Source organism: Shewanella sp. 125m-7, assembly GCF_052977045.1.
In genome coordinates this window covers 57,672-98,255 of the sequence record NZ_JBRILQ010000014.1, presented here as the reverse complement: position 1 = coordinate 98,255, position 40,584 = coordinate 57,672, and the positions used below count along the sequence as shown (strand labels likewise).

The 40,584-nt window shown below is 44.0% G+C and carries 31 protein-coding genes (1 of these 31 cut by a window edge); 18 read left to right on the top strand and 13 right to left on the bottom strand.

Annotated features, from left to right (window positions below):
- Nucleotides 1-561: 561 nt before the first annotated feature.
- Both ACVBIL_RS08990 and ACVBIL_RS08985 read left to right on the top strand, forming a co-directional pair.
- Nucleotides 562-1,428 carry a TolB family protein gene (locus ACVBIL_RS08990; protein WP_447166640.1) on the top strand — a complete coding sequence of 289 codons (867 nt, stop codon included), beginning with the start codon at nucleotides 562-564 and terminating at the stop codon, nucleotides 1,426-1,428.
- Between the two features lie 632 nt (nucleotides 1,429-2,060).
- Entirely contained in the window at nucleotides 2,061-3,065 is a 1,005-nt protein-coding gene (locus ACVBIL_RS08985; protein WP_447166639.1) for a glycosyltransferase, read from the top strand.
- A 62-nt stretch (nucleotides 3,066-3,127) separates the two neighbouring features.
- Here the strand turns inward: ACVBIL_RS08985 and ACVBIL_RS08980 are convergent, their stop codons facing one another.
- Entirely contained in the window at nucleotides 3,128-3,784 is a 657-nt protein-coding gene (locus ACVBIL_RS08980) for a thiol:disulfide interchange protein DsbA/DsbL (protein ID WP_447166638.1), read from the bottom strand.
- A gap of 517 nt (nucleotides 3,785-4,301) precedes the next feature.
- On the opposite strand from ACVBIL_RS08980, the gene ACVBIL_RS08975 reads away from it, so the two are divergent.
- Nucleotides 4,302-5,132 (top strand): hypothetical protein, encoded by an 831-nt coding sequence (locus tag ACVBIL_RS08975; protein WP_447166637.1) that lies wholly within the window; start codon nucleotides 4,302-4,304, stop codon nucleotides 5,130-5,132.
- Nucleotides 5,133-5,147: 15 nt separating this feature from the next.
- Here the strand turns inward: ACVBIL_RS08975 and ACVBIL_RS08970 are convergent, their stop codons facing one another.
- Nucleotides 5,148-5,666, bottom strand: coding sequence for a hypothetical protein (locus ACVBIL_RS08970; RefSeq protein WP_447166636.1), 519 nt, complete (start codon nucleotides 5,664-5,666; stop codon nucleotides 5,148-5,150).
- Between the two features lie 48 nt (nucleotides 5,667-5,714).
- Entirely contained in the window at nucleotides 5,715-6,467 is a 753-nt protein-coding gene (locus ACVBIL_RS08965; RefSeq protein WP_447166635.1) for a winged helix-turn-helix domain-containing protein, read from the bottom strand.
- A gap of 456 nt (nucleotides 6,468-6,923) precedes the next feature.
- Here ACVBIL_RS08965 and ACVBIL_RS08960 point away from each other — a divergent pair, with 456 nt between their 5' ends.
- Nucleotides 6,924-7,745 (top strand): cytochrome C, encoded by an 822-nt coding sequence (locus tag ACVBIL_RS08960; protein WP_447166634.1) that lies wholly within the window; start codon nucleotides 6,924-6,926, stop codon nucleotides 7,743-7,745.
- Nucleotides 7,746-7,755: 10 nt separating this feature from the next.
- Nucleotides 7,756-8,292, top strand: coding sequence for a hypothetical protein (locus tag ACVBIL_RS08955; protein ID WP_447166633.1), 537 nt, complete (start codon nucleotides 7,756-7,758; stop codon nucleotides 8,290-8,292).
- 163 nt (nucleotides 8,293-8,455) lie between these two features.
- Here the strand turns inward: ACVBIL_RS08955 and ACVBIL_RS08950 are convergent, their stop codons facing one another.
- Both ACVBIL_RS08950 and ACVBIL_RS08945 read right to left on the bottom strand, forming a co-directional pair.
- Nucleotides 8,456-9,733, bottom strand: coding sequence for a hypothetical protein (locus ACVBIL_RS08950; protein WP_447166632.1), 1,278 nt, complete (start codon nucleotides 9,731-9,733; stop codon nucleotides 8,456-8,458).
- A gap of 205 nt (nucleotides 9,734-9,938) precedes the next feature.
- Complete coding sequence (locus ACVBIL_RS08945) at nucleotides 9,939-10,634, bottom strand: 2OG-Fe(II) oxygenase family protein (protein ID WP_447166631.1); 696 nt, start codon at nucleotides 10,632-10,634, stop codon at nucleotides 9,939-9,941.
- A 502-nt stretch (nucleotides 10,635-11,136) separates the two neighbouring features.
- Here ACVBIL_RS08945 and ACVBIL_RS08940 point away from each other — a divergent pair.
- The 4 genes from ACVBIL_RS08940 (at nucleotide 11,137) to ACVBIL_RS08925 (ending at nucleotide 15,106) form a co-directional block, all read left to right on the top strand.
- Nucleotides 11,137-12,477 carry a BamA/TamA family outer membrane protein gene (locus tag ACVBIL_RS08940; RefSeq protein WP_447166630.1) on the top strand — a complete coding sequence of 447 codons (1,341 nt, stop codon included), beginning with the start codon at nucleotides 11,137-11,139 and terminating at the stop codon, nucleotides 12,475-12,477.
- Between the two features lie 128 nt (nucleotides 12,478-12,605).
- Nucleotides 12,606-13,205, top strand: a complete 600-nt coding sequence (locus ACVBIL_RS08935; protein ID WP_447166629.1) for a hypothetical protein — start codon at nucleotides 12,606-12,608, stop codon at nucleotides 13,203-13,205.
- Between the two features lie 176 nt (nucleotides 13,206-13,381).
- Nucleotides 13,382-14,257 carry a 3'-5' exonuclease gene (locus tag ACVBIL_RS08930; protein WP_447166628.1) on the top strand — a complete coding sequence of 292 codons (876 nt, stop codon included), beginning with the start codon at nucleotides 13,382-13,384 and terminating at the stop codon, nucleotides 14,255-14,257.
- Between the two features lie 18 nt (nucleotides 14,258-14,275).
- Nucleotides 14,276-15,106, top strand: a complete 831-nt coding sequence (locus ACVBIL_RS08925; protein ID WP_447166627.1) for a DUF3465 domain-containing protein — start codon at nucleotides 14,276-14,278, stop codon at nucleotides 15,104-15,106.
- A gap of 70 nt (nucleotides 15,107-15,176) precedes the next feature.
- Here the strand turns inward: ACVBIL_RS08925 and ACVBIL_RS08920 are convergent, their stop codons facing one another.
- A complete protein-coding gene (locus ACVBIL_RS08920; protein ID WP_447159459.1) occupies nucleotides 15,177-15,386 on the bottom strand; it encodes a ribosome alternative rescue factor ArfA in 210 nt (69 codons plus the stop codon).
- A 177-nt stretch (nucleotides 15,387-15,563) separates the two neighbouring features.
- Nucleotides 15,564-16,685, bottom strand: coding sequence for a permease (locus tag ACVBIL_RS08915; RefSeq protein ID WP_447166626.1), 1,122 nt, complete (start codon nucleotides 16,683-16,685; stop codon nucleotides 15,564-15,566).
- 247 nt (nucleotides 16,686-16,932) lie between these two features.
- Between ACVBIL_RS08915 and ACVBIL_RS08910 the strand changes: the two genes are divergently transcribed.
- Nucleotides 16,933-17,862, top strand: coding sequence for a hypothetical protein (locus tag ACVBIL_RS08910; RefSeq protein ID WP_447166625.1), 930 nt, complete (start codon nucleotides 16,933-16,935; stop codon nucleotides 17,860-17,862).
- 363 nt (nucleotides 17,863-18,225) lie between these two features.
- On the top strand, nucleotides 18,226-19,608 hold the full coding sequence (locus ACVBIL_RS08905) for a Na+/H+ antiporter NhaC family protein (protein ID WP_447166624.1): 1,383 nt from the start codon (nucleotides 18,226-18,228) through the stop codon (nucleotides 19,606-19,608).
- A 110-nt stretch (nucleotides 19,609-19,718) separates the two neighbouring features.
- Here the strand turns inward: ACVBIL_RS08905 and ACVBIL_RS08900 are convergent, their stop codons facing one another.
- A complete protein-coding gene (locus ACVBIL_RS08900; protein WP_447166623.1) occupies nucleotides 19,719-20,585 on the bottom strand; it encodes a LysR family transcriptional regulator in 867 nt (288 codons plus the stop codon).
- A 100-nt stretch (nucleotides 20,586-20,685) separates the two neighbouring features.
- On the opposite strand from ACVBIL_RS08900, the gene ACVBIL_RS08895 reads away from it, so the two are divergent.
- The gene (locus ACVBIL_RS08895; RefSeq protein WP_447166622.1) at nucleotides 20,686-21,753 is read left to right on the top strand and encodes an HlyD family secretion protein; all 1,068 of its coding nucleotides are present in this window, start codon (nucleotides 20,686-20,688) and stop codon (nucleotides 21,751-21,753) included.
- Nucleotides 21,754-21,801: 48 nt separating this feature from the next.
- Complete coding sequence (locus tag ACVBIL_RS08890) at nucleotides 21,802-22,863, top strand: DUF2955 domain-containing protein (RefSeq protein WP_447166621.1); 1,062 nt, start codon at nucleotides 21,802-21,804, stop codon at nucleotides 22,861-22,863.
- A 121-nt stretch (nucleotides 22,864-22,984) separates the two neighbouring features.
- On the opposite strand, the gene ACVBIL_RS08885 is transcribed toward ACVBIL_RS08890, so the two are convergent.
- Nucleotides 22,985-24,253, bottom strand: coding sequence for an MFS transporter (locus tag ACVBIL_RS08885; RefSeq protein WP_447166620.1), 1,269 nt, complete (start codon nucleotides 24,251-24,253; stop codon nucleotides 22,985-22,987).
- A gap of 100 nt (nucleotides 24,254-24,353) precedes the next feature.
- Between ACVBIL_RS08885 and ACVBIL_RS08880 the strand changes: the two genes are divergently transcribed.
- Nucleotides 24,354-25,136 (top strand): AraC family transcriptional regulator, encoded by a 783-nt coding sequence (locus ACVBIL_RS08880; protein WP_447166619.1) that lies wholly within the window; start codon nucleotides 24,354-24,356, stop codon nucleotides 25,134-25,136.
- 109 nt (nucleotides 25,137-25,245) lie between these two features.
- Here the strand turns inward: ACVBIL_RS08880 and ACVBIL_RS08875 are convergent, their stop codons facing one another.
- Nucleotides 25,246-29,454: a collagenase gene (locus ACVBIL_RS08875; RefSeq protein WP_447166618.1), complete on the bottom strand. Its 4,209-nt coding sequence runs from the start codon at nucleotides 29,452-29,454 to the stop codon at nucleotides 25,246-25,248.
- A 396-nt stretch (nucleotides 29,455-29,850) separates the two neighbouring features.
- Between ACVBIL_RS08875 and ACVBIL_RS08870 the strand changes: the two genes are divergently transcribed.
- Nucleotides 29,851-30,378, top strand: a complete 528-nt coding sequence (locus tag ACVBIL_RS08870) for a hypothetical protein (protein WP_447166617.1) — start codon at nucleotides 29,851-29,853, stop codon at nucleotides 30,376-30,378.
- 248 nt (nucleotides 30,379-30,626) lie between these two features.
- On the opposite strand, the gene ACVBIL_RS08865 is transcribed toward ACVBIL_RS08870, so the two are convergent.
- The gene (locus ACVBIL_RS08865) at nucleotides 30,627-31,013 is read right to left on the bottom strand and encodes a DUF2541 family protein (protein WP_447166616.1); all 387 of its coding nucleotides are present in this window, start codon (nucleotides 31,011-31,013) and stop codon (nucleotides 30,627-30,629) included.
- Nucleotides 31,014-31,428: 415 nt separating this feature from the next.
- On the opposite strand from ACVBIL_RS08865, the gene ACVBIL_RS08860 reads away from it, so the two are divergent.
- Complete coding sequence (locus ACVBIL_RS08860; protein ID WP_447166615.1) at nucleotides 31,429-32,730, top strand: NAD(P)/FAD-dependent oxidoreductase; 1,302 nt, start codon at nucleotides 31,429-31,431, stop codon at nucleotides 32,728-32,730.
- A gap of 83 nt (nucleotides 32,731-32,813) precedes the next feature.
- On the opposite strand, the gene ACVBIL_RS08855 is transcribed toward ACVBIL_RS08860, so the two are convergent.
- Nucleotides 32,814-33,854, bottom strand: a complete 1,041-nt coding sequence (locus ACVBIL_RS08855; RefSeq protein ID WP_447166614.1) for a GGDEF domain-containing protein — start codon at nucleotides 33,852-33,854, stop codon at nucleotides 32,814-32,816.
- Between the two features lie 101 nt (nucleotides 33,855-33,955).
- Between ACVBIL_RS08855 and ACVBIL_RS08850 the strand changes: the two genes are divergently transcribed.
- Complete coding sequence (locus ACVBIL_RS08850; RefSeq protein WP_447166613.1) at nucleotides 33,956-35,032, top strand: linear amide C-N hydrolase; 1,077 nt, start codon at nucleotides 33,956-33,958, stop codon at nucleotides 35,030-35,032.
- Between the two features lie 528 nt (nucleotides 35,033-35,560).
- Entirely contained in the window at nucleotides 35,561-37,399 is a 1,839-nt protein-coding gene (locus tag ACVBIL_RS08845) for a toxin-antitoxin system YwqK family antitoxin (RefSeq protein ID WP_447166612.1), read from the top strand.
- Nucleotides 37,400-37,507: 108 nt separating this feature from the next.
- Here the strand turns inward: ACVBIL_RS08845 and ACVBIL_RS08840 are convergent, their stop codons facing one another.
- A protein-coding gene (locus tag ACVBIL_RS08840; protein ID WP_447166611.1) for a hypothetical protein crosses the window boundary here: on the bottom strand, nucleotides 37,508-40,584 show its 3' portion. The gene runs 580 nt beyond the window's last position; 3,077 of the gene's 3,657 nt are visible here — the last part of the coding sequence; its start codon lies off the right edge, out of view — the gene reads right to left on this strand; its stop codon occupies nucleotides 37,508-37,510.

Sequence of the window (40,584 nt, the reverse complement as noted above, 5' to 3'; positions counted from 1 at the left end):
TCACGGCCGTATCTACACCGGATAATTGGTGCACTAATTTGGGCTATAGCGGTTTGTTGTCTAACACGGAAATGCCTTAAAGTTGTTTAGTTAACGCATACAATATTGCGTCGGCATAACTCTATTTCAAAGCGGAAGTTTCACCACGAAGCGCTGCGCTTTCACGGAGACGCTTTCACGGAGAACGCGGAGGTAAAGCTAAAGATTGAACAGCTTAGGCTGTTGCCTTTCTTCGAGTCCTCGGTGTCCTTAGTGGTGAATTGCTTTTGCCCCAAAGCTTGCTACAGACTTAGTTTGTTTACGCCCTGCTTATTAGTTTTGCGATAATTCAGATAATGTGAAGCGCAAAATACAAGATCTGCCCCTGAATTGGTTTTCTCATACAAGCCTGTGACTCAGTATTTTTTTGTTACAGATACAGTATGGCTTTGGTGCAGAAAATTCACTATTTTGGACTTACTTATCACCCCTTTAGTCAATACTGAGGGCTAACACCTTACGGCAGTCATTCTGCCGCTAGACCCCTACAGTTAATGATTAATGGTCTGAAACGGAGTTCAAATGAAACGATTTTTTATCTCTATAGCGCTATTACTCCCATGTGTGTTGAGTAGCAGTAGTTTTGCTCAAAGCAACTTCCCTCTCTTAAAAGGGCCCTATATGGGGCAAAAAACTCCTGGTTTGCTCGCCCAGCCTTTTGCACCTGGTGTGATCTCCAAGGACGGATGGGAAATCGAAGGCGTCTTTGCACCCGGCATGAAAGAGTTCTACTACACAACCAGAGCGGCCGATGGCAAAAAAATAATAGTGATCGGATTTCGTCAACAAGACGACGTCTGGAAGAAATACTTACAGTTTCCCCGTAATGGCGAAGTGACCTTCTCCCCAGACGGCACACGCATGTATATGGCTGATGGCTATAAAGATCGGCTCAACGATGGTTGGAGCGAGCGTAATACCCTTGGACCTATGTTTGATAGGGAAGATCGGGGCATTATGCGCCTATCGGCTTCCGCCAAAGAAACCTATGTGCATGATGATTATAAAGGTGGCGATGTGCTGCGAATATCAACACTCGAAAATGGAAAGCGCACAGAGCCACAACTGATGAGTGACAATTTCAATACCGGAGAGTGGACGGCGCACCCTTTCATAGCACCAGATGAAAGTTACCTTATTTGGGACAGCGAGCGACCTGAAGGGTTTGGGGGTTCTGATCTCTATATCAGCTTCAGACAAGATGATGCTACTTGGGGCCCTGCTATTAACATGGGGGAAAGCGTCAACTCTGACAAATGGGATGCTTACGCAAGCGTAACGCCAGACGGTAAATACATCCTATTTAACAGAGGGATTGATGATAATGGCAATATTGATATCTATTGGGTAGATGCTCAAGTCATCGAAACGCTTAGACCTAAGAGCTAGGCATTAGCCTCTTATACATTGCGCATCATAACAAGCGTGGGTATGTAGGGGGCAGTGTAAACTTTATGTAATTACCATACATTTCCTAATCCCTGTAGTCTCTTTTAGAGCCTCAGCGCTAAAACATTTCTGTCAAAAAATGAGCTAACTTGCGTTGAACATGTTGGTAAGTATGACTTTTCCAAAGTCACTAATTTTACCACGAAGCGCTCCGCTTTCACGGAGGTCACGGAGAAAATCGTAGAGCAAAAGATCAAAATATTTGATGACGAGACTTTTGCCGCAGCTTTTGTTCTAGCTGTTGCTTTTCTTCGTGTAGCGTAGCGCTCCGTGTCCCAATAACATCCGTGTTTAACGGCCAGTTCGCTATCCCTAGCTCTCGCTTATTAGCACATGGCTTCGCCATATTCGCCGTGGTGAATAGCTGTGTCCCAAAATGAGTTAGAAGCTTCTTTAATCTTGTGTGATCACCAAGCGATTATGTCATATCTTAACTACCAACCGATTATGTTGACTTGCCAAATCAGCTTGAGTGCGCAGAGTAAAACAATGCTTTCAAATAAGTTGGTTTTTCTTTAACTTAACGAGTATGAAGTAAAAGGAACTTATCCAGCATTCTATAAGGACTCGCTTTGCGGCCAACCATCATCCACCTTATCGATGATAGTAAGCTTGGTGGCGTTAATCTCGCGCTAGAGAGTCTGGCCGCCTCAAGGTTGGCTCAGCATTTTTGTTTTCAGCTTATCTTTAGTCGATTCAATAAGCCGCAATTTAAACGTTATCAAGCCGATGTTATCGTGATTCATGGCGCGGTTAGCTGGCGTAAACTCCCTGCATTTTTTGCGCTGAAACTTGCCAATATTGGCACGCCAATCCTTTATCAAGAGCACCATTATAGTCAAGAATTTGCCCGTCACTGTGTTACGTCCCCTTGGCGTTTTCGCTTGATGCTTAGGCTAGGATATGGGCTTATGGATAAAGTGCTGTCTGTGTCTAACGCCCAGGCCGACTGGTTACAAGCGCTAGGCGTATTACCTAGCGATAAGCTGGCGCGAGTCGGGCAGGGGAAAGAGCTGAGCTCATTTATTTCACTGCCAGAAAAGCGTGTTAGTACGCCCGTTAGATTACTGGCCTACGGGCGTTTGAGTCAGCAAAAAGGTTTTGACTTGCTGATTAAGGCGATGGCCAAGCTGCCGCCTAACAGAGTAGAGCTGATATTAGCGGGAGAGGGAGAGCAAGGGCCCGAACTTGCAGCACTAGCAGCGCCTTTAGAACATGTTCATTTGGTTGGTGAGGTGCAAGATGTGCCTCAGTTTCTTAGCCGTGGCGATCTTGTCATTATCCCCTCACGTTGGGAGCCGTTTGGTCTAACCTGTTTGGAAGCCATTGCTGCGGGTAAAGGCGTTATCGCGGCCAATATTGATGGTTTAGGTGAGCAGTTAGCAGGTTTAGAGCGACAAGGGGGTTATCAGCTGATTAATGATCTAACCGTCGATGGCATTGAAAGCGCGATTAATCACGCAATAACAGAGCCGCTTAAGATCACGGCCTCTGAGCGTTTATCTAGGGTTCAAGCTTGGGAGTCGATGCTAGAGCGTTGGCAACAGCTGTTAGAAAATGTGCTTAACAACAAATGATATTTAAAAACAAAAAAGGCGCTAATTAGCGCCTTTTTCTATTTCTCAACACGAGTTTGAGATTACTTGTGCTCAAGTGCTAGGTAGTTCATTAGGTCGATTAGCTCGGCTAGTGTACGGATAGAACTCATGTTAACAGCATATTTGTCGTTGACGATGAATGCTGGAACGCTTTGTACTTGAAATTCACGTTGCTGAACACGCCATAAAGCCAACTTCTCGTTGGTTTCTTTACTGTCTGCCGCGGCATCGTATTGCTCTGCAGTTACGCCAAATTTAGCAAATACGGCTTTGATGTCGTCACGGCTTTGTAGCGGCTCGTCATGCTTATGGCCTGGTGCGCTGTGATCATGCTTCTCACCATTGTCGCCTTGGATAACTTTGAACATAGCGTCAGTTAATGGCTTTTGGTTATCTAATGTTTGGATAACGGCAAGAGAGCGCATCACTTCAGTGTTAATTTCGGTGTTGGCAAAATCAACGTGCTTGCTGTCAAAGGTAACTTGCTTGTTCAAGTTGGCTTTGATGTCTGCTAAGTACATCTTTTCCATGTTGAAACAGTTACCGCAGTAGAACGAGTAGAACTCTGTCAGTTTTGGCTCGCTGCTTGGTGCTTTATCTGAAACAACTGTGAAGTGTTTACCTTCAACAAATTGTGCGGCAAAGCTGCTCAGTGGAGCAACGGCAAGTGTTAACGCTAAAGCAATATGTTTAATCAAACTAGTGTCCTCTAGGTGACGTTTGTATAAGTAGTCAAGCGATAACGAATAATACAAATATTATTCATCCGTTACAGCAAATTACATTGTTGTTAAGAATAAAACCAGATGCTTAATTATGACTGAATTTGAATGCTAATACATGTTTTAGAGTGTGACGCATATAGTGATTTTAAGCGGAAACGGCAGTTTTCATTTTAAATTTTGCCAAGCTTCACAATCTTTGCGAAATTTTAGAAAAAGTTAACCTCCCAAGGGAACTTATTGCGCTTTTTATGCCATGTATATCGAAATGCAGGGTTTGGACTGCAGCGAGAAGCCGATTTCTTTAACGGTAATTAATAAGCTTTTAGATAATATCATGACTAATATTAAACAGATTATCTTATCTATTTATGTTAGTTTTTGACTAAGTTTAGAGCACTGCTTGGTTAGTTAATGGAATTGATTAATCAATAGCTTTCGATTAATCAATAGCTTCTATATAAAGTCTGAGTATGCCTTGGGGGAAAGGGATTTGAACAATCAACCGCACTTATTTATTGCAGCATTAGGTCTTGTGGCAGTCGGGCTAACAACCAATGCACAAGCGACAGACTGGCGCATTGCATTTGGTGGCCAAAATACCATTGTCGATCAGGCCGATTCTCATACACTTGGCGCACATGCAGGCTTTTATGTCGCGCATCAAACCGAATCAGAGCTGCTATGGCAAGGTGAGCTAGATATCTTTATCGATGATGATAAAGATAAGCTAGACCCCGACCATATTCCTATTTGGTTCCAAAGTGCCTTTTCTGTCGATGGAAATTTATTCCGATTTTCTGAGGTGATGAACTTACAGTGGCAAGTAACCTTAGATGGTAAGCGTAATACGGTTAGCTCGGTAGAGAAGCAGGCTAAACTCTTTCCGGGCATCGTAGCAAGGTTTGATAATGGCCGAGTTTATGCAGGTTTTGAAGTCGCAGCAGGTTATTACATGCTAGAGATTGACGATGATGTGCCAAGAGAGCGTGGCTATGATCGTGAAGATTTTCAAAATCAAACCGGCGCTTATTCAATAGCCTTCGATACTCTACTGCCCCTTGGTGATTCGTTTGATATCTACGCTGCGGCGCAAACCTGGAATGATGGCAGTGATTGGCTAGAAAACAAGTACACCGGTGTACTGAGCTATCATTCTGATGGCTGGATTGAGAATAGCGAAATAAAGCTGAGCGTCGAGCATACAGAATATAATCTTGACCCATTTGATAATCGCGACAAAACCTCGCCTGATTACTTGGCTATCTTGCCATGGGACAGAGACACCTTAGTTAGAATTTATGTGGATATGCCTTGGGGTTAACTCATTATTATTGATCTAGTTAACAATTCGACAGCCACAAACGGTATTGCTGGGCTGAAAAAGCACAACCGCAAAGTCTTTGTTCTCGTCACGCTCTAATACTTGAACACTCAGGTTGTGCATCCCTTTCTTATTTAGGTTTAGACTACTGACATAAGAGAGATATTTATAATGCTCGGGAGCTTGTTTGAGATCGGTATGGGGGAACTCTTGTTTGGTTTTGACTGAAATATCGTAATGCTGGTTATCAATATCAACTTGATTCACTTGCCCTTGCATCGAAACCGACCCCGCTGGGTTACCGTCTAGATCGAAGTAGCGATAATTGATTTGTGCTTGCCCCTCTTTGGAGAACAGATCGACTAGCAGGTAATGCTTGCTGTCTTGGTTCATCTCTTGTCGATGGAACAGTTCAGAGCTACAACTGAGCATAAAGCTAGGTTGCTTTGCTGTGAGTTGATAGATCACCGCGACGCAAGTCAGCAAAGCTAGCAAAATGATGATGTTTATCGCCCAGCGCCATGTTCGCGTCATACTCAACTCCTTGGGTTCTATCGCAATTATAGTTATTTGATTAAGCCGCTAGTCACAAATATCAACGTCTTGTAGCCATTGCTGATTGATAAACTGCTTAGGTTGGCGCAGATCACTAATCTTTAAATTTCGGATGATGGATTGACCAAAATGCTCACCTCGTAAGGTGATATTGAGTACTTGTTTGTCGTGAGATAAAGATAGATAAACATTCTTCCAACTAGTGAGCTTGCAGTGACTAAAGCTACTTTTCATCGTTTGACCAAGCTCGATTAGCAAACCATTGTTGGTTTTGGAATGGGCATACAAAATGATATGGACAGCTTGCCCTGAAATGGTTGTCACTTGACTGGCTTGCAGTGGTGTCGGGGCCGTTTTAGATAGGTTGGGAGATGCGTAAAATATCCAGCCACCACTAAAGAAGATCGCCAAGCAAAAAATTAATACAGCAATTCGTTTTCCCGAGAACAGTCGGTTACTTGAGCGAGATTCGTTGCCCTTTCTGCAACGATGGTGGCGTAACAGGTAGCCCTGGCCTTTGACCGTTTCTATGAGTGACTCATATTGTGGCCCCAAAAATGAGCGCAGCGTAAATACCGCTCGGGTTACAGAAGAGTCGCTAAGAGGGAGCTGCGTGCCATCACCCACTTTTAACAGTGGTTTAGCAACAACCTGGCCTTGATAGTCTATCAATAGGGTTAAGACTTGTAGCTCAGCTCTTGGCAGGTGCCAAATATTGCCGGTCTCCAAGTTGGTTAACTCTTCCTTTTCAATATCAAATCTGCAATGTCCCAATTGCATCTTCGCCACCTCACTAGAACTATCTATTAGTAGGAGTCTATGAAGTTAAACTAATGAAGTCTGTGATCCTGATGCTTATGTTGTTTAAAGCTGTCAAATTTGCGTCCTGCGTATAGGCTAGAGTTGTAAATTGAGAGGCTTATCACACTTATTCATACAATTCATTAACATCAATAAAGTGCTCAATATGCCACAAATAGACGTAAATAGTGTGTCGGATGTCAATAAATTACGTTTTTTGTGGTATGGGGTAGGCTGGTTGGGTGCGTACTATAGTGCAAATTGTCGAGTTCTCGAACTTATCGCTTCATCTGTTATAAATCACATTTTTATTTTCCTCATTTCTTACAGTTACTCCATCGAGTCGTTATCCAAAATTTGAACTCGTTGACTAATCGACATAGGCCCAGAGGCTTATAGACAAAATAAAATAATGATGGATATAGGGTGATTATTATGAGTATTGATAGACGTCAGGCGTTAACCAAAATTATCGGATTAAGCACTGCCGCTGCTGGTGCAGCATTAGTGGGGACTTCAGCTTTTGCCGCCACAGATGCAGACGGTAACTATCGCTTAGAGATCGGTGAACAGCTTAAGTATGTGCCGCTGGATGCAATGGCGACGGCAAAGCTAGCCTATGACACAGGTGGTGGCTGTATGCACCAAGTATTCCACTCGATTGTGACCATGTTGGCACAATCTACTAGTGTTGATGCTGATAAGTTTGCCTCGATCCCAACCGCGCTTGCGGGCTATGGCTGGGCAGGGATTGTGGGTCAAGGCACCATCTGCGGTAACTTAAACGCGGCGGGTATGTTAATCAACATTCTAGATGATATTAATGGCCAAAATAGCGCGATTATCGGCGCATCATTCCGCTATTACGAAACTGAAGATTTACCTCTTTCATCCGATGCATTTATTACTGGTATTGGCTCTACAGCAGAAAAGAGTCTAGAGGTGGGTAAAACATCTATTGCTAATAGCCCGCTGTGTCACTCTTCTATCAGTAATTGGTCCGCCGCTTCGGGTAAGCTGTTCGCTGAAAAAAGTGAGCGTTGTAAGCGTCTTTCGGCCAGTATGGCTTATCACATAGTCGAATTACTAAACCGTGCTCATGGTGGTGAAGATATCTCGTTGCTGCCTGAGGCGAAACCTTCAGCAGAGGCGCAAGCTTGTCAGTCATGTCATGGCGTAACAGAGACGATGGGCTCCGCTGCCAGCGTGAAGACCGATATGGAATGCACGACTTGTCATACGGGTCATTTTAATTAAGGAGTCAATTATGAAGGTCAAATTATTGAGCGCCTTATTGGCAAGCTCTGTGCTCCTTATGGGTTGCGGCAGCGATGATGACAATAATGATGTTACCGAGCCGCCAGTGGTTGTGCCACCGCCTGTTGCAGATGTTATTGATATTAGTGAAGCCACGAGTATCGAGATGAGTCTTGAGAGCTTTGATGGGGCAACTGGCGCAATCACGTTTAGCTTGAATGATGGAGACAATAAAGCCATTACTCAGGCCTCAAATTACGACATTTTTTATTTTGGTTACCCAGATCCTGCGTCACCATCGACTAAGCCAAAGGCGTGGAAACGCTGGCATGTGACTCAAGGCTATAAGTGTGACACTAGCACAGATGACGAGTGTGGCGGAGTTTTGACTGAAACGGCGACCAAGGGGCAATACACCTTTGATGCCACTGACTTAGATTTAGATTCTAAAGCGGCAGCTGGGGCGGTTGAGCTTTATAAAGTGGCTATTCAGATCCATGGCGCACAGGCAAGCAATGAGATAGAGCTGATTGCTGCTGAAGAATAATAGAGTTCAGTAAAGCACTCTTTTAATTTCAGGTACTGACTTAGATTAGTACGAGCACCCTGCCTAATTTCAATCTATGCAGAGGGGGAGTCTTCCCCTAGATTGAGTTAAGCTTTCAAAGCCGCAATGATTATATTGCGGCTCTTTTTCATTTTACTATTCGCTAATGCGTTAATTCTGGCTCATTGAGCGCGTGCTGTTTAAGCAGCTTGCGTTCCATAATGCTTGAGGCGATAAACATGGCTAAATAGCCACAACCTAGGGCTAAAATTACCGCGACGACGTTGTCGGTAAACAGCCTAAGTAGATAGAACATGATGAGTAGCGTTGCAACACCTAACAGACGGATCATTAAGCTCTGTAAAAATAAGCCATGTGCTTTGATATAGGCGACCTGAAAAGCGTTGAGCATCATAAAACCAAAAAACAGCGCGAAGTGCAGTAAAATAGGCGCTGCCTTAATGTAAGTCTCGGGGAAGATAAAGCCGACGATTTCATCACTAAACATCAATAATACAATTAATAAACCGACGCTAATTGTTAGACTAAGTTTAAAGAACCAGCGGCGGATCTGCTGAATTTGCTGATGTTGACCGCTGCGAAGACATTGAGCCAACTCAGGCAAAATATAGCGATAAACAGGGAAAACAAACAGCATTGTTAAATACGCAATCATCGGCCTGACAACCACCTGAAAATCACCGAGTTCGTCGATGGTGAAGTAGCCAATGGTCAGAAGCACCGTGATGTAAACCATCAAGATACTGGCGCCAACTTCGAGTGAGGACATCATGCTTTTTTTGACGAAATTACGCATCTCAGGATCGAGTTGTACCGGCGCTAAGGGCGGGGTGGCAATCTGCTTTCTACGTTGAATAAACATGTAAGCGGCTACAGCTAAGTTAGATAGCATTAAGCTGAAAAATAGCGAGGCGATTGGGGATTGTGCCAATAGATAGTAGCAAAGCAAAAATAGCAATATCTGCACCAGCGGCTCTATCCAGATAGTCTTATTGGCAATGTCATAGAGGCGGTACATACCAATTTGATTGGTAAAGTACACCTTAAAGCCCATACCCAGAATAATCCCCACCAACTGGATATATTCCACATCGATATTCAGTTGATGCTTGATATAGGGTAATACCAACCCCCAAGTAAATAACACCATGATAATCAGCGTGTAGCGGAAAATATTAGTGATGTCTCTATCGTTCTTGGTTTGAGAGAAGCTCACCACCATAGAAGTACGAAAGCCACTCAATAAGATTAGTGACATAGAGATGATATCAACGACGGTGTGATAAAGAGCTAAATCGCTCTTTGCAACCCATTGCGCTAACCAAATCTTAAAGGCTAAGCCTAGCGACATACTGGCAAGCGTTGCCCATATCGCGCTAATGAAGACCTGCTTAACTCGGTCGAAAGAAGACTCTGTCATGCTGTTGTGTTACTCAGTGGATGCTTGTTAACGGGTGTCAAATATTAACCATTAAAACAGGTTGTGCTAGAACTGTTGCCTAAAGCTGTGAAGTTGCGATTGTAAATGTTGGATGGGTAGGTTCGATGGGGCCTAGTGTTGTGCTTGAGTTCAAAACCAAAGAGCGGCTTAAAAACTCGTCGCAAAAATGGCAATGATGATTGTATTACCGCGTTCGGAACCAGCCTGTTATCGACAGGCGCTTTGATGGGCAGAAAGGTGCTAAATAAGTCACTGCATGGACATGACGAACATCGAATATGGTCATTGAGTTAAACTGAGGCATCCAAGCATCGCGAGGAGTGCCATCATCGTCATAAAATTGCAGTAACCCTCCCCAGTCTGGGTGCCAGTTAGGCGTGAACCCTAATACAAATGCAAGTACTCGTCCTTCTTGTTCTACCACATCTTTATGCCTAGTTAAAAAGTTACCCTGTGTGTATTGGGTTCCTTGAGCGCTAGCAAGTTTGATATCGGCTCTATCTGACATGAATCTAATTTTTTCTAATAACTCCTCTGAGTTTAAATAGCGTTTAATCTTGCTAAGAAGAGTGGGGCTATCTGGCGACACTAAATGACGGCCATACCAAAAACCAATACCTTGAGATGCATCTTTATATAAGTTTTTAAAAAGCGCTTTTTGATCTGAGCTAGGCATTGTTCTTAGCATTTCGTTTGAAGATACTGTTGGTTTTCCTGTTTGAGTATAGGCGTGAGAAAACTCAGTCTCTTGAGCTAAGCAGTGGCTAATTTCTTGAGCATCTTCAGGCAACCATATGTTGTTTATTTTTATTCGATTATCTTTGCAATATTCGTTTTTTATCAAATCCCAATTGAGATCTGCAGAGAATGATTTACTCAAAAAAAGCCTCCAACATATAACGCATTATCTACACGTTTTACTAGATTAAACATATCTGCAGATTCGAGCCACAGAAACAATTCTCAGAATATATCAGATGTTACGTTATTGTTTCGATGTTATTTCGGCATTGCTCTGCTGTTTTTGAAGGGGCTGCTACGGTTTAATTGGATACTGTTTAAAGAGGAGGGGGGCTCTTGCCCCAAATGATGCGCTGAAGCGCAGTTACTTGAGCTGAGTATGAGCAGAGTTAAAGCGATTTCAGCTTGTGGGATTTTAAGCGGCAATTTATTGTCGAGTCACCCCATTAATCCTGTTGTGTTTTTGTTATAGCTTTTGAGGTGGCTTTTGCTGTAGCTTTTAGTGAGTCTAATTGCAGATATTAGATTTCAGCAACTCTGTTACTTGCCTATCGGGTCGGCAGTAATCGCGGGCGGTGATTGAAAATGATAGGGCTCTTTATTGAGTTCCGGGATTGAGTGGGTATTGTAAAGGAGTGAAGATGCTTAAACAGAACGTGAAACAGATCTGTAAATGGATTAGTCACGCTTTAGGTTTTGCCTGTTTATTGCTATCCCAGTTTAGCTATTCTGCCCCTGCAGCAAATGTGAAAACCACTATTGATAGGGCTGAAACGCCCGATAACGTCAAAGAAAAATTGATCTTACCTTATCTGTTTAGTACTGATTCTATGGGATTAAACATAGGCCTAGGGGGAATGCTTAGTGGTTATTTTCAAGATCAAATGACTATTGGTGGAACCGTATTTGGCGGTGAGGTGAGCCGAGGTGCTAGCATCGGGGTATGGAACTTTAAGCTTCCCAAGACCGAACGTTTTTTTATGAGTACTTATGGCTTTTTAGGTTACTACCCAGACCAAAGAGCCTATACGGGAGGCGCGCTCGAGTTTATCCCGTCGGGTATTCCACTACCAGGAAGTAATGACTCAAGTAACTTGCAGTACTTAGAAGCCAATGGCTCCTCAAATTGGTTTGATATTAAACTTGAATATGCCTTGCCTATCGGCGCGACCAAAGAGAAGGGGCGAGTTGAATATAAGCTAGCCAGAGGCTTGCTCGTCTCTGAGCCTAGCGGCGGTCGTGAGTGGAATCCCCTTGAAAGTGGCGCGACAGTTATGGCGCTGCGCCAGTTTAATCGCTATCAAAGTTTTGAGTTTGAAGATGAGTCACTCGACGGCTCCATTCATGCCATTGAACTTGGGATCTTATATGACAACACAGATCTGTCTTTCAATCCGAGTTATGGCAGTAGCCAGTACTTCTCAATATCATATGATGGAGGTTGGTTAGAGTCTAATGATGAGTGGACCTTCATTAATCTCGATATGAGCAAGTATTTCTCTTTGGGCGAGTCAGACTGGGCCAGCCAGCGTATATTGGCGTTAAACTTCTGGACGGGCTACTCACCTTCCTGGGAGCTTGAATATGACGAGCAAGGTGGCCGTAGAATAACCAATGCAGCGCCTTATAATGAAGGGGCAACCTTGGGTGGCTTTTATCGTATGCGAGGTTTCGATCAAAACCGCTTCCATGATAAAGCCTCCATCTATACCAGTGCAGAATACCGTTACACCTTGAAGGCTAATCCAATCGAAGATATAAACTGGTTAAGATTTTTACGCTTAGACTGGTTTCAGCTGGTGGGATTTGCTGAAGCGGGTCGAGTCGCGCCACAGTATAGTGCCAGCGAATTGCTAACGGACTTGAAGTTTGACTACGGCGTGTCGCTGCGAGCCTTAACTGCTGGGATCGTTATTCGGTTTGATATTGCACACTCCGATGAAGCGACAAATGCTTGGGTGATGGTCGACCATCCATTTTAAGCTTTCAACTTGTGTGTTTTATCTACTAGGATATTGATAAAAAATATAAAACTTAGCTACTCTTAGCGCTGCGCTTTATAATGATACCCGCATAAAGTTACCATCTTGAACGTCCCCTCGGAGAGCTAATGGCGCTATGTTTAAATGTGTTTGCATTACCCAATGAGCACATTCAATTTTTAAAGTATTACCCACAAACATTAGAAGCCTATTTAATGGGGCAGGCGCCAGATATCGATGCGGGGCTTGCGAGTAAGCCATCATCCATACTGGCTAAGCTGGTGATGCTCATGAGTGGCAAAAAGTCACCGGCACAACCGCAAGATTGGCCCAATAAAGAAGTCTCTATGATAGGGCCGAATGTAAACCATCGTAACGTAGACCTTTATCATTATGTTCTCAATGACACAGAAGCTCGGGTAAAGGGGGCGGGGAGCCTATTTCAAACTTGGCTGGATATAACGCACCACGATGCGATAAAGATGGACAGCGAAAATGAGTCATTTGCATTTGAAAGTCATCGCTTACCAGTGTTGGTGTCACTGCTATCAAAACTTGATGAGCATAGTGTTAGAGCCCGGTTCGATGCTTGGCTTGCGATACATAACCCCGATTACATTGTGCAACAACCTGAGTATCAAGAGATGATTCAGGGGTTTGAGCGCTTTAAGGGGCAGGTTATTGAGGCCAATAAGCAAGGCTTTGGCCTGATGTGGGTGACTCAATAATACTTGCCGAAAGTGGCCGCAGCATTTGACTTTGGCGACATTGACTATGTCAGATGAACCGTATGGCTGACGACGTAGCATGAAGCCTGCAATTGGCTTGTGCACCATGAATGGCTCAATAAGAGCCTTTTTACCAATCACTTATTTAGTACGATTGGTATTGATAGAGTAATTTTATGAGTTTATTTAAGTTTGGTTTAGCGGCAGATAAGTCCGCTACTATTCGCCGAGAGCTTGGCAAAGAGGCAGCGGCATATTTTGAGGCCATGCAGGCTGCTGAAGAGGCTTTTTTTGACTCTATTATCAAAACAGAGAATAGATTAAAGCTTGATTGGCTACAGCTGCGTACCCGCTTAATTACTCGAGTCGATGATAGTGAGTTGTCTAGGTTAACAGATTTCAATGTTGAGCAGATCCAGAATGTGTCAGCAGAGCAAAATGGCCAAAAAAGGCTGATCTCGGTTGTCACGTTAGATTCGTTACAAGCGGTAATCGCTGATATTGAAACACAATCTTGGCTAGGCTTTGATACCGAAACCGCGGCTACCTTTGAGAAGGGGCGGCGCAACACTAACCCCATCTCATTAATTCAAATTGCAACCACAACACATTGCTATCTGTTTCGAATGCAGGCGATAAATATTGAGCCATTTAAGGCGGCGCTTACTCCGGTATTGAGCAATGAAAATCAGCTTAAAATTGGGATTGGGCTGAGACATGATATCAATGCGATGAAGCGAGATTTTGATATCAGTATTGCGGCGATACTGGACTTAAATTGGCTGATGAATCAACTCGGTGCGGCCAAACAACTTGGCACACAGCAAACTGCGGCTACGGTTTTGGCGCTGAAGTTGCCTAAAAGTAAAAAGGTCACATTATCCAATTGGGCTAAACCACTAACAGAACCCTTGAGTGAGCTACAGCTGCAATATGCGGCGGCAGATACTTTTGTGGCATTAGATATTTTACATGCAATAAAAGCTCAAATAGCAGCTTATCAAACACTGTGGCCTAAATCGCTAGTACAGCGATTAGCCGACTTAGCGTGAGCGTAAAAGAGAGAGACGATGATATATAAAGGTCAATTGGTACGATGGAACGATACGAAAGGGTTTGGTTTTATTCGGATTGAGCAGGCTGATGGTATTGACCAATCTGCTAGCGCCAATGATGAAGTGTTTGTCCATGTGTCGGCCTTAGGTATGATCCCACGTCGGCCATTGGTTGGGGATACCCTGTTTTTTCAAGTTCTGACACAAAAAGATGGTAAGCAAAGGGCGGTAGAGGCACTGATTGAGGGGCTAACTCAGACAATGCCTCAGACTCAGACTATGGAGCAGGCTGTTAACCAGTTTGTTAATCACTCTGCTAACAAGACGTCGCACAAAAACACCTCGCAATCGCAGCATCGAAAGTCTGTAAATGGTGTCTTATATCGTATTGGTATTATGCTGGTGGTGCTGGCTATTGCTAGCTTTGCCTATAACCGTGTATTTACCGGAACGGCGAGCTTACAAGGGGCGACTCCTGCGGGGTTCGCTGGGCCGAGTTCGGGTGAGCAAGAGAGTCGTACTGTATTACAGCGCGCATTTGAACAAGGACAGAGTAACCTTCAGGTTCAAAGCTCAGGCGTGGTGAGTAAGGTATTGGCTGATGATAATAAAGGTAGTCGCCATCAACGATTTATTCTGCGCTTGCCCCACGGTCAGACGGTTTTGGTTGCGCATAATATTGATTTAGCCCCGCGAATTGCGGATCTGAATATGGGAGATTCAGTTGAGTTTTACGGTGAGTATGAGTGGAATGATCGCGGTGGCGTAGTGCACTGGACCCATCATGATCCAAGAGGGCGTCATATTGGTGGTTGGCTTAAGCATAATGGCCGTACTTATCAATAGACTATTATCAATAGACTATTATCAATAGCTTAGCTATGTTGACTTAGCTGTGAAGCGGTGACTCTTGTCGTTAATGTAGTGCCAGATAGTCAAAAGGGGCAAAGCCCTTCAGCTTTTGCCCCTTCTGTTGTTTGCGGTTGTAAGACCCTTTGCCTTTCTTTGGTTTTTCAGTACGTGTTCTAAATAATGAGCTGGTGACTATGGCCTTTAAAGCGTTGTCTTTTATTACGCCGCGACCACTTTCGTGTTCGGTATGCGTTTGTTGGTGATGTTTTGCCATCATATTCTCCAATGGGTTAATTGAATCGATAAAAAGCACCGTGCGAACAAACTTACGCTATTGCTAAATTTGTCGCCACGGTGCGATTATACGCTGTTTTTTACTGACGGCGAACATTTATTGTTCACTTTTTAAGCGGCTCAGTCACTATGGCTCTGAGCTACTGAGCATTAAGCATTAAAAGATTAGCGTGTATAGGTAACCAGCAGCTATTGCCATACCTAAGATAACCACTAAGAATGCCGCTATCATTTGGTTCTTAAAGATAGATTTAAGCAAAATTACTTCAGTTAAACTTGCGCCTGCACTACCAATAATCAGTGCCATCACTGAACCTAGCGCCATGCCTTTAGCCACTAACGCCGAGCTTAATGGGATCACCGCTTCTGCACGAATGTAGAGAGGGATACCAATAACAGCAGCAATTGGAATAGCATACCAAGTACCTTCACCAGCGTACTGAGCAATTAAATCAGTGGGAATAAATCCGTAGATCAATGAGCCCACTAAAATACCTATCATCAAATAAGGCAGCACCTGCTTGAAGTCTTTCCAAGTCGTGCGCCATACGCGCATCCAACGACTATCTTCTTTCACTGCAGGCGCGTCACAACAGGCGCTTACTTCAGCTTGTGTAGAGCTGCTACTCGTTGCAAGTGCGGGATCTGAACAGCAACTCGTTTGCGCAATTGGCTCAACTTTTTTAGGCTCAGAGCAACAATTGGCTTGGGCGACTGGCTTTGCCTCTTCTTTAGGTGCAGAGCAGCAACTAGCCTCAACAACTTTTGCACTTTCTTTAGGTGCATCACCACAGCTAGTGCCACAACTTGAGGTTCCAGCAGCTTCATAGGCTTCAGGCTTAACGTAACGCTCAAAGCCAAGTTTCTCGAGCACGTAACCAGCTGTTACAGACACAGTCATGGCAACGACGAAGTAAAACAACGCCACTTTAAAGCCAAAGGTCACGATAAATAGACCTATGATAATCGGGTTCAATAATGGGCTAGAGAACAGGAATACCATCATAGGGCCAAAGCCTGCTTTTGCTCTTAATAACCCTTTTAAGAAAGGGATTGTTGAGCATGAGCAAAACGGGGTAATCGAGCCTAGCAAGGCTGCAATAATGTAGCCCTTACCTTTCTTCGAACTCAAAATGGATTGAATTTTCTCTGGTGGAATGTACTCTTGCAACAATCCCACGATATAACTAATCGCGATGAATAGCAGGGTTAGTTCTGCCGCAAGGAATAGAAACATTCCGGCAGTGTCTTTTGCCATAGCAATAATTTCAGGACTCATAATCTTTACCTTAAAGTCTTTTGTTATTTCCGGAATTACCGAAATAATAAGTTGGAAGGATAATAGTCCGATGAAAAAATTAGTCAATAATTATTTCGGTAAAAATCGAAATAAACTCCATGCATCAATCATGTTAAGCAGAAGTTCGCGTGATATGAGTCTAAAGCCTTGTTATGTTTTTCGCTTGCCTTGTCGCAGTAGTGGATATTCTCTATGATTAAAAAATAATGAAATTTAGGACGTTAGCATGCTGGACGCGATATGTTTAATCGATGAATTGAATCCTATTACCTACTCAATATTTACGTTTCAAAAGCTGAGTGAGCTTGATATTGAAAAGTATCGTCAGGCATTAGTGTGCCCAGCTTGTGCTGGTAAGGCTTATTATCGTAAAGCCTCTAAAGACGGTAAGGCGGCTTGCTTTGGTTCACGCTATCACCAGGCAGATTGCCGCGAGTTTAAACCTTCTGCAGCCCGAACGCGTGAGGAGTTACATGCCGTAGAGGTTAACCAGTTATTAGTTGATAGCGATGCGATGATTATTGATTTTAGCCGCCAGCCGCGCCTGCTAAAGATGAATACACAGGTTAGCTCAAAAATAAACGTAGCTGAAGTATCGCTAGATAGTAAACCGATTGAAAACGAGTCGGTGTCAGTGGTATCGACTGCAGATCCCCAATCAAGCGAGGCAGAAGCTAAAGACTTGACCGATCAAATAGCAGCCAGCAAAAACGTTGAAAAGCGTACCGTCAGTGAGGGCCTTGAAAAGATATTGCACAGCTTAATGCGCGGTAGTGAACTGGCGAGCTCAGATTTATGGGTTTATACCGACGAAAAGTATCGTTGGCGGGCCAAAAATCTATTTGTTAATTTCGCCGACGCTGAGCCAACCGAGAATGGTTCACCTAGAATGTATTGGGGCACGATTTCTCATATGGATAAAGAGGGCCTTTGGCTTAACCCTGCCGATAGCAAAGACGTTGGCATCCCAATTGATAATATCGCTAAAGCATTGCAGCAGCGCTTTGGGTTAACAGAAAGGCGAGATTTCGAGGGCGCAGGCATTATCTTATTCGGTAAATGTTTTTGGAATAAAGCTAAAAACCGAAAAATTATTCAATTGTGGGGTAAAGACTTAAATCGTATTTTTATTTCTAAATCGGAAGAGGGCGAATAGTCCAGATTGATGAAATGTAAAACTCGCTGGGATTCGGAACGGATTTCGGTATTTTTAAGTCAAAATAGGCTGTAATTTGTCGTGAGCGTCAATATCGATAAGTTTAATATATTCAATGGCTTGTTGTTTTTTGGTCAATGCTGCTTATAAAAATTCACTCCAATGGGATATTTATGGTTGACTCAAAGGCCAATGGGGATTATTTTCTGCGCGATGTTTTTACTAGGGCCCCCAAAATAGCCCGTAAAATTAAAGGTATCGGCAGGTATCTCAAGGGTAAAGCAGCAATTGAACTTCGCAAATAATTGTGTGAGTTTGGTGATTAATTGCCATTTTGGCACTTCATTATAAGGACGTTAGCGCATGTCTGAACCGACAGCCTTAAGTCTTATCCCACCAGTGGTGGTATTGGTGTTAGCGATTGTGCTACGCCGCCCAATTCTTTCTTTGATTATCGGTGCGTTAGTCGGCTTGGCTATGTATGAGCCACAGAATTTACTGACTAATTTTGCTGATACCTCTTTGTCTGTTATGACCGATGAAACTATCGGCTGGCTGATCCTTGTGTGTGGTGGCTTTGGTGCTCTGATTGCTCTGCTAGTGCGTACAGGCGGCTCGATGGCGTTTGGTCGTCATGCATTGAAGCTTGCCAAAGGGCAAAAATCATCATTGTTTATGGCCTTTATGCTAGGGGTCGTGATTTTCATCGATGACTACCTTAACGCGCTAACGGTTGGTTCAACCATGAAGCGAGTTACCGATAAGTTTAAAGTTTCTCGTGAGATGCTGGCTTATGTCGTGGACTCAACAGCGGCGCCTGTTTGTGTCTTGGTTCCGCTATCTACCTGGGCAGTATTCTTTGGTGGTTTGCTTGTTGATAACGGCATTGCAGCTGAAGGCCAAGGTATTGCGGTTTACATGCAGGCGATTCCATACATGCTGTATGCATGGCTTGCGGTCGCAATGGTGCTACTGGTTATTTTAGGCATAGTACCCGCATTTGGCCCGATGAAAAAAGCCCAGATTGCAGCAGCCAAAGGCGAGCCTGCACTTAAGCAGATGGACTTAGATGAAGTACAAACGTCAGATGAGTATGCATTAAGAGCGATAGAAGACGAGTTTAAGCATGCTGACGATGGTGGCAAGCTACACAACTTCTTTGTGCCAATTATATTGTTGGTTGGCTTTACTGTGTATTTTGATATCGATGTACTAAAAGGTTTGATCGCCACATTAGCCATAACCTTGCCTTATTATGGTCTACAAAAACTGATGCCATTGTCAGAGATGATGGATCAGATGATCGATGGCTTTAAGAATATGCTACCGGCGATTGGTACCGTAATCGCAGCATTCATCTTTAAAGATGTATGCGATAAATTGATGTTGCCACAATATGTGATAGAGAGCTTAAGCCCGTTTATGACCCCGCAGCTACTGCCTGCAGTGGTGTTCTTAACCATGTCGGTTTTGGCCTTTGCGACAGGTTCTAGCTGGGGTATTTTTGCAGTATCAATTCCGATTGTGATGCCGCTAGCTCAGTCAGTCGACGCCAATATTCCATTGGTGATTGGTGCACTTTTATCGGCATCATCATTTGGTAGTCAGGCGTGTTTCTACTCTGACTCCACGGTGCTCGCGGCGCAAGGCTCAGGTTGTAACTTAGTGAGTCATGCGGTGACTCAGTTGCCTTACGCATTACTCGCCGCAGGCATGACTTTTGTTGGCTTCTTATTGCTGGCATAAGCCTTTAATCGCGTAATACGTCATTTGGTTATTATTTTAAAGGGCTGCACTTAGGTGCAGCCCTTTTTGTTGTCTATCTTGTCTTGAAATCGTGAGTTTTTATTTAGCGATTAATTGAACTTAAAGGTATCCCTAAGCAGCTCGATCAAGGCTCGGCTCTTCTCCGGTAAAAACTGCCTAGAAGCATAGATTAAGGTGAGTTTGATTTCTGGCAGCTTTTCTTTGGGTAACACAGGGAGCAACTCGCCTGATTTAAGCGCATCTTGGACTAAGATGGTTGGCAACAGGGCGACGCCTTTGTTACTGCTTGCCATGTGCTGAATTAAGCGTAAATCGTCAGAGCACAGCCTAACGGTGAGGTTGTCGGGGAGTGATGCAAAATTATAACGGCTCACCATGATAGGGTGCTTAAACAAGTCGTCAAAATCGACTATAGGCTCATGACTTTGCAAGTAATCAGCAGACGCGACTAAGCTACTCGGGAATCGCAATAGAGTTTGCTGTACATAATCCTCATTTATCACCTTAACCCCATCGGGCAAGATCTGGATATCGACGTTGTCTCGTTTAAGGTCGACACTTTCCTGACAATGCAACACTTCTAATAATACATCTGGAAACTGCTCAAGATAATTATCGATCAATAGGCTGAACATATTAGAGGTAATAAGCGCGGCGGGAACGGCGACTCTTAATACCCCTTGCAAAGACTTTTGTTGATTACTGAGTCGCTTTGCCGCCTGCACCACGCCACTTAATGGCTGATTAATTTGCTGGTACAACAAGCGACCATTTTCTGTGAGCTCTATTTGGCGTGTGGTGCGAATAAGTAATTGGCAACCCAAAGCCTTTTCAAGCTCTTGTAAGCGCCGGCTTACTTTCGAACGCTGTAGCGAATGCTGTTTTGCTGCAGCGCTGATCCCTCCATGTTGAACCGTTAATACAAACAGGTGTAGATCATCCATGCTAACGTTCATTGTCCTGCCTATAGGTTGTAAGTGTGCTATTTGTCATTCTATTTAATCTAATTAGCAATATCTATAATACTTGCCCCTCAGATCGACCTTGGACTTATCCATGCAAACCGCAGAACATGCTTTTCGTCGTTGGATGCAAAGCCTCATTATTCTATTTATTATTTTTATTGGCTATATCGTTATTGCCGATCGCTATGCTCCACTCACCACTGAAAGCCGGGTGCAAGGCTATGTGGTTCAAGTTGCAGCAGAAGTAACAGGTACTGTGGTGGACGTTCAGGTTGAGAATAATCAAAAAATGCGTAGAGGTGACCCGCTTTTTAGCATTGATGACCGTAAATACCGATTGGCAGTGGAAAAGGCGCAGTTAGCGCTAGAGCAGGCGTGCGAACAAGAAGACGCTATGTATGCCAAGGTTGCAGTGGCTGAAGCTAATGTTGCGACTAATCAGGCCGCTTTTAATAATGCCAATAGCGAATTTAACCGAATCAATAAATTGGCAAAGCAAAAGTTAGTTTCGGCGTCGATGCTGGATAATTCGCTGGCTAACAATAATGCCTCGCTATCGAATCTGCATGCTGCTAAGCAGGAGTTACTCGTGCTAAAAGTGCAGTTAGGTGCATTTCCAGGGCAAAGTAGTGGCGTTCGCGCCGCACAAAATACATTAAAGCAGGCGCAATTAGACCTTTCTCATACCCAAGTGTTTGCCCCTAGCGATGGTGTGGTGACCAACTTGCAGCTCAAAGTGGGCAGTACCGCCAATGCGAACATGCCGCTACTGACATTTATTCCCACTGATTCACTTTGGGTTGCGGCGGATTACCGAGAAAAAGCAGTTGCGAATATTACCCATAAAACAAGCGCACTGGTGGCATTTGACGCATTTCCGGGACGTGTCTTTAGCTTCAATGTGCAAAGCCGTGACTTTGGTGTCGCCGCCGCGCAGCAAAGCCCTAACGGCCAGCTGACTCATGTGGAAGTTAATAACCGCTGGGTACGTGATGCACAGCGAGTCAGAATTAACTTAACCAGCCACAACCCTTTACCACAACCGCTATTTGTTGGTTCTCGCGCTACAGTCGTATTGTATCCAGAAGACAATATGGTGTGGGGATTTCTGGCTAAGGCTCAAATTCATATTGTGAGCTTACTTCATTATATCTACTGATTTTAAGTCAACATTTACTGAGTTTAAGCCGTGCAAGGGGGGCTGGTTGTGCAACGAAAAACATTAACAAAGACTCAACGGATCTGGTTTGGTTGTGTGTTTGGCTTGGCGGTTACCTTAGTGTTTGGCTGGTCAAACGGCATGTTTGCCGCGCTGTTACCCATGTTTGTCTTAACTCAAATTGATAGGTGGAACACAGGCATCATAGTACAGCTTATTTTGGGGGTAACTTGGGTCTGTTTACAGGTCACTTTTATTGTTGGGTTTTTCCAGCCTTACCCACTATTAATGACCCTAGCTGTAGCGATTATGATGATGTTTAAGTGTATCGCCATGACCCATAAAAGCAGCTACCTTTTTGGTTATATTGGGCTATTAATGGGCTCGATTTTGCTTAACTTTGGCAGTTATCAGGGCTTTGACTTAGAAGATTTTGTAATGGGGTTACTTGCTTCTGCCCTGCTAACTGGGCCCGTTGTCGCTCTTGCATTCTATCTATTTCCTGAGCCTGTCACTAAACAGGCTTTACCCAGCTTAGACAGCAATAATGGCGCTCGGGCGCATATCGATAATCAACGAAAAGATCATGTAGGCATGGTGAGGCAAGCCGCACTCGGCTGGATTATTGCCATGGCGGCATTTATCCTGTTTCAAGTGGCAGATCTCAATGATTCCTTATCGGCTCAAGCTTCTATTTTTATTGTACTGGCGCCGATGACTTTTATCGGCTCTATGGCGGTAGCTAAAATCCGTATCATCGGCACATTTTTAGGTTGTTTAGCAGGTTTAGTGCTGCAGTTAACTCTCTATAGCTTAGCGAACAACATGCTGCTATTTTTGCTAGGGTACGCCATTGCAGCTGCTATATTTTGCCGCTGGCTGGCAATCGGAGGTATCAAAGCGGGGATCGGTTTTTCGGCGATGTCGGCACTGACGGTGCCACTAACAAGTGCTTTTATTCCTGAGCAGCAAGATGCATTTTTCTCTATCTGTTACCGGTTTAGTTCAATCGTCGTGGCCGTGATTGTGACCTCGCTAGTGATTTGGATTGTTCATCACTTTTTAGTACGGATAATAAAACCCAATTCTTTAGGGCTGGAGGCGAGTTAGGCGATAGAGCATTGCGGCGATAACAAGGGAGTTTTATGCTCCCTTGTTACTTGTTACTTGTTACTTGTTACTTGTTACTTGTTACTTGTTACTTGTTACTTGTTACTTGCTACTTGCGGATCTAAGGCTGGGCTGTGACTAATGCGTCATTGTCATTGTCATTGTCATTGTCATTGTGATTAGGAGGCTGGATTAACTCATCTTTTGCCGCTAAAAATGCAAACACACTCCAGAGCACAGCACAAATAGCGCAGATGATTAGCGGTAACTGCCAACTTGCGGTTTGTTCGTGTAGCTCGCCAATTATCATAGGGCCTGTGGCTGCCAACAGATAACCTAAAAACTGCGCCATACCTGATAACGTCGCAGCCTGGTGTGCACTAGAGGTACGTAGGCTTATTAAGGCTAATGCCAGAATAAAACCGCCACCGGCACCAAAGCCAAATAACATACCCCAAACCATGGCAAACTCAGGTTTAAGTAGCAGCCCCATAATGCCAATAAATGCCAAAAATGTTAGGCCAAAGCTGAGCAAGCGTTTGTCTTTAAGCTTACTCATAAACGGAATTAATACTAAAGCGGGTACCGCTGTGAACAGTTGCAACATGCCATGGATCACCCCAGCCTCATGATGGCTGTAACCGCTGTCGACTAAAATTGTCGGCAGCCAACTGATGAAGATATACATCAAGAAAGAGTTTAGGGCTAAAAACAGCGTGATTTGCCAAGCGCTAACGTGACGCCATAAGTAACTATGGCTATCGAGCGCCTGCGTGTCTTTGCTTGGTAGTGTGTGGTTACGCATCTGTGGCAGCCATACCAAGATCGCGATAATCGGGAATATCACTAAACTACCCAATGAAAACGCCCAACTTGGAATAAAACTTATCGATAACTGTTCAGCCATATCGGCTAACGGTATCGCTAAGCTTGCGCTCATTGCGGAACCTGCGCCCATCATCAACACATACATAGAGGTCATGGTGGCAATTTTAGTTGGAAAGTCGCGCTTCATTAAGCTTGGTAGTAGCACGTTAGCAAAGGCGATACCGGCACCTATGATGACGGTCCCGAGAAAAAGAGTGCTTGATGAACCCAAAGACCTGACTGTTAAACCGATAAGAATAAACAATAGCGACAGCATGAGCGCTTGCTCAAGACCACGCTTGCGTGCAAGTTTGGAAGCAACGGGTGAGAAGAAAGCAAAAGCTAACAAAGGCAAGGTGGTCAACATTCCTGCCTGTGTTGCAGACAGGTGCAACTCTGTTCTTATGGCGTCAAGTAAAGGACCTACACCGGTTATAGGGCTGCGTAAGCTGATGGCGATTAAGAGTACGCCAAGCAGTAAAAATGCGCTGCTGGCAAAACGAGAAGGATGCGATAACGTCATAAGTGGCTCCTTTGAGAATATGAAAGTGCGCTAGCTTACGCTTCTAAAGGCTTACTGTATTGAGCTATAGTGACTCTATATTGCTAAAAACGGTCATTTAATGAAGTTTGATAACCCATCGTTACCCGAATTCGATTCAGATCATTATCCTCAACGTGTGGTTGCATTGGGATTAGTTGGCGATAAGGAAGATGCAGAGACACCTTTTCATCAGCATCGAAAGTGCCAATTAGTATTGGCATTGAATGGTTTTGTGAAGTGTAAAATAGATGATGCCATCTGGATAGTGCCGCCTCATTGTGCGGTGTGGATCCCCAGCCAAGTGCCTCACAGTAATCAAATATCTAAGAGTGCTAATGTATGTATGCTATTTATTGATCCAGATGTAGAGGGCATGCCAGACCGTAGCTGTACCTTGTCAGTGACGCCCTTGATCAGAGAACTCATTGTGCACTTAACGGCGCAGGAGCAAGGTTATCAGCAAGTTAGTGCAACTGATAACTTGGTTAGTGTGCTTATCGATCAGCTGCGCACTATGCCAACACAGCACTATGACTTTCCAACCCCCGCTGAACCCAGACTGAAATCCATTGCCAATGCCTTGATTACATCGCCTGAAGATAGACGAACCGTGGCGCAGTGGGCAAGCCAATTTGCGATGAGTGAGCGCACGTTATCCCGGTTAGTTAAGAGCGAAATAGGTCTCACCTTTGGTCGCTGGCGTGGCCAGTTGCATATCGTTTTAGCATTGCAAAAATTGGCAACTGGGGATTCGGTGCAGCGCATCGCTGAAGAGCTGGGTTATGAGTCGGTTAGTGCCTTTATTACTTTCTTTAAGAAGACCTTGGGTCAATCTCCAAAACAATATATGAAGCACAAATAGTTGTAATTTGAGCTGTGTGAATCGCGCTTCGAAATGAAAAAAGCAAACCTTAAGGTTTGCTTTTTTAGTTTAACAAGCTGAATTAATACAGCTTATTTTAGCTGTAAAGCTATTTTAATGTCACTTTTAAGGTTACGTCTTCACTGCTTGGTGTGCTTTGTACTGATATATAGTACCAGCCCGACTTTGGCTGCTGCACAACAACTTGCTCTTGAGTACCAAGGTTAGATGATTTGCCCGTGTTGTTGTTTGCGTCAGGCCAGCTCTCACCAACGTATAACTCCAATTCACCTGTACCATGGCCAGTTTCGGCGGTAAGGCTTTGCGTACCTGCAGGAACGTTAATATAGAATGATGAACGTCCGTTCTTAACACAGATTGGTGCGCCATTGCTGATGCTACCGTAATCTTGTGCTGACTCTGTTTCGCATATATTAGTCAAGCTTGATGGCAGTTCAGGCTCAACTGGATCAACAGGGTCAACGGTTGAATCATCTGTTAGGCTAACAGTCATCGATACACCGCTATAACTTGTGTTGGTGTCGATGGCGATGTAACGCCAGCCGCGATTTGCAACAACGTGTAGTTGCTCATTGTTACCGTCGGCTTCAGACTTAGCTTGTGAGCTGGTAGCAGATGCCCAAGTATCGGCATTGAAGTAAATATTGGCATCACCATCACCGCCTTGGGTGCTGATATAAAGGTCAGTGTTATCGGCTTCAACCCAGATATAAAAACTGCCTTTACCACCACTAATACATTCTTGCTTATCGAGGGTTAGCTTACCTGAGCTGATAGTTGCAGCGCCGCAGTTTGTCACCACTCCGTTGTTAGGATCACTTGGGTAAGCATCGCTATTATCACCTATGCCATCACCATCAGTATCTACCGTTTCAGTGGTATCATCAGGGAAAGCATCGCCATTGTTACCTACGCCGTCTCCGTCGGTATCAAGGGTTTCAGAGGCGTCATTGGGGAAGGCATCACTGTTATTCCCCACTCCGTCATTGTCGCTATCCCTAGATTCAGAAGCATCAAATGGGAAAGTATCACTGTTATCGCCTACGCCATCACCGTCGCTATCCCTAGATTCAGAAGCATCAAATGGGAAAGCATCTTCGCTATCAATCACCCCATCGCCGTCGGTGTCTACAGGTGCTGTAACACCACCATTAATCAGCTCATCGGTGATCACATAGTCATTGATGTCATGTTCTTGCGACATAACAGCCACACCTAAACATTGGTTGTTTTCATCGGTAATCGCTGCGCGGCGATTGCCAAACCATTTCCAGCTTGTCTCACTGTCGTAGCTCTCGCCGTTTTCAAGCGTGGTAAAGCCGAAGCTTTCACTTAGCTCACCGGTTTCATTATCGACGCGATGAATACGCACTGGCGTATTGCTGGTGTTGATAAATGAGAAATCTGCTTCAAATGGGCCAACAAGATGTTTGCCTTGAAGATCACAGCTACCAATGGTGTTTACCTCTGGGATCACTTCGGGCTCTGCTGCATTGGCAATGGTTGACTCATCAATCGTAAAGTCAGCGGTAGCATTGTTCAGTACACCTACGCTCAAGCAATTTAAGCGCGCATCGGTAACCATAAAGCGGCGGTCGCCATACCAGATGTCAGAGCTATAGCTTTCACCCTTGTTTAGAGTGCCGTAACCAAAATCAAATCCTGTGGCAGCGCTGGCATACATAGGCTTACCCGTTAGGTTATCGATACGGAATAATCGCACAGGGTAGTCTGTGGTGTTGGTAATACTAAACTCATGTGATTCATCTTTAATTAGGTGTGGGCTCACCAAGTCGCAACTGCCTAGCAAGTCTTGCTCTGGCAATACCTCTGGAACCACATCTTTAACTAACTCGTCATCGATAGCAAAGTCATTGCTGTCGTGGGTCATCACACTCACACCCAGACAGTTCATCGAGTTATCACTTAGCATCAAGCGATCGCCTTGGCGCCAATTTGATGAACTATAGCTTTCACCTAGGTTTAGTGTTTTGTAATTGTTAGCAAAATTTGCCGTGCCTTTATTATTATCGACCCAAAACAGTGATACCGGAATATCGGTGGTATTGGTGATGGTGAAATCTATTTTTGTAGCATCAATATGGCGAGTATATTGTTGAGTCAGCGCACATTCCCCAATGACATTATTTGCCGGTATTGTGGCAACGGGTGGTGCAACAACATCTGCATTAGCCAAGACAAAGGCTTCAAAACCAGATTCTGTTCGTTCTGCCACACCTTTTAGCACTTCGGTGTAAGCATCCTTATCACCAGCTTGTAGCGCTTGGGTTACCTCAACGATTTCATCTGGGTGCTGCTCAGATAGGTAACGCATCGCATAGTAGCTCCATGGGTACAGTTCGTCATATCCATAGGCCATAAATAGCAAGTTGTAGAGCGGTGGAACGGTTTCACCTTCAAGGGTGTTGTTGGTTCTTGGGTGATCATGACCGTTAGCTAAATACTCAGCCATACCTTCAGACCAAGACACGTTGTAATCAAATGAGCCGTAAGAGCCTTTTTTGATGTAGCGGCCATCTAAGTAGTGCACGAATTCGTGTCTTAGGTTGTAGATTTGATCTTCATATTGGCAAGAGTTACCTACCCATTCATCCGGGCACTGCATGGCAATAAAGCGCGCTTGGTTACCAACAACTTCTGGCGAACCTTCAAGGTACATACCGCCATTATCCGTGCTAATACCAAAAAATTCTGGTGCGTATTTCTCGTAGTCTTCAGGTGATGCGAAAGCAACGACTTCAAGTACCTCATTTTGGTCACCAGCAACAGGAATACCGTTGGTGTTAAAGAAGGCATGGAACTCGGCTTCTTGATCGGCTAAGTCGGCACAAGACTGTGCTAGGGTGGCTTGTGAGATACTGCTTTGGGCACGAATAATTAATGTATCGGTACACTCATGGCGAACCGTTAAAATGTCTTCTTCTTTTGGTGGTACAACACAGTTACCAAAGAGTGCATCGCTAGATTCACATTGGCGGCCTGCAGATTCTAAATAGCTTTTGGTGACTATAGTCTCAGTTGTTTCGACTGAAATATCATTGATTATTTTATCGTGAGCCTCAATTACAGTGCTGTCAAAGCGTGCCTTTGCTTCATCGGTAGCAATCGTTGATATTCTACCCAAAGCAATAAAGGTGTGTGGCACAATCCATTTTTTATCATCTTCAGCTGCCCAGCGCATATCTAGCGAAGTTTCGCCAAGATAGGCAAAGCTACGCATCACTGATAATACATCGAGCATATTGTCGTTGTAGGCTGCCTTAGTGGCAGCGTCGCCATAATAAGCTGCTGAAGCAATCGCCTTAAGCAATGCCATAGTGGTATCGCCAGCATTATTGCCATCAAAAGGATTAGCTTGCTCTGAATAGTATTGAATCGTAGCAAGTAGGTGGGGCAGTAGGTCTTTAAAGTATTTCGAGCCTGCGCCACGTTCAAAATTATTTAAAGCGCCAGCAAACCCTTCTTGAATTACCCCGCCTGAGTCACTAATAAAGTGGGTCATTTTAGCAATCGCTTGTAGCGAGGTGCTAAGCTTTTGCGCTTCGGCATCCGTCATCGCTTCGGCGTAATACTTATATGAGGCGAGAAAATATAGCAGTTGGTTTAAGTCTGGATCATCTAAGTCATCAGCGCTTGCCAAGTAATGAAGCGCTTCTGCTACATCTGAAATGGGGTCTTGGCTCGCACCCGCGATTGTTTCGAAGTCGCTGTAACTGGCTGCAAGAATGGTAGCAATCGTTGCACCATATTGGCTCTTAGAAGTGATCGCAGGAGCGGGTAGAGTAATGTCAATATTGGTATTAAACACAATATAATCACCCATAGGTGGCGGTACATCGCCTCCTGTAATAGTGACTTCTAGTGTGGTTTGTTGGATATTGCCATTAATTTTAAAGTAACGCTCTCCAGCACGAGAGGTGAAAGAGAGACTTTCATCATTGGTGTCTGGAGTACTGCTAATCAGCTCTTGATTACCGCTCCAATCATCACCGTCGTATAAAATAAGATCGGCATCGCTGCCAGTAAAGCTACCACCAGAGGTAGTGATAGTGATCTGACTATTTTCGTAAGGAACATTGATATAAAAGTAATGACCATAATCAGTGATGCAGTGGCTTTGATTCGCCAGAACTTCACCTTGTCGGTCTAAGGTTTTATCTCCACACATTTCTGCAGCTTGTACTGAGCCGATATTTATTGAGGCTAGAATGGCACTAGTGAGAATGGACTTGCGAGAGATGATATTGGGTAAGTGGGCTTTAATGTTTCTTATCATAATTATCTAACCTCAGTGGGTGAGGGATTGTAGAAGTTAGGCTTTGTTGCCATAACTGCTCCCCTAAAGTAGTCGTACCAATTCCCTTGTATGACTTCAGATACTTAACCATCCGAGTTAAGTTGGTTGTTATTGTTTTGTTAAATTTAACTTAAGGTTAACAATATAAAGTATACAAAGTCAAAGCTTGATAAAATTTAAATGAGATTTAGATTCATAAAAAAGAGGAAAAAGCTGAAAAGGTTGGGCAAAAAGTGAGTTCTATCTCTTGCTATTGTGGAGCCTGCCAGCAGGAAGTTGTTGTGAAGATTAATTAAGTTTAAAAGTCGTGATTTAATTATCTAGGTATACTCGCGCCATTGGCGGTTTAGCCTCTGATTATTGTGGAGTATATAAATGCAATTCAAGACGGTAATGGTTCCGGTTGCTTTAGCGATAGGCTTAAGCGGTTGTGGTTATTTTGGTGGTGATGAAAAACAGCAACTAGAGCAAGCATGGCTTGCGAAAAATGAGCAGTTACAACAAGTCATTGAACAGATCCGCAGCCAAGGTATTGAGGCCGTTGCCAGTGGAGCCGATGCTGGTAGTGTTGCTGCTTGTGTTGCCAGTAAGCTAGAGATGGATCCTGTTGGCGAGCTTGTTAATGTTGAGGGAGCGTTAGTCGAGTCGGCTAAAGTGTCTGAGTTATTAAATGAGTTAGAAGGCTTACTAGAGCAAGACTTTAGTTTGGAGAATATGTCGAGCTTACTGCAAAAGGGCGCTGATGCCGCAGCATACGCTAAGCAGATTATTGCAGAGCAAGGCGTAGAGAAAGGCCTACAACAGTTACAGCAGATGGCCACCGCTAGCGAAGAGTTTGCTAGCCAAGATTTAGGCGCGCACTTTCAACAGCTATTGCTAGAGTGTCAGCAACAAGCAAATTAACATTAAGATTAGTGATTGCTCAATAACAAAATGACCACTCAAGAGTGGTCATTTTTGTATTGAAAACAGTGCTTACCACTGGCGCATCGAAACTTAGTTGCGGTGATACTTACCCGAGAGCCATGGTTACTACATTGGTGACGCCGGGAGCCACATTTATTATTCCAGTGTGTAGAACTTGCCTTGGTCTGACTTTGCTTTTAGACAATATTGGTCGTCAATAGTACAGGCGTCTACTTTTAGATGTATTACTTCTTACGACCAAATACTTTCAAGCCCGCTTTAGAACCATCAGAGTTACCGAAGACTTCAAGATTTTTGACGCAGCGACGGTAGCCAAAATCACGCCAGTCAGTGTAACTATCTTTTTTAAGATCACGATAAAAATTAACCGTCTTGGTTTGACCATTATTAAAGGTAACCTTGATTCTTTCTAGGTGCAGGTCTTTTTCTGCTTTGATTCGAATTGCGTCGGTCTTGCGGCAGATAAGTAGCGGAATTTTTGCACCGTGATCGCCACCGCTTAATAAAATAGTGCGACCTAGGGTAATTTGTTCACCAGCGATTGCGGTTGAACTGACAACTAACATGCCGACAGCCAATGTTAGGCTGACTAAAACTGATTTAATGTTCATATCTTAAAGAAGTGATTAAAAAGGGCGGCTAAATTAGTTGTTTGTTTGCTAAAGCGCTAGCAAATTTTGAACAAATTTAGATCTTGCTAGCAATTATTTGGATAAGCATTGTGCTTAAGAGCTCTATTTAATGCTGCGCTATGTCGCATTGCTAGTGAGGTCGCAAATCGGTGGCTGTTAACTGCTTTGTAGAATACGCTTTAAATGGTAACGAACTGTCGAGCGCTATGTTGTTTGTTGTTTCTTTGCTGGTTAAATCAACTGTTTTTTATCAATAAAACGGATTTAATCAACGTGACTTAGATCTTGTTTTACGTCAACATAGCAGTATTAAAGTAAGCAATTGTTAAATTAGCGTCTAGCTCTATTAGCCTGTAAAAGGCATCAATAGCGGACACATGTGAGGAATCAAATAATGAGATCGGCAAATCCTAAAATTGTGATTGTAGGTGGTGGCGCTGGTGGTTTAGAGCTAGCAACGCAATTGGGGCATAAACTGGGTAGAAAAAACCTAGCCCAAATTATCTTAGTCGATAAGAATCGTACTCATATTTGGAAGCCATTATTGCATGAAGTTGCTACGGGCTCTCTGGACTCTGCGCTGGATGGCGTTGTGTATTCCGCCCATGCAGCCAAGCATGGTTATCAGTTTCAGCTAGGCACATTTTGTGGTTTAGATGAGAAAAGTCAGTCACTGTCTGTTGCACCCATTATTGATGAGGCGGGTAAGGTGATGTTGCCTGAGCGTCAAATCCAATATGACAAGCTAGTGATTGCCATTGGTAGTGTAAGTAACGACTTTAATACTCCAGGTGTTAAAGAGAATTGCTTCTTTCTTGACTCACACCAGCAAGCTAATCGCTTCCATAACGCCTTGCTAGACAGCTTTACTCGTGTGCATCAATCAGAAACGATTAATGAGCTTAATATTGCCATTGTCGGTGGCGGTGCAACTGGCGTTGAGCTATCAGCCGAGCTTTATCATGTGACCGACATGCTTAAAGTATACGGTTTGAGCAAGATGACGGCCGACAAGCTCAATATTCATTTGATTGAAGCGGGTGAGCGCATATTACCCGCTTTACCTGAGCGTATTGCCACTTCGGCAAGAACTGAGCTAAGCAAACTGGGGGTTAATGTGATGGAAAATACCCGTATTAGCGAAGCAACGGCTGAAGGTTTTGTGACCTCTGAAGGTCAGTTAATTGAAGCCAACATTATGCTTTGGGCTGCAGGCGTTAAGGCGGCAGACTTTATTAAAGATATCGGCTTTTTTGAGCTTAACCGTGCTAACCAAATTATGGTTAAGCCTAATCTACTCAGTACCGTAAGCGATGATATTTACGTAATTGGTGATTGTTGTGCTTGTCAGCAAGCCGATGGCAGCTTTGTGCCGCCAAGAGCGCAGTCTGCACACCAGATGGCGCAGTGTGTTGAGAAGAACATTCTTAATGAGCTGAAAGGTGAGCCGCTACATGATTATGTGTATGTCGATCATGGCTCACTGGTCAATCTTTCGCGTTATAGCACAGTCGGTAGCTTGATGGGTAACCTAACTAAAAACAGTATGTTTGTTGAAGGTAAGATTGCACGTCTGGTTTATATTTCGCTATATCGTATGCATCAGCAAGCCATTCATGGCACGTTAAAGACCATCGCGTTATGGTGCGCCGAAAAAGTCATGCGAGTGGTGCGCCCAAGAATGAAACTGCATTAATATTGAATGAGTCCTGATGATAAAAAGGGGAGTAATATCAATCACATCTTTAGTACGATGGGTATTAATTAAACTTCCCTTTATTATGCTGAGGCTTTAAGTGGTGCATTGTGGTAAATCACCTGGTTTCGACCTGCGTGTTTAGCGCGATATAATCGCTGATCGGCTTGGCGTAACAGGCTGGGCAATGCCATACCTGAGTGATAATTGCTGACCCCTATACTGACGGTGATGTGGATACTGTCTTGTGCTGCGAGTTTAAAAGTATGCTGCGCGAGTTCTGTTCTAATTAACTGAGCGACGGCTATCACTTCATCTTGTTTTTTGTTTTCAACAATCACGCAAAACTCTTCGCCACCAATTCTAAATGTCAGATTATCACCGGCAATGCGACTGATAATTTTGGCACATTCTTGCAGAACAATATCGCCCGCCTCATGGCCATATTCATCGTTTACCTGTTTAAAGAAATCTATATCTAAAAGTAGCAGATGTAGTTCATCTTTATATGTTCGTAGTGTTTGTTTTGAATCGATATTCTCAAAATACTTTGTCAGTGCTAAGCGGTTAAAGCTTAATGTGAGCGGATCTTGTAGTGCCAGCTTTTGTAATTTTGTTTCGGAGTCTGCGCGGTTTTTTTCGTAAATATGAGAAACACCCCAAATAAGCAGGTAACTAAAAACGAAGTTAACCAATAGTGGGTTAACGGTAAAACCATATTTATTAATGATATCGGCGACAACGGCAGAGAAAAGAATGATTACTGGTAAATTAGCAAATTGCTTACCTAGAAGCAGGTAGTAAACCGTGGGTAAAACCAATACCCAGCAGATCATAGAATCAATGGTTTGAGATAGTGATACGGCGTAAATGACAATAGCGGTTAAGGCAAAAACATACAGAATAACTTGCCAAAATTGGTGCCTTCTTTTGACAGCTAGCACTGCCAGTGCGAACGAGCACAGTGCATAGAATAGTTCGATAAAACCTAATACTGCCCACTGAGGTGCAACAAAAATATTGATGATACCGAGTAGAAAACTCAGGCAGCCTAAAAGAGTGCACATGCCAATTAACACTGCCCTTCTCAGGTTGTAGGTACTATTTAACTCTTTGTTATTCATATCCGTATTAGGCCCAACTCCATAGCGTTGCTTATATGTTATTGTATTTCGCTTTGATTTCAAATAACCCTAACAAAATAAGAGATATTAAAGGAACTGATATGTGCTTAAGAGTATTAAATAACCTCAATTTGGACTATCCAGTAACGGGCAGGAACATGAACTGGTTCAGGCCAATAGAAGCCAATTTGTTTCAGTTCCCACTGGGGCTTGAAAAAAGTGGCTTATCAGCTAAAAAGACTGAGAGACTAGATCTTGACCCGAGTGTCATATTTCACTGGAAATCACAATACGCCAGTGTCGTTTCTATGATGGGAGATGAGGCTCAAGGATATGCGACAGTAGATGGAATGAATTCAGAGGGCCTAGTAGTTAATGTGTTATATGACACGCCAGCGACGTATGGGAAACCTAAGTATTACCAGAAAAACTGTAACATCAGTATATTACGCTGGCCACAGTATATATTAGATAGCTTTGCCAATGTTAACCAAGTGGTTAACTATGCCAAGAGCAATACCTTACACTTGATCCGCGAAAAGATCCCTGAAGGTGGCAAAGCGAAAGACTTGAAGCAGGATAAGATCCACCTTGCAGTGTCAGATCTTCATGGTCGCTCCGCGGTTATCGAAATTAAAGAGGGTGAGCTGCATGTTTATTCGGGCGAAGAGAATCAAATTGTCACTAACGAGCCTGATTATCCAACTCAGCTGGATATTCTAAAGTACTGGCAATACTTATGGGGACAAACTAAGCCTGCCATCGCTACGCCTGTACTTACGGCTCCTGGTGGTATATCGGCAACACAAAGTTTTGAGCGAGCCGCTTTTTACTTGAGCCTTTCAGATAAAGCACAAACTCCAGCGGAGGTTTTAGCTCAAACTCGCGCACTGATGCAAAATGGCGCGATCCCTTTTGCGTTTAATCCAAGTAAAAAAGAGCTGGCTACATGTACGCGCTGGACTAACCTTAGCGACCATCAAGCAGGTGTTTATTACTTCTTAAACCCACTGAATATGATGCCTGTTTGGTTACAGCTCAATGCCGATGTTAGCCATTGCGCAAGAGTTAAACTGATTACAGTGAATAATGACAGCGGTGAAGTCGACAATCATCAACAGCTTCAGGGAGAAATGAGTCGCCATTTAATGGCATGTGAAGATCCGTACAGAAGCTAACATAGAAAAGGACTGAGCTATTACAGCTGAGGCAACATCCGATGGCATGTGAAGATCCGTACAGAAGCTAACATAGAAAAGGACTGAACTATTACAGCTGAGGCAACATCCGATGCATACAGAGTTTGGCATCTCCTCCTCTACGGATTGCGAGAGCTGACGGCTTGCTGCATCGAGATAAACTTCGCTGTCACTCAGCCAAAGCGGGCATGCCCCACTTTGGCTGGCTGAATTTTGCAGTGTTTTAATTGCTTGGGGCTGATCCGTCTTCAGCGGCTTCAAATGTCGCTTCAATCTGTGCTAATTCTTGCTCATGTTAAGCTTTACTTTCTCTGCCAATTTAACTTCACTGAGCAGTTTGTCTCTCTTTAAGCTCGTGTCTCTCTGATTTAGTGACTTAGTTTTATTGCTTATTCTTATTGAGTTGAGCATTGTTTGTGAACCGCTACACATAAAGCCTACTGGTATAACCCAAATTTAACGTTTTCATCTAGCATGCTCGTTATCTTTTTAGTGGCCTGTGAATTTATGAAAATATTAACTTTTATTGCCAGCGTTACCGCAGCTTTGTTACTGTCAGGTTGCAGTGATAAACCAGCTCAAATTGTGTGTGATACCTTCAATACGTGTTTCAATTTAAGCTTGGGGCAGGCAGTGAAAGAGACACAGGCTAATCCCGAATTCAGCCAATTAAAAGTGGTTGTGGCAGTGGATTATGACGCGGGCGGCAAGATGCACGCTAAGGTGAGTGAGTCGAGCGGTTCACCAGAGTTTGATGCCATAGCCACAGAGCAGTTGCAGCGTTCGATGGAAGCGCTACTTGTCGTTATGGAGACTCTGCCCGAAGCTGAGCGTGAAAGAGGCGATAGCATTCATATCAACTTTTCCATCCAAACTGCAGACTTTCCGGTACCTCCTAAGGTAGAGCCTAAGCCCGAGCTAGTAGAGAACTTTTATGAAAATGGTCAGTTGCAGAGTCGGGGCTATAAGCTTGATGGCGATAAGGTGGGTCATTGGCAGATATTTTTTGATGACGGCAGCTTAAGATTCGATTCTCACCATCCCAGTGGTGTGCAAAAGCATTTTTCTGCAGATGGCCTACTCCTAGAAGAGGGGTATTTTGAAGATGGGGTAAAGCAGGGAACGTTCAAGAATTATGACTTCGATGGGCACTTGGACACTTTGCGCAATTACCAAGATGGCGAGTTGATTGGTGTGAATGAGCGCTATTTTAAAGATGGCGGGCTAGAAGAAAAGACGTTGCTTGATGTCAATGGTAATGGCATGCATCAGGAGTTTTGGCCTAACGGGGCACTTAAGTGGGAGACTGCGCTGGTTGCTCGGCAACCTACTGGAGAGCAAAAATATTTCGCCGAAAATGGTGAACTCATTGTTGAAAAGGCCCTAACTGAAGCTAAGGTCATGCAGCAGTCTATTATCGATAAGGATTACGACACCTATATGCACTTTGCCTTTAGCTACGTGATTGAGTATGCGGGCGGTGAAGCTGCATTTAAAATTGGCACAGCAGCAATAATAGACAACTTGCAGCGTGATGGTATTAAGCAGGTCTCGACGATATTCAACGGGCCGACAAAAATGTTTCTGCAAGAGGAGGAGCTGGACGAGTATTACGTTTACCTGCCTATGGAGATCAATATGAGCACGCCTATAGGCGATGGTGTTGCAGAGACGGCTTTGATTGGGTTCTCTAAAGATATCGGCCAAACCTGGAAATTTGTAGAGGCTTCCATTGGCCGTGAGGAAGTGCTTGTTTTGCTACCAAACCTGCCGGATGCGCTTGTGATCCCGATTTACCCAGAGCCTAGATTGATTAATGAGTCACAGACGGCTTTAGCTGCTCAGCAAGCAGCGGGTGAGCAGCAATATTCCAACGAAAATGGTGAGCTCATTGTCGAAAAGGCGTCAGCTGCTGCTAAGGTCATGAGGCAGTCTATTATCGATAAGGAGTACGACACCTATATGCGCTTTGCCCTTAGCCACGTGATTGATAACGCGGGTGGTGAAGCTGCATTTAAGCGTGGAATAGCGGCAATGATGGATCAGCTGCAGAGCGAAGGTCTTAAGCTTGAGTCGACAACATTCAACGGGCCAGCAAAAATGTTTCTGCAAGAAGATGAGTATTACGTTTACCTGCCAATGGAGAGCACGATGAGCACGCCTATGGGCGATGTGGTTGCTGAGTCGGCTTTGATTGGTCTCTCTAAAGACAGTGGCCGAACTTGGAAGTTTGTTGAGGGGCAAAGTGGCCGTGAGGAAGTGCAATTGCTGCTGCCAAACTTGCCGGATGAGCTTGAGGTCCCGACCTTTCCAGGTCCTAGGTTGGTTAATGATAAGGCCGATTAACTAGCATTGGTATGATAAAAAGCGCTAGCAAAAATGGCCTAGCGCTTTTTAGTTACATCATTGAAGTGATCGCTAAAATTAATTGATTTTAGGATTTTTTTAAGCTGTTTAGCTCAATGCTGCCTCTACTCTGTCACGAATTTGCCGTGATTTCTCTTTTGCAAATAGCCCCATCAGCTCTGCAGAATCTGTTTGCTGCGCAAGAATATCCACTAAGGCTGCTTTGGTTTCAATATGCAAGAATGGCATCAGTGGCTTGATTTCATCTCGGCGCGCCATAGCCGCAATATAATCGCCCATACACGGATGGTAGTGTTTGATCATATATAGCAGCAGGTATTCAGGTTTCACATCATGACTAAATAACCAATCAAGCATTGCTTGATAGGCAGCCTGTTCATAATCATCTTCATCGCACTCTAAGCGAGTGGCTAAATCCATTTTGCCTTGTAGGGCAAGCTGGTCCATATAGCCGGTAACAAGCTGCTCGAAAATAATCTTGTAGCTACGATAACTATGATTAGCCAGTAAGTGCAGCAAACGGCCGCAGCGTTCATCATCAAGTAGCCACAAGTATTGGCCTAAACTATGACTTTGGCGCTCTTTTAGGCCAGTAACAGTTTCGTATTCTATACATTCACTAAACTGAGTTGCAAAGGCGTCATAGGCTAAATTCCCCTGCAGGTACGCCCATAGATTTTGCTTAAGTAACTGTTCACGATCTTCACTACTAGGCAGTTGGGCAACGGCGTTAATCACGCTTTGTGCATCGACGCTGTCATTAATGATAAGCAACTGACCTGCGATATAAAGCTTGCCGTCACGGGGGAAATTCTTGTCGGCGACTAAGATTTGTAATTCGTCACCGACATGCAGGGCGATAGTGGCATTAATCCAGCTCATCTTGTCACAGTGACGAGTTTGGTTCAGATCGGCATTGGGGTGCAGGGTAACAGGCAATCTCAGTTTTTTGGGTAGGTCGCTTTCGTCTGATAAAAAGTCAAAATACACTGTAGCATCTTTAAACTTACGCTCAATCACCTGTTCCCACGAGTTATTATTGAGTTTGATAAAGTCCTCAAGGCATTGCTGTAGCTCATTATCGAGCCCCAACGGGCGGCGAGGGAAGCGCATTGCCACATGCTTATGAAAGCTAAGCTTAATCGGTTGATAACTATAATCTAGGCCGCACAGTAACGCCTTGGCATCTTGGCGTCTAGCTGCAGCTATCATGCCCGGCTCTGCAATACCCTGCTCTGTAACATCAGAGTCTTCATCAACGAGCTCACCCATTAATTCCACTAAATTAAGGTAATCATCCGTGCGTGATGATCTATCGATGTACTGCTCAACTTGATAGGTCTGAGTGAAGGCTTTATCGATGCCATGGCTGTTGAGCATATCGAAAAAGTTTATTTCATCTTGCGGTGTGTCGAACATGCATCTGCGGGTATGTTCGCTAAAGGCTTTACACATCAGCCCGATAATTCTAATCGGCGCCATAGCGACTAATAATTGCCAAATACGCTTGGCGATTAACGCTTCTGGGCTATTGAGCTGTTTAAGCCAGAAACAAGCTAGCACCACCCGTTGATAATCTTCATCATAATCATTTAAAAACAGATAGCTTTTCTGCATTGGGCTGATTTTAGGGAAATGGAGTACCGTTTGGCGGCAGATATCTTGGCCATAAAGGTGCTGGTTTAACAGTGCGATCATCTGTTGTTGATTTAGCTCTGGCGTTGGTCCAGTAAAATAGCCTTTTACCTGTGCAAGCTCGCTGTCGTTTAAGCCTTTTTCAGTAAAGGGACCTTCGCCTAGAATATCGGCGTTTTCTAGCATCAAGTTAACGGCACGCTCAAACACGCCACTCAGCTTGGTTTGCAACGCCTGAGTGTAGTCATCATTAATATTGTGCTGTTTATCTTGCAAAAGTAAGTATGCGCAAAGAGCGTCGATGCCGAGCTCATCTTCAGGCCAATCTTGGCTGTTTAAACAGGCTCGATTAGCAAATAGCTCATTGGTTTGCTCAAGCATATCGGCAGTGACGGCACAGTCCATATCGCTATACTCATCGAGCAGGCTCTCAAGGGATTTTCGCTCTTTTACGCTTATTTCTGAGTCAAGTTTTGCTGTGGCGTCGATTGGCATAAAGCGAGCGTAATAGTCTTCAGCGCTGATAATCGCTTGGTATACTGACTCTCCGCTCAGGATATCGCACAGTTCATCATCGAAGGGCTGCTGGCCGAATAAGCGATAGAAAATATCGATAAAACGCAGCATGGTTTGCGCGCTGCGCACTTGGCTTTGTGGTTGGGTGTTAGCTGCTGTCATTGCTTCAATATCAGCGCCATTATTAGAGCTGTTATTGGAGCTGTTATTGGAGCTGTTGTTAGAGTGAACATCTGGGCGAATGCTGACTCGGCGAATGAAGCCGTTTACTGTTTCCTCATCCATGTCATCATCGATATCTAGCATTAGATCTTTTGCTAGGTAATGCAAAGGTTCATGGAAGTTCTCTCGCACAGAATTAAAGTTATTCATCTCCCAGCAGGTTTCATCGATAGTTTCGAAAAGCGACAATGCATGCTGTTTACAGTGCTTAATAAAATTAAAGGATTGAATGTCATCGAGAACTTGAGGATTTTCACCTGTAGAGATGTATGCGAGTAGGTCGTGGCTATTCTCTAGGCTAGCAATAAATTCGCTGAACATGTGCAGACCGCCGAGATACTTATCACGATCCTTTTCGCGCTTGTCGCGTTGGCATCGGAGCGCTTGCTTATGAGCAACGCTACCGGCATAACAACACAGCGGTTTGTTAAGTTCTAGTTTGAGTTGGTTTTGTAGATCCATCGCCTCATTTTCGAGGCTGTCATTAATAAAATGCCCTGCTAGCTCCTGATTTCTATCTTCATCATGTTGGCCGCAGCACTCTGCAAGTAGTGTGGTATAGATATCCAACACGGGATTTTGCTTATAAAGAGGCTCATTTTCGCTATAAACTAAGACCGGTAAGCCATTAAAGCGCTGCTTTACTAACTCAATAAAGCGTGGGTATTGCGCTGGATTAGCTTTTAAGTAATCCCCAAGAGGCTGATATCTAGGGGTTGGCTGCTCCCAATCACTGCCGTAGAAAGCGAATCTAAACTGTGGATTGTCACACCAGATAAAGGCGTTAATCA

Bases quoted from the DNA above. Each gene is read 5' to 3' on its own strand.
- ACVBIL_RS08875 (WP_447166618.1), bottom strand. From the start codon at position 29,454: ATGATAAGAAACATTAAAGCCCACTTACCCAATATCATCTCTCGCAAG.
- ACVBIL_RS08915 (WP_447166626.1), bottom strand. From the start codon at position 16,685: ATGAGTCCTGAAATTATTGCTATGGCAAAAGACACTGCCGGAATGTTT.
- ACVBIL_RS08960 (WP_447166634.1), top strand. From the start codon at position 6,924: ATGAGTATTGATAGACGTCAGGCGTTAACCAAAATTATCGGATTAAGC.
- ACVBIL_RS08965 (WP_447166635.1), bottom strand. From the start codon at position 6,467: ATGCAATTGGGACATTGCAGATTTGATATTGAAAAGGAAGAGTTAACC.
- ACVBIL_RS08955 (WP_447166633.1), top strand. From the start codon at position 7,756: ATGAAGGTCAAATTATTGAGCGCCTTATTGGCAAGCTCTGTGCTCCTT.
- ACVBIL_RS08925 (WP_447166627.1), top strand. From the start codon at position 14,276: ATGATATATAAAGGTCAATTGGTACGATGGAACGATACGAAAGGGTTT.
- ACVBIL_RS08905 (WP_447166624.1), top strand. From the start codon at position 18,226: ATGTCTGAACCGACAGCCTTAAGTCTTATCCCACCAGTGGTGGTATTG.
- ACVBIL_RS08910 (WP_447166625.1), top strand. From the start codon at position 16,933: ATGCTGGACGCGATATGTTTAATCGATGAATTGAATCCTATTACCTAC.
- ACVBIL_RS08990 (WP_447166640.1), top strand. From the start codon at position 562: ATGAAACGATTTTTTATCTCTATAGCGCTATTACTCCCATGTGTGTTG.
- ACVBIL_RS08850 (WP_447166613.1), top strand. From the start codon at position 33,956: ATGTGCTTAAGAGTATTAAATAACCTCAATTTGGACTATCCAGTAACG.
- ACVBIL_RS08900 (WP_447166623.1), bottom strand. From the start codon at position 20,585: ATGAACGTTAGCATGGATGATCTACACCTGTTTGTATTAACGGTTCAA.
- ACVBIL_RS08935 (WP_447166629.1), top strand. From the start codon at position 12,606: ATGGCGCTATGTTTAAATGTGTTTGCATTACCCAATGAGCACATTCAA.
- ACVBIL_RS08880 (WP_447166619.1), top strand. From the start codon at position 24,354: ATGAAGTTTGATAACCCATCGTTACCCGAATTCGATTCAGATCATTAT.
- ACVBIL_RS08865 (WP_447166616.1), bottom strand. From the start codon at position 31,013: ATGAACATTAAATCAGTTTTAGTCAGCCTAACATTGGCTGTCGGCATG.
- ACVBIL_RS08940 (WP_447166630.1), top strand. From the start codon at position 11,137: ATGCTTAAACAGAACGTGAAACAGATCTGTAAATGGATTAGTCACGCT.
- ACVBIL_RS08920 (WP_447159459.1), bottom strand. From the start codon at position 15,386: ATGGCAAAACATCACCAACAAACGCATACCGAACACGAAAGTGGTCGC.
- ACVBIL_RS08860 (WP_447166615.1), top strand. From the start codon at position 31,429: ATGAGATCGGCAAATCCTAAAATTGTGATTGTAGGTGGTGGCGCTGGT.
- ACVBIL_RS08855 (WP_447166614.1), bottom strand. From the start codon at position 33,854: ATGAATAACAAAGAGTTAAATAGTACCTACAACCTGAGAAGGGCAGTG.
- ACVBIL_RS08895 (WP_447166622.1), top strand. From the start codon at position 20,686: ATGCAAACCGCAGAACATGCTTTTCGTCGTTGGATGCAAAGCCTCATT.
- ACVBIL_RS08950 (WP_447166632.1), bottom strand. From the start codon at position 9,733: ATGACAGAGTCTTCTTTCGACCGAGTTAAGCAGGTCTTCATTAGCGCG.
- ACVBIL_RS08845 (WP_447166612.1), top strand. From the start codon at position 35,561: ATGAAAATATTAACTTTTATTGCCAGCGTTACCGCAGCTTTGTTACTG.
- ACVBIL_RS08885 (WP_447166620.1), bottom strand. From the start codon at position 24,253: ATGACGTTATCGCATCCTTCTCGTTTTGCCAGCAGCGCATTTTTACTG.
- ACVBIL_RS08870 (WP_447166617.1), top strand. From the start codon at position 29,851: ATGCAATTCAAGACGGTAATGGTTCCGGTTGCTTTAGCGATAGGCTTA.
- ACVBIL_RS08930 (WP_447166628.1), top strand. From the start codon at position 13,382: ATGAGTTTATTTAAGTTTGGTTTAGCGGCAGATAAGTCCGCTACTATT.
- ACVBIL_RS08970 (WP_447166636.1), bottom strand. From the start codon at position 5,666: ATGACGCGAACATGGCGCTGGGCGATAAACATCATCATTTTGCTAGCT.